Source organism: Sulfuricurvum sp., from assembly GCF_049587615.1.
In the GTDB taxonomy this organism is placed as follows: Bacteria; Campylobacterota; Campylobacteria; order Campylobacterales; family Sulfurimonadaceae; genus Sulfuricurvum.
In genome coordinates this window covers 1-57,410 of record NZ_JBAVEF010000046.1, presented here as the reverse complement: position 1 = coordinate 57,410, position 57,410 = coordinate 1, and the positions used below count along the sequence as shown (strand labels likewise).

Sequence of the window (57,410 nt, the reverse complement as noted above, 5' to 3'; positions counted from 1 at the left end):
CTATTCGGCCGTGATGTATTACACCGAGATGGACCCGCAAACCCGAAAAAAAATATTTGTCGAAAAAGATACGCTGCGTAAAGAGAAACAAAAACAGATTGTCGTTCAGAAGGACAACTTTAAAAGCGGATTTGCGAGTTGATTTTCGTATGATTTTTAAATCATGGACGAGATTGGAATGTTGAGTGTTTTTTAAAAAATATTGTGTGGGGAGCGCGATACTTTTTACCCTTGGGTACGGGGTAGCGGTTTGGAAGTATAAAATGTTTCCGTATGAGCCGATACAGCAGCTCAAATACAAAATAATGACCAAAAATAAACACTATCACGAGAGGGTAGAATTTTTCAAACGCTCCAACCCAAAATCTTCGTATGTCATGCTCGGTGATTCGATTACGGAAGAGGGGCATTGGAATGAACTTATGGGGCGGAATGATATTGTAAACAGAGGAATTTCGGGGGATACAACGGCAGGTTTGTTGGATCGAATGGAATACTTGGGCTCTCACCCTAAAATCTGTTTTATTATGATCGGAGTCAATGACCTTTCGCGAGGATTACGTGTCGAAGAGGTTTTTCATAATTATGTCACAATCATCAATACCCTCACGTCCCAAAAAATCACCCCGGTCATTCAAAGCATTTTATTGACCGATCGCCCCGGTCTCAATCCAAAGGTTATCGTGCTGAACCGCAAATTGAAACATTTTGCAAAAAGCAACAAGATACGTTTCATTGATCTCAATAAGAAGCTTGCCCCTGAGGGCGTTTTATTGGATATCTACACGACGGACGGTCAACATTTGAATGCGCAAGGGTATGCCGTATGGGCTGAAATACTTAAAGGGCATATGCCATAACAAAGAAATATTCTACGTCAGAGGGTTGGAAGAAGCAAAGAATCGTGGGTGTGAAAATAGTGGAACAATTTTTGCGCTCTTACCTCTCTTTTAGCTTTCATTACCTACAATAAACACTTCAAACTCAATACTACGGAACCTCTTTGCGAATTGATAAATTTTTAAATGCGGTTAATTTGACCAAACGCCGTGCCGTCGCTCAGGACATGATCGGCGAGGGAGTCGTCTACATCAATGACAAAGCGGTGAAGCCCGCTAAAAACGTCGCCGTCGGGGATATTATTACCCTTGTGTATCTTGAAAAGCAGATGCGTTATGAGGTATTAGCCATACCGACCATGAAATCGACACCGAAATCTCAGCAGCATCTTTACGTCAAGGAGTTGGTATGAATCCCACAAAATCCGATTTTGAAGCACTGTTTGAGCACCGTCTCAGCGATGAGGAGATGCGGGATTTTTTACTCTCTCTGACCCTGAACGAAGCAACGTCATCCTCGATGATCGCTACGGCGGCAGAGGTGATGAAGCGTCACGCCCTTGCACTGAGCGTTGCCCCGGAGCTTAAGGCCAAGCTGATCGATGTTGTCGGGACGGGAGGAGATAAAAGCGGGAGTTTTAATGTCAGCTCCACGGTATCGATCCTCCTCTCCGCCTGCGGAGCCTATGTTGCCAAGCACGGTAACCGCTCGATCACATCTAAATCGGGAAGTGCCGATGTATTGGAACACTTAGGGGTTAAACTCGATCTGAGTCTGGATAAAAGTGCCGCGTTGCTCGAAGAGACCGGATTTACCTTTTTGTTTGCACAGTATCACCATCCGGCAATGAAGTTTATTATGCCGATCCGGCGAAGTATCCCGGAGAAGACCGTTTTTAATATTTTAGGTCCCCTCACCAATCCAGTGGGACTCTCGAAGATTTTGCTGGGAGTGTTTGATGAAATGTTCGTCTCTAAAATGGCCGAAGCGGCGCAAATGGGGGGAATGAAATCGGCGATTGTGGTGAGCTCACGCGAAAAAATGGATGAGATCAGCATCAGCGATATCACGTATGCCGCACGCCTGTATAACGATACGATCGAGTATTTCGAGATCGATCCGCAAAGCTTGGGGATCAAACGGGTACCGTTCGAAGCGATTTTGGGCGGTGATGTGGAAAAGAATGCCATGATTTTCAGAAATGTGCTCAATAACCGTGCTACGGACCCTCAGCGCGATATGGTCCTCATCAATGCGGCCTACGCTCTGATAGCTGACGGAATGGCTCGTGATGTCCAAGAGGGGCTTGAGATGGCCCGTGAAGCTCTTTTGAGCGGCAAAGCGGCAGCCAAGCTGGAGCAAATCGTATCGGTATCGTCCAAACTATGATGAAATTGGGACGGGATCAGTTATCGTCATTATGCGAAATGATGCAAAAGGAACTTCCGAAGGGAGGTGTCATCATTTTACAGGGGGATTTGGCCAGCGGTAAAACAACGCTGACGCAAGCCTTTGCCCGCCATCTTGGGATGGAGGATGCCGTGACGTCACCGACGTTTTCTCTCCAGCAGCGTTATGGCGAACAGCTTTATCACTACGATCTTTACAACTACGGTTTTGAGAAGTTTTTAAGTCTGGGGATGATGGAAGAGCTGGAACGGGAAGGGTATCATCTGATTGAGTGGGGAGACGAGACCCTCATCGGGTGGCTTAAACGTTGCGGGATTGAGACAATTATTTTAAAAATTACCAAATGCGATGAGACGTCGCGATGTTATGAGGTGCAGCGTGCATGAGTTAAAAATTGACCATTTGGTTAAAACGATCAAAAATCATGAAATTGTTCGGGGTATCAGTATGGAACTGCGTACCGGTGAGGTCGTGGGGCTTCTCGGACCGAACGGTGCGGGTAAAACAACAACGTTTTACATGATCTGCGGTCTGATTGAAGCGACGGGGGGGAAGGTATTTATCGACGGTGAGGATGTTTCCAATCTGCCGCTTCATCAAAGATCGCGTATGGGGATAGGGTATTTGCCGCAAGAAGCCTCTATTTTTAAAGACCTTACGGTTGAAGAGAACCTTATTATCGCCGCACAAGCGGGGAAACTCGATAAAGAGACAGCTGAAAAACGGATCGAAGAGTTGCTGGAGATGTTTAACATCGAGCCGATCCGAAACCGTCGCGGGATCAATCTCAGCGGTGGGGAACGCCGTCGTGCCGAAATCGCCCGAGCCCTCGTTAATAAGCCCCGTTTTTTGCTTTTGGATGAGCCGTTTGCCGGGGTTGACCCGATTGCCGTTATGGATATTCAGGGGGTGATTTCGCAACTGGTGGAATACGGAATCGGCGTTTTGATTACCGATCATAATGTCCGTGAAACCTTAGCGGTTTGTGATCGGGCGTATGTTATTAAAAGTGGGGAATTGCTCGCCTCCGGATCGAGTGATGAGATAGCCCATAATGCAGATGTGCGTCAACACTACCTCGGTGAATCGTTCAAGTTTTAGCTTCCATGTTACGGGTAAAAACGAGCGTCGAGCTAAAAAACAAGCTTTCCAACACCCTTCGCAACTGGCTGCCGATCCTTCAATCGAGTCTCAGTGATTTGGGCGAAGCGATGGCTCCGTTTGTCGAAGGAAACCCGCTTATCGATATAAAATCGGGGTATGAGGAGTCTTTTGAATCCAGAATCCCGAAAAAAATTCAATACGGATACGTTCAAAATTCTCACAGCGAAGCGATCGAAGCGCTTACCGTTCAACAAAAGAGTTTGTATGAAGTGCTTGAAGAGCAGATAGAGAGCTCCTTGTTTCCTACCCCGGCATCACGTAAAATTGCTCTGCATATTATCGAGAATCTTGATGAAGGGGGATATTATGAGGGGGAAAGTGAAACGTTTTGCCATGCGGAGGGAATTGATATTAATCAATTTGAAAAAGTTCGTCTCCGCTTTATCCATATCGATCCGGTGGGTATCGGTGCACGAAACGTCGTAGAATCTTTTTTATTTCAACTCGAATCTTCGTCGATCAGCGATAGCGGATACACCCTTGCACGCGAGATGATTTCCCATTTAGAAGAACTGGGGAGTTATCGTAAAGAGGCTTCTTTTGAAGAAGCCATGCGGGTCATCGGCAGTTTCAAAAATCCTCCGGCCATCGATTACATGGAAGACTCGACGCAGGTGATTCCCGACCTCATGATTCATAATGATCCTGAAGAGGGGATCGAGGTGCGGCTGAATGACCGTTATTATCCCAGTGTAACGATTGATGCGGCTTATGGTGTCGATCACCCGTTTGTGCGGGATAAACTCAAAGAAGCCAAAAGCCTTGTTGACGCGTTGGAGATGCGTAAAGCAACGTTGTACAAAGTCGGGTTGATGATTGTCGAATATCAATACGATTTTTTTACCGGCGGTGCGATCAAACCGCTCACCCTCAAAACGTTAGCAGATGAGTTCGGCCATAACCCCTCGACAATTTCCCGTGCGATCGCGAATAAATACATCGCGTGCGATCGGGGGATCTATCCGATGAAAGATTTTTTCACCACCGCGATCGATGAAGATGTTTCCAATGCCGCGATCAAAGAATATGTCAGTGAATTGGTCAAAAACGAATCGCACAAAAAACCCCTCAGTGATATGAAGCTGCTTGAGATGATTCAGGAGAAGTTTAAAATCACGATGGTACGCCGAACCATTGCCAAATACCGCAAACAGCTCAACATAGCCGGATCATCGGAGCGCAAACAGCTGTATTTGTTAGGGCGCTCTTGAAACATCTTAAAGCCTATCTGGATGCTGAGGTCGAAGCCCGGAACCATAAGGACGAATTGTGCGAGGAGCGTCCTGACCCGCTGATGATTGCACGCCGATGTCGGGATGAACATCATGCCCTGACGTGTGCCTTGTTCGCGTATGGGAATGCCAAATCGATCGTCACTTTTTTATCCTCGTTGGAACCGAACTTGATGGATGAAGAGGAGTCGGTTCTGCGGACACGATTGGAGGGGAAATACTACCGTTTTCAAAGTACGGAGGACATCGTCCAATGGTTTCTGACGTTAGGTGCACTCAAAACGCTCGGCGGAGTTCAGAGGGTATTTCAAGAGGGATATGACGCCGACGGGATCGTGGGCGGCGTATCTTTAGTGATTGCGAAACTCTACGATCTGAATCCGTATCGCTCGCAGGGGTATGAGTTTTTGATCGGTAAGCCGATTGTCGCTATCGCCAAGGCATCGGCGATGAAGCGATGGATGATGTACTTGCGGTGGATGGTGCGCCGAAGCGAACTGGATATGGGGTTATGGAATGGGGTGCAGCAAAGCGATTTGATTATGCCGTTGGATACCCATACGTTTAGCGTATCGCGTCGTTTAGGGCTTTTAAAGCGTACTCAATGCGATATGAGAGCGGCAATCGAATTGACTGAAAATCTTAAAAAATTTGATCCGTATGATCCCCTCAAATACGATTTCGCCCTCTATCGGATCGGGCAAGAAAAGTTGCTTTAAACAAATGTGGTACAATCTCACCTCTAAATTGAACACCATAAGAAGTCTGCAGGTTAATGAAAAAAATTTTAATTGTCAGTGACGGAGCTGTCGGTCACCATTACATCGAACGTGTGATCGGCACCTATACCAGTGAAAATCTCTATTATTTTGTCCAGACACAAGAGAATAGTTTTAAAGGTTATAACCCTGCACGGTTCAAATTTTTTCAATTTGATCCTACCAGTTTTTACAAAATTTCCCATTTGCTGAAAATGGATTTTTGGCAGGTTATTCTGGTGATGGAAAACCAGAACGATTTGGAACATACGATCAAGAATATACGTCTGTACAAGCCCTCCATGCGTATCATCGCACTTGATTTATGGAATGCGCTAAGCCCCTGCGACGGTGTCGAATGGGTCAATATGCAAGAGCTGATTGCGGCCAACCTGATCGACTATCTCCCCAATATTCCGGTTCTCGCCAAAAATATCGGATTAGGGTTGGGGGAAATCATGGAAGTCTTGGTCCCTTTCGGGAGTTCGTTCGTTTACCGTCATATCGGTTCGATCGAGCAAAAAAACTGGAAAATCGCAGCCATTTATCGAAACAGGCAGTTGATTATCCCCAGTGACAATAAAATGATTCAACCCAATGATACGCTGGTCGTGGTGGGTGATCCCGGTGTACTTCGTTCAATCTATCGGGCCATTAAACGCGAGCTGGGACAGTTTCCTGCCCCTTTCGGATCAAAAGTGTACCTTTACATCGATATGCGTATCGAAAAACCCTCCGCAATCATGGCCCTGGTCAGACGCAGTATCTATATTCAGAAAAAGCTTCGTCAACCGCTGATTATCAAAGTGATCAATCCCGGCGATATTGACGTTCTCCGGATGATCAAAGCTTCGGTTCAAACGGGAATAACCATTGATATCTGTTACGATGCAAAGCCTGATGAAGGGATGATACTTGATGATATTAAGAAATATCATATCGGTCTCTTCTTGGTTTCCCACAGCGCTTTTGCCAAGAGTTCGATTCGTAAAAAACTTTATGCCGGAAATGTGCCGGTGCTAAAATTGGCTGAACGCTCTTTTTCATCTTTGAAAGAGAGTGTGGTCATTTTAAGTGAAGAGGGGCATATCGAAAATATTTCGACCACCATATTCGACGTCTCGTCCCAGTTCGGGTTTAATCTGGAACTGATCGATTATGCGCATGAAGAGGGGGCTCATAAGGCGGAAGTAATTGAACATTTCAATAACCTTTCGGCCATTTTTTCGAAATCGATCCATGTCGCTGAGCAAGAGGAAAACCCCATTCGAACCCTCTGTGAAAGAGAGAATTTTATGCACGTTTTACCCTTTACGTCTAAAATGTTCATGAACCCGTTGAATACCTTTTTCTCGACCGATCCTGAGGTCCTTTACCGCAAACTCGACCGCTATCACCAACTTTTTATCCCTACGCAAATTTAACCCTTGTCAAGAGGGTTTTAAGTCGTATTTCTGTAATATATAATTCATTACGCAATAACTTAATCTATCAGGTTTTTCTATGACGATTTCTATCAATCTCAAACGTATTATCGATGACTCTTATCCCCTTCATATCGGTCCGTTGCCGGAGATAAATTTTGAGGGTAAGGTTGCTATTTTGACCAATCCGAAAGTGGCGGGGCTTCATTTGCAAACACTTCTGGCTTCTCTCAAAGCCAAAGAGGTTTACATCATCACGATTCCTGACGGCGAGCAGTATAAAACGCTTGCGACGATTGAGAGTGTCTTGGATCGCATGTTTGATCATCGCCTCAATCGCAAATCCCTTTTGATCGCGTTCGGCGGCGGTGTCATAGGCGATATGGGCGGATTTAGTGCAAGTTTGTACAACCGTGGGATCGATTTTATTCAGATTCCGACGACGCTGTTGTCCCAGGTGGATGCAAGTGTCGGAGGGAAAACGGGGGTTAACAACCGTTTCGGAAAAAATTTGATCGGTGCGTTCCACCAGCCTCGCGCCGTCTACATCGATCCGAGCTTTTTACATACCCTCCCTTCGCGTGAATTTGGCGCAGGGGTAGCCGAGATCGTTAAAATGGCGGTGACTTTCAATGCACCGTTTTTTGAGTGGTTGGAAGAGAATGATCTGCGTGATGGGGATAATCTTCAGTATGCCATTGCTAAGGCGGTTGAGACCAAAGCCGGTGTCGTTGAAGAGGATGAAAAAGAGCAGGGGCTTCGGGCCGCTTTGAATTACGGGCATACGTTCGGTCATGTGATCGAAAATGAAACGAAGTACGAAACCTATCTGCACGGGGAGAGTGTCGCGATCGGCATCGTGATGGCCAATGAGCTGGCGTGCGAAGTGGGGCTGATGAGCCGTGCGGAAGCAGAGCGCGTAAAAGCGCTTTTGGGGCGCTACGGTTTGCCGCTCACCTATCCGATCAGCGATGTCGAACGTTTTTACCAAACCTTTTTCCTGGATAAAAAAAGTGCTGACAGCGCGATTACGTTTATCCTTCCCCGCGGAATCGGAGCGGTTGAGATTACCGATACAATCGAAGAAGGAACGGTCAAGAAGGTATTGGCAACATTTAAAGGGATCGGTGCATGAGAAACGCTCGCTTTTTTTTGGCAGCACTGTTTTGTGCGGTTTTAACACTGCATGCCGCAGTCAATGATGAACAACCCCTGCCGGAACAAGCCGTAGAACTCTCCAAAGAGATTGAAATCCAAAAGGCCCAAGAAGAGCTCTCTAAAATTCAAAAAGAGCTGTCGCGGGCCAATAGTATCTGGCTTAAAAGTTATAACTCGTATATGGCGTATCAAGAGTCTCGAAAAAGTCTCAGGGATGTCAAATACCGTATTGAACAGCTTCAGAACCGCGCTCCGAATCTTGAGCGCAAACTCGAAATTGAAGCGCTTCAAGCCAAACAAAAAGTTCTGATCGATCAAATCGAACTCCTGAAAGCGCAGGGGACATCCCCTTTTGTTTCGTTGTTAAAGCCCGATGAAGCCGGGGAACTCCCCTCCATCACCAACCCTTTTGACATCGTAACAGGGCTCTCTTACGTTAAACGGCTCAACAGCCAGTATCATGATTATGTTCTACGGGAAGAGGAGTTACAAGAGCTGATAGCCCTTTTGGAACGCCAAGTCGGTTTGTATAAAGATTTAACCCGACTGAACCCCACCGTCGATTATGAGGTTGAACTCGAAGCGACATTGTTGCAGGTTGAAAAGTTCAAACTCGCCCTCGAAACCCTTATTTCGACCGCCGATGTCTATGAAAAGCGGATAGAATCAACCGAAGCTAAAATCAATAAAGAGGTGAAAGACCAGATTTTCAAATTGCTGAATATCAGCATGATTGTGATTATTCTGTTCTTGATCTCCTTTTTGTTCAAGCGGGTCATTAAACGCTACATCGTCGATAATGAGCGGTTTTATATGGCCAATAAAATTGTGACGTTCATCAATGTGACGCTCATCATTTTAATCCTCCTCTTTAGCTATATCGATAATGTCGGTTATTTTGCAACCGTTCTCGGGTTTGCCTCTGCCGGTTTGGCGATCGCGATGCGGGACTGGTTTATGTCTTTGCTCGGTTGGCTGGTCATTGTCGTCGGAGGGTCAATTCATGTGGGGGATCGTGTCCGCTTCGTGAAAGATGGGATGGAATATGTGGGGGATGTTTTGGACATTTCGATGCAGCGTATTACCATCATGGAAGATGTTACCCTAACCACTGTTGAAACCAACCGCCGTGCGGGACGGATTGTATTCGTCCCGAATAATTATATTTTTACGTCGATGATCGCCAACTATTCGCACGGATCGCTCAAAACGGTTTGGGATGGGATCGATATTATCATCACGTTTGATTCGAACCACAAAAAAGCGGCCCATATTGTGAAAGAAATCTGTCGTAAATATTCGAAAGGATATACCGATATCACCCGAAAACAGATCAACAAACTACGCGATCGATACAGTCTGAAAAACAGTAATGTTGAACCTCGCGTATTTACGTTTATCGAAAGCAACGGAGTAAAAGTAAGTGCGTGGTATTTGACCAACGCGTATGCGACCTTAACGCTTCGCAGTACGATTTCTGCCGATATCGTTGATGCGTTTAATGCCGAGCATGATATAACGATTGCCTACCCGACCCAAACGTTTTATACCGCTCCTATCCCTCCGAAATCACCCTCTCCTATGGATGTCCAATGAAACCTAAAGTTTATTTCAAAACCTTCGGGTGCCGTACCAATGTGTTTGATTCACAGGTAATGATGAGTGCGCTCCGCGATTATGACGTGACGGAAGAGGAAAGCGAAGCGGATATCGTCGTCGTCAATTCGTGTACCGTCACCAACGGAGCCGACGTGAGTGTTCGCGGTTACATCAATCAGATGAATAAGCAGGGGAAAAAGCTTTTTTTGACCGGATGCGGCGCCCATACCAAAGGGGAAAGCCTTTTCGGTACCGGGAAAGTGCAGGGCGTTTTCGGACCCTCAGAGAAGATGAAGATCAATACCCTCCTTTCACAAGAGAGCCGTTTTTATGAGATCGGGGATTTGAACTACATCGATGATGCCATCGTTGATGAGTTCGTTGGGAAATCGCGTGCATTTATCAAGATTCAGGAAGGGTGCAATTTCCGCTGCAGTTACTGCATTATCCCCTATGTGCGCGGTGATGCCCGTAGTATGGATGAAGCTAAAATTTTAGAGCAGGTATCACGGCTCGCTTCCAACGGCTTCGGCGAATTCGTCCTTACCGGGACGAACGTCGGAAGCTACGGGCAGGGAGAAGGGCGAAATATCGCGGAGCTCATGAAGAAAATGTCACTTATTCGGGGAGTTCGCCGTATCCGTGTCGGCTCCTTGGAACCGATTCAGATCAATGAATCATTTCGGGAAATTTTGGATGAGCCGTGGCTGGAGCGCCATCTACATATCGCGATTCAACACAGCTCAGACGCGATGCTTCGGATGATGAACCGTCGGAACCGTCATGCGAGCGATGTTGAGCTGTTCGGTATGCTGAATGCCAAAGGATTTGCCCTTGGGACCGATTTTATTGTCGGCCACCCGGGAGAGAGTGATCCGATCTGGGAAGAGGCGATGGACAATATCCGCTCCCTTAATCTGACTCATATCCATCCATTTACCTATTCTAAGCGCGATGGAACGCCGAGTTCGTTGATGAAACCCGAAGTGAACGGAACCCTCTCGGCGAAAAGGATGTTGGAGCTTAATGCGCTAATCGAGTCCAATAATCGTGCATTTCGAAACAAGATGGCTTCAACGCCGTTGGAAGTATTGGTCGAATCGGCTGAAGGAAATGACTACATGGGGTATGATCAGTTTTACAACAAGGTTATCATCCAATCAAGCGAAGATATCAGCGGTGACTGGATCACGCTGGAAAACTATGAGGTATATGATGAATATAACATGGCCAAATTTTAACCGAAATCAGCTCATCCTTATCGTATCGGGTGGGATAGTTCTCCTCTTACTTCTTTTCGCTTTATTGCGCGACAGCGGCGATACAGTAACGCTTGATGAGGCTACTAAACTCATTCAGAATAACCAAATTGAAAAAGCATTCAGCGATGATGGATATACCTATTTTGCGACTAAAGATAACGGTGTGGTCAAGATTTCTTCGTCGCAGCTCCCCGCTGAGCTTACGGCGCATCTTGTGATTGAACCGAAGGGGGGGAACGGATGGATATGGTTTTTCTTCTTTTTTGCCCTCATTGCCGGAGCGGGATATTGGGCGTGGAAGAGCAAACTCGGATTTGAGGAGGATACACCGGTTGACATTCCTGTAGTTAAATCGGTACCCGAGCCTGAAGCACCCTCATCGAACGTCGCTTCGGTCAAATCAACAGTCCGTTTCAGCGATATCGGCGGTATCGGTGATGTCAAAGAGGAACTCGAAGAGATCATTGACTTTTTACGCAATCCGAAACGGTACTACAGCTTCGGTGCCCGTATGCCTCGCGGTGTTTTGCTAGTAGGCCCTCCGGGGGTCGGAAAAACGATGATCGCCAAAGCGGTTGCCGCCGAAGCGGATGTCCCCTTTTTCTACCAAAGCGGTGCGTCGTTTGTGCAGATTTACGTCGGTATGGGGGCAAAGCGGGTCAGTGAACTCTTCTCTGCCGCCAAGAAAAATGCCCCGGCTATCATCTTTATCGACGAGATTGATGCGGTCGGTAAAAAGCGAGAAGGGGGCCGAAACGATGAACGCGAAGGGACTCTCAATCAGCTTCTCACCGAGATGGACGGGTTTGAAGAGACGAGCGGTATCGTCGTTATTGCCGCAACGAACAACATCGATGTAATGGATGCGGCACTCCTTCGTGCCGGACGGTTTGATCGCCGTATTTTCGTCGAGCTTCCTACCGCATCGGAGCGTGAAGCCATTTTGCAAAAATACCTTCGCCATATCCCCCACGACCTCTCGATTGCCGAAATTGCCAAAATGACGGTCGGATTCAACGGAGCCTCACTCGCGGCATTGGTTAACGAAGCGGCACTACTGTGTATGCGTCAAGCAGAGATACAAGTACGTGCGGAACACTTTATCGCCGTTAAAGACAAAGTGATGTTCGGGAAAAAGAAAATCGCGATGCTGAGTGATGAACAGCGCCGTTATCAGGTTCGCTACCAAGCGGGAAAAGTGTTTGCCGCCACATGGTTTGATCTCCCCTATGAAAAGATCACCCTCACGAACGATGCGATCACCCCACCGACGGCGGAACCGCAGCTGCGCCATGAGATAGAAGCCCATGTCAGGGTTCATTTGGCCGGGATTGCATCCTCACACCTCCGTTTTGGTGAACATGCCAGTAACGCATCGCATGATCTGTCCGTCGCCAAAGATCTCGTTCATGCGATGGTGTACGAATACGGAATGGGAAATACCTTACAGCCTAGCGCGGAGGATGAGTCGCAACTCCTCGATCGTCTTTATCAGGAGATGAGTATTCTGTTGGAGCGGCATGAAAAAATTCTTTCCAAATTTGAAGCGATTCTCGATGAATACGAGCACATATCCAAAGCCCTTGCCAAAGCAACGATGAATGAGATTTTATAGCGGTTTTTCCCTCACGGACGATCAGCATTTTTTTGATCCCCATCTGAAACACAGCGACTACACAGTGGCGGGATTCAGCTACGGAGCGATCAAAGCGGCGCAGTATGCGGCTGAATCACATGAACGGATCGATACCCTCCAGCTCTTTTCCCCCGCATTTTTTCAGACAAAAAAAGAGTCGTTTCGCCGTCTTCAGATGGGGGGATATTTCAAAGATGCCGAACGGTATCTGGAAAATTTTTTGACGAGTTGTTTTGCCCCTTCACCCGTAGCACCGATAACATTAGGAAGCAATAACGCCGAATCGCTTCAAGAACTGCTCTATTTTGAGTGGACACCGGAACTGATGGAGACCATACGAGCCAAAGGGATACGGATAGAGGTCTATTTGGGATTGGAAGACCGGGTGATCGATGTGGAAGGGGCTCGGGAATTTTTTCTCCCTTATGCCACCGTCACCTCCATACGAAGAGGAAATCATTTTTTACAGGAGTCATTATGAGTAGCATCAAGATAGGGGTTATTACCGCCTCAGACCGCGCAAGCGCGGGGATATATGAAGATATTTCAGGAGTTGCGATTCAAGAGACGATGAAAGACTACCTCAAATCGGAACACGAGATCGTTTACCGCTGTATTCCTGACAATCAAGATACGATTGAAGAGACGATGATGGAGTTGTGTGACCGTGAGGGGTGTTGTCTCGTGGTGACTACGGGGGGGACAGGTCCCGCAAAGCGCGATGTGACCCCTGAAGCGACCGAAAACGTCTGCGAGAAGATGATGCCGGGGTTCGGTGAGTTGATGCGGACCGTGAGCCTCAAATACGTCCCTACGGCGATCCTCTCACGACAGACAGCGGGAATTCGAGGCAAATCTTTGATTATCAATCTCCCCGGCAAACCTAAATCGATCCGAGAGTGTTTGGACGCCGTATTTCCCGCCGTACCGTACTGCATCGATTTGATCGAGGGGCCGTATCTGGAGTGCAACGAAGAGGTAATCAAGGCATTTCGGCCGAAACAGTAAAATGAACTGAGCGCAAGCGAGAAGGGGAATACTATGGATGTATTCATGCAAGAAGCGATCCGCGAAGCCCAAAAAGGGAGAGAAGAGGGGGGAATCCCCATCGGATCGGTACTGGTGTATGAAGGTAAGATTATCGGCAGAGGGCACAACCGCCGTATCCAAAAAGGGAGTGCCATTTTGCACGGCGAAATGGACGCGCTGGAAAATGCGGGGCGTTTAAGCACCTCCGTCTATAAAAACTGTACCCTCTACACGACCCTCTCCCCATGCCCGATGTGTTCGGGTGCGATTGCCCTGTACGGTATTCCCCGTGTCGTGATCGGTGAAAACCGTAATTTCATGGGGGAAGAAGAGATGCTCGCATCGCGCGGCGTCACACTGGACATCCTCAACGATCACGATTGTATTGAGATGATGGGCACCTTTATACGGGAACATCCGAAACTGTGGGATGAAGACATCGGAGAATGAAAAGAGGTTTTTTCAAATTTGTTATCCTGTTTTTTCTTTCCGTTTCTTCGCTTTTTGGCGAATCGAGCGTCTGGAAAATCAGTGACGCCAAACATACGATGTATCTCGGTGGAACGATTCATCTTCTCCGCTCTTCGGATTACCCTTTGCCGAGTGAATTTGATAAGGCATATTCCCAGGCGGATTATGTCGTCTTTGAGACCGATTTGGCACGGACACAAAGCGAACTGTTTGCCGCGATGTTGGCACAAAAAATGATTTTGCCCCTGGGGCAAACGCTTGCAAACAAGCTCACTTCAAAAACCTACGCTGAACTCACTTCTTATCTCGCTTCACAACGCTATACCATTAGGATGTTCGATCGATTGGAACCATGGGCGGCGGTACTGACCCTGACACAGTTAAAACTCGCGCAAATGGGGATGGATCAAAGCGGAGTCGATATGCACTACAGCCGACGTGCCCTTAGCGATCATCTGCCGCAGCGTTACCTTGAAACCATCGCAGAACAAATAGATATTATCACGGGGATCGGCGCAGGTGAAGAGGATGTCATGATCCTACAAGCTCTGCATGATATGAAGCAGTTGGATTCAATGATACCATGGATGGTCGAAGAATGGCGGCAGGGCAAAACTGCACGATTGGAACGCGAATTGGTTCAAGATATGAAGAATGAATCCCCAAAAATGTATCAACATATTCTAAAGCAGCGCAACGATCGGTGGAAACCAAAACTGATTGCGATGATGCAAGAGGATAAAATAGGATTCGTATTGATCGGAGCAATGCATCTGCTTGGGGAAGACGGACTGCTTGAGCAGTTTCGGATGTTGGGATATCAGGTTGAACTTTTTAAAGAGTAGAGATGATCGTTTAACCTCAAACGGTGGAAATGCCGATTAGACGGCGTAATATTCCCCCCTCTGTGGTCGGCTGAAAAGGTATCCCTGAAAGGTATTGCATCCCATATCTCTGAGAAGTTCAAACTGTTTGGATATAAGACACCAGCAGAAGTGTTCTTTGATACAATTACGAAATCTTATTCTGTAGCTTGACCGTGTGTTGCACTTACTACTTGAATTGGCGTAATAAAGAACAGACAATTTTGCATTGGCTTTGGCTTTAAGCTCAGGATTGGAATAAAGAGGGAGGAGTAGTTACAAAATAATAATTTATCCGATAAAATGTAGCCCGATCTTAGTCAAAAGAAGAGTTAAACCATGAGTAATGAAACTAAAATCAAGGGGATGGGATCGATTCTGCACGCTCAGGGAGTTGCCTTCCGCGTGTGGGCACCCCATGCAGAACATGTATCCGTTATCGGATCGTTCAACGAATGGGACGCTGCCATGCACCCGATGCAATCTGAGGAAAACGGCTATTGGTACGCAAATGTGGCTGAGGCTCATGCGGATGATCAGTATTTGTTTCTCCTCACAACAGCGGGGGGTGAATTCAAGCGGATCGATCCGTATGCCCGTGAGGTGACAAGCTCCGTCGGCAACGCTATCGTTCACGATACCCGTTTTGACTGGCAGGGGGATGATTTTACCCTCGTACCATGGAATGAACTTGTTATCTACGAATTGCATGTCGGGACGTTCAATGACCAAGAAGAGACTCTCCATCAGGGTGAATTCTCATCGGTATCCGCGCGTCTGGGACATTTGAAAAAACTCGGTATCAATGCGATCCAGATTATGCCGATAGGTGAGTTCGCGGGAGAACGGTCATGGGGGTATAACCCTTCCCAGATTTTTTCGGTAGACGGCGAATACGGAGGGCCGTTGGCGTTTAAACAGTTTGTTAAGCGTGCTCATCAAGAGGGTATTGCGGTGATATTGGACGTTGTGTACAACCACCTTGGCCCCAGCGACCTCGATCTGTGGCAGTTTGACGGCTGGAGCGAAAACGGTCGCGGCGGAATCTATTTTTACAATGATGATCGAGCGATTACTCCATGGGGGGAGACAAGACCCGATTACGGACGGGGAGAGGTTCGTCAGTACCTCTTGGATAATGCCATGATGTGGCTCGATGAGTATCATGTAGACGGCATCCGTTTCGACTGTACCCAATTCATTCGATCTGTCGACGGTTTCGATGTGCAGGAACTTCCTGAGGGGTGGAGCCTGCTTCAGTGGATCAATAGCCAGATTACCCAAAAGTTTCCCGGTCGGATCACAATCGCTGAGGATCTTCAAAATAATAGATGGCTCACCAAAGAAGTCGGAGCCGGCGGAGCCGGATTTGCCTCTCAGTGGGACGCTATGTTTGTCCATCCCATACGTCAAGCGGTGATAACACCCCAAGACGAGCAGCGATCACTCGAAGCCATACGTGATGCCATCTTATACCGCTATAACGATGACGCCTTTGATCGGGTGATTTACAGCGAATCGCATGACGAAGTAGCAAACGGCCATGCTCGTGTACCGCAAGAGATCAACCCGAATGATCCCAAAGGGTGGTACGCACGGAAACGTTCGACATTGGCCGCCGCGATGGTCTTTACCTCCCCCGGTATCCCAATGCTTTTTCAAGGTCAAGAATTCCTAGAGGGGGGATGGTTTCGTGATACGGTTCCTGTTGATTGGGATCAATGTGCTGAGTTTCACGGTATCGTCCGATTGTACCGAGATCTTATACGGTTGCGTTCCAACCGTGAGGGTTTTACACGCGGTTTGTGCGGGCAGTTTACACAGGTGTACCATCTGAACAATGAACGCAAAGTTATTGCATATCATCGCTGGGACAAGGGGGGAACATCGGACGACGTTGTCATCGTTGCTAACTTCTACCATGAGGCACAGAATGACTACGTCATCGGTTTTCCCGCCGAAGGGGCATGGAAACTCCGCTTCAACAGCGATTGGGAAGGGTACAATGACGATTTCGGAAACCATCCAAGTACCGATATTATTGCAAAAGAGGGTGCGTGTGATGGACTCCCCTTTCATGCTTCGGTTTCTATAGGCCCTTACAGCGTAGTGATTTTTTCGCAATGAAAGTCCCGAATAGACAGAGAGGAGAGTAGTGTAGAAGGGTGAGGAGAGAAAACTCTCCTCGGCATGTGTATTAAACGAAATCGACTTTGGTAACGTGGTGTTTGAGACCTAACTCATCGGCACTACAACCAAGAGCTAAACCTATCATCTGTTGCATATGAAGAACCGGAAGTGAAACGTCACGGCCGATAGCAACTGAAGCATGGTGTGTTTGAGTATCGAGTTTGAGGTGACAAAGAGGACAGGGGGTGACCATCCAGTCCGCATTCGCATCCATTGCTCCAGCGACAGCATTACCGGTTAAGATCGCCGCTGTACGAGGTGCTTGAAGTTCAGCATGGAAACCGCAACATTTGTTTTTCTCTTCATAATCAACATTGACACCGCCACACGCGATGATCAAATCATCGAGTGACGTCGGAGTGTACGGGTTTTCATGACCTTTATGCGTTTCATTTTGAAGCTCAGAAGGGCGGATATTGTGACATCCGTAAAACGGAGCGATATTAAATTGGCTTAAAGGTTTTACGACCATCTCTTTAATCTTATCAAGACCGAAATCATCGATAATAGCGTATAGGAAATGGGTGATTTGCGACGTACCTTTGTACTCCAATCCCACTTCGGAGAGTTTTGCGTTCACTTTTGCTTTTAGTTCTGCATTATGATCAAGGCGGTGTTTGGTCATCGCCGTATTGAGCTGACACGTATTACAGATAGTAACCATAGTTAGTCCGTGCTTTTCAGCATAAGCAATATTACGTGCATTGAGTACAAGGGATAGAAAGTCATCATAATCTTGTAGATGTGAAGCGCCACAACATGAAGCTTCAGTCAATTCTACAAGTTCAATCCCAAGCTTTTTTGCCACTGCCAATGTCGACATCATCTGTTCCGGCGTACTCTCTTTTGCGGTACAACCGGTAAAAAGTGCGTATTTTAATTTTTCCATTGAGTACTCCCTAAAACTTTACTGTTGATGAAGATTTGATTAGTTTTTTGATCTCATCTAATTTATCGGCTTTCGGCATATTCCATGGCAATACGATTTTACCTTTGGCAAACATTTTAAGAGCAACCGGAACGTGTTTTAGTACACCGATATTCCCCTCCGAATAACGGACAAGTTCACCCTCATCGAGTAGACCGTGTTTTTCAATCGAGTGGGCAAATCCGACGGCATGGCGGGTAGCGACGTTGTTTTTAGCAATCCCCGCTTCAAATACCATATTGTGAAGTTTGGTGATTTTTTCGATCGGATTGACCTCTTTAGGGCATACCTGCGCACACTCCATACATTTGACACAATCCCAAACCCCTTGGGCCTCTTCGTTTACCACGTGGAGACGTTCAATGGAAGCGTCATCACGGACATCGGCACTGAATCGATAGGCCGCAGCGAATGCCGCAGGTCCGATAAATTCTTCATTGATGGCCAATGCCGGACACGAATAGTGACATGCGCCGCATTGGATACAGTAGTCTGCTTCGAGAAGCTTTTCGGCATCATGAGGGCTGACAAGGTGCTCTTGCGCCGGATGTTCTTCGATTTCGCTCACAAGATACGGTTTAACTTGCGCGTGCTTGTCCCAGAAATCTTTTTTGTCGATGATCAAGTCTTTGATCGCCCGTTTCGTGCTGAGCGGTTCAATCGTGAGTTCGCTTCCGAAAACATTGATCAGATCAAAAAGGCGTGATTTACAGGCCAAAATCCCTTTGCCGTTGACTTTGATCGAGCAGACACCACAAATACCGTGGCGGCAGCTTCGACGATATGACAGGCTTCCGTCGTGATCCCACTTGATACGGTTGAGGATATCGAGGACAACCTCTTCATGGGTTACATCCAAGACATAGGTGTTATAGTAAGGAAGGTAATCGGTCTCTTCATTGAAACGGAAAACTTTAAACGTTACTTGTTGCGATTTTATCGACTCCATACTCTCTCCCTTAATATGATCGTGCTTTGAGTTCATGGCGACCGAGGGTTACATCCATGTAGTCAAGCTTGATTTCACCGTTTTCATCCATGTACGCCATGGTGTGTTTCAAGAAATTTTCATCATCACGTGTCGGGAAGTCTTCACGAAAGTGAGCGCCGCGGCTCTCTTTGCGATCCAACGCACTCGCAACAATAAAGAGGGAATAATCGAGCATATGACCGAATTCGATTGCTTCTTGGAGTTCGGTATTGAAAATTTTTGATTTATCGGCAATACGAATGTTTTTATAACGGTTGCGCAAATCTTTCAAAATTTCCATTTGTGCACTCAATGTTTCTGCGGTTCGGAAAACGCCGGCATTATCGCTCATTGATTGCTGAAGCTCTTCACGAAGTGCGGGTACCGATTCTTGGCCGTTATTGGTCAAGACCCAGTTCATCTCTTCGATCATATGCGCTGCATCGGCTTCCGTTGCTTGGTGCAATGTGATGCTGTCGACTTCATCCACCATCGTTTTACCGACAAAACGGCCAAATAACAAGGCTTCAAGAACCGAGTTTGCGCCCAAGCGGTTTGCACCGTGGACAGACGAACATGAACATTCGCCTGCGGCGTAGAATCCCTCGACGAACTCGGAATTGTTTTTACGAACGTGTCCGTGTTTGTCCATCGGGATACCGCCCATAGAATAGTGGGCTGTTGCCGAGATCAAAATCGGCTCTTTAATCATATCAAGACCGAGGAAAGTGATCGCAAGGTCACGAAGCTCCGGAAGACGTTCCATGATTTTCTCTTTACCCAAATGAACAAGATCGATGTAAACGGCGTCTTTGCGAGGACCGACACCGCGTCCTTCACGGATCTCTTGGATGATCGCACGGGCTACAACGTCGCGTGATGCGAGTTCCATTGCATTCGGTGCATATTTTTCCATAAAACGCTCACCGAGTGAGTTGAGGAGTTTGCCCCCTTCACCGCGAGCTGCTTCGGAGATCAAAACACCGTTTCCTGAAAGTCCCGATGGATGAAATTGGACGAATTCCATATCTTCGAGAGGAAGGCCGTGGCGCGCTACAAGTGAAAGTCCATCACCGGTGTTTGCATGGGCGTTGGAATTGATTTTAAAGGCACGTGCGTATCCGCCCGTTGCGAACATAACGGCTTTTGCATTGAAAATCGCTTTCTCAGAGTTACGAATGTTATAGGCACTTACGCCATATACTTTTCCTTCATTATACAAAAGGTCAGCAACGTACCACTCATCCCAAAATTCGACACCTTCACGAAACGCTTGCTCGTAAATGGTTTGAAGGAGAGTAAGACCAGTGCGGTCTTTTGCAAAACAGGCACGCGGTGATGATTGTCCACCAAATGGGCGTTGAGCAATAGACCCGTCCTCGTTACGGCTGAATGCCGCTCCCATACGCTCTACCCACCGGATTGTTTCAGGTGCTTTTTCACACATAAACTGCACAACGTCTTGATCCGCAAGATAATCGGATCCTTTAACGGTGTCGAACTCATGAAGTTCAACGCTGTCAGCATCACTAAACGCTGCGTTAATACCACCTTGAGCAGCACCGGAGTGACTGCGTAATGGATGTAATTTCGTGACAACGGCAACTTTTTTACCGGCTTTTTGCAACTCGCGAGCTGCGGCACATCCGGCTAAACCAGCTCCGACAATAACCGCATCATAAGTATAAATGGGAATACTCATACGCCTTCCTTGTTGATAAAATCTGTGGACGATTATAGCGCGCCGCTCCTTGGGTAAGATTAAAAAGGGTTATAGGGGGCTCTAGGGGCTTAAACTCTCCATTATTGTCCAAAATGGTAACAATAAAGGAAAATTATTCCACTCTATGTGAGTGGAAAAGTTACATTGTGGTGAGGGACTATCGATAGGAGTTGGAGAGATCACGTAGTTGAACGATACAATTTCCCCCGTTTTCTTTGGCATTTTCAATCAACTGGAGGGCTTGCTGCACCCCCTCATCAATTGTTTTTACCGGAGGTTTGAGCAAGAAGCCGGCACTTAAGGTGATTTTGATAGGCCCTTGTGCCGTAGTGAAACTCGACTCTTTAACCGATTGAATGATTTTTTCGCACTCTTCGAAAGCGGTTTTTTTGCTGCTGCGGGACATAAGAAAAATAAGACGATCGTCGTCCATATGGGCAATAACATCAAGGGGCTGTTCATACATTGTGAACATTTCGCCGAGTTTGTTAAAGAGATTCTTTAAATCCTCTTTGGAAAGGGTGTTGATAAGGGTAGCATAGCGGTCGATTTCAAACAGGGCGAGAAATACGGTATTGCCTGCTTTTCCCGCTTTTTTTGCATTGAAAGCGTTTATAAGCCCTTTTTCATTATTAAGTCCGCTTAAGGGGTTGAGGAGATTTGGGTTGAGCGAATCTTGGGAAGATTTTCGCAGTCGTTTGAGGAGAAAATCTATTTCTTGGGTTGCTATGACTTTCCGTGTGCCGTCGGTGTCAACCGAACACGCTTTATGAATATCGCGGTAAATTTGATCAAGACGATAGCGATACAAAAGAAAGACAAGCAAGCCGGCCATCACTACCACGAGGGCGATCATTTTAGCGGTATCAATCGATTCTTGAATGAGGTGGATCTGGTAGTCTGTCATCCGATCAATATCGGTGAGGTAAGCCGTACGTGCGTTTAGCATCCGCGCACGCGAAGATTTTTCGGATATGGCAAGTGATTCAGACCAGATGAGGGCATTGTCGCGGAAGGCTTCAGACGATACCACTAAAGAGCGTAAAAGAGATGCCTGCTCTTCGTTTGAATTGATGAATGAATCCAAAAAGGCCTCTTTCCCTGAGACTTTAACGGAGAGTTCAATCTCGGACAGGGCACCGTTAATCATAATAGAGGCCATTTTTGGGTCACTTAAATCGGTATTGATAATCTTATTGATTAAAAGATGCTGATTTTTGAGAGCTCCCAAACGCTCCGAATATTGCGATAGATAAAAAAGTTGAAGGGTAAGGATAAAAACACCGATGCCAAGAAACAGCAATGCATTTTTAAGGTTAAAAAAGACTTTTCGTATTGAAATCAGCATAATTCTCCTTTACTATGATCCATAATTGGTACAAAATTAACAAAAGGCAATTCTATCACTACTCTTGTCAATAGTGTTGATATTTAACACAACCGTAATCCGATTTTGTCTATAATAATAGCATTTTTCACAACAGTTAGAGAACGGACAGAGGGTTTGAACGCAGAAAACTATTTTATTTCCACTTTCACTTCTGCGGGAACGCACATCGGAGATGATGGGGCGTGCGTAGGCCAATGGGTCTATAGCAAGGATGTTTTTTTTGAAAATGTCCATTTTAAACGGACGTGGCTGAGCCCGTATCAGATCGGATATAAAGCGATGATTGTGAACATCTCGGATGCGATTGCTATGAATGCGACCCCTGCGTATGCATTACTGGGAGTCGCAATGCCAAAATCGATCTCATTGCATCAGATGGATGAACTTTCACGCGGTATACGTGCAGCGGCATCGGAGTACGGGATCGAGATTATAGGCGGAGATACGATTAGTAACTCCAAACTCGATCTCTCCATTACGATTATCTCTCAAGCAAAGAACCCCTTATTGCGACGGGGGCTAAAAAAGGGCGATATCATCGCGTATACGGGAACGATCGGGAAATCGGCAAGAGATTTACGCTATCTGCTAAGCGGAGGGAAAGTACATACGAAAAGCCGATTTGTGGCTCCGAAGCTGCGTCAGGGATTCGTTTCCGATGCCCGTCCTTATCTGCGATGCGGTATGGATCTTTCGGATGGTCTGTGCAGTGACATCGAAAAGCTATCCCGTGCGAATCGGCTGGGAATCCAATGGGATAAAAAGATATCCAAAAGAGGTAAATGCAGCGGGGAAGAATATGAGATGCTGATTGCGTTTTCGCCGCGCCGCCTTGAGACGATTCGCCGTATTGCCGCACGTACGCGAACGACGATCACCCCTGTTGCGCACGCTGTGCGCGGAAGTTATACGAGCCGCTGTAAGCGTCATCATTTTTAGGAGTTTCATGGAACGTCAATATTATCTTCCTCATAGTCCAATCGAGTTTCATTTTCGACAAAGTCCGCGCGATTTCGTTGTCGATGAGATACCTTTGTACCCTTTTAGCGGTGAAGGGGAACATTTGGTACTGCATGTCCGTAAAAAAAATCTCTCCACATGGCAGATGATCGATGTTTTCAGCAACCATCTGGGGATCAAAGGGCGTGACATCGGTTATGCCGGGCTTAAAGACAAAAATGCCCAAACCAAACAGTATATTTCTCTTCCACGCAAATTTGAAGGGGTTTTGGAAAACTTTGAGCATGAGGGGATCAAAATCCTCGAAAAAACGTATCACAATAATAAAATCCGTGTCGGTCATCTGAAAGGAAACCGTTTTTTCATCCGCCTCAAAAAAGTGAATCCGACCGCAGCGGTGAAAATTCAAGAAGCCCTCAAAATGATCAAAAAACAGGGGATGCCGAACTATTTCGGATTTCAGCGTTTCGGTCTAGACGGCGAGAATTATAAAAAGGGGGAGGCGATTTTGGCCGGAAGCCTCAAAGAACGCAATAAAAAATTGGCGCAGTTTTACGTCAATTCCTATCAGAGCTATCTGTTTAACGATTGGCTGAGCCGTCGGATTCAGATATCTAAACTCGTAGAGAGTTTTGGAGTCGATGAGCTCAGTACCGTGTTGCCTTTCCCTAAAGAGGAACTCGAAGCGATGAAAGCCCAAAAACATCCGTTCAAGCTGATCCACGGGGATGTGATGATGCACTATCCCTACGGGAAGATTTTTCATTATGAAAGTTCTGAAGAGGTTGAACGATTTTCAAAACGCGATATTTCAGTGAGCGGGCTATTAAGCGGCAAGCGAGCCACCCGCGCTGTGGGGCTGGCGGAGACGATCGAAAAAGAGTATGACACCATCACGAGCGGAATCGACGGTGCCCGACGATACGGATGGATTTTTCCCGAAGAGATCGAGGGGGAGTACAAAGAGAACGATGCATGGTTTGAGCTTCATTTTACCCTCCCCAAAGGGTGTTATGCCACCGTATTGATCGAAGAGATCGCCAAAAGACCAATTCAAACCGATGAAACTCAGGAGTAATTTTTGAAACAACATATCACCTCTGCTATCTCCCAAACCTTTGGCCGTTTTGCTTCAAAAAAACATGGGAAAACTTTTCAAAAAATGATCAATCGGACTTATGTCCGGGCGATGGGTTTGGATATGGGCGAATTTGACGCTCCCGAAACCTATCCGACCCTCAATGCCCTTTTCACCCGAAAATTTCGACAGATGCGGAGTTTTTCAACCGATCCACTCGATATGATCAGCCCATGTGATTCGCTTATCACTGCGTGTGGAACGATCGAAGAGGATCTGGCATTGCAGATCAAAGGGATGCGTTACAGCGTCGATGGCGTGTTGGGTGATGGGATATCCAGTGAGTCTAAAAAAAGTATCCACAACGGGGTATTTATCAACTTTTACCTCTCTCCGCGTGATTATCACCGCTATCATGCTCCGATCGATATGCAGGTACTTCATGCCATCCATATCCCCGGTAAACTTTATCCGGTCAACATCCCCTCTCTTAAAAAACAGATGAACCTCTTTATCGAAAACGAACGGGTCGTTTTGGAGTGTTTAAGTCGTGAAGGGAAACATTTTTTTCTCATTTTAGTCGGAGCGCTGAATGTCGGTGAGATGGAGGTGAGTTTTGAACCTCGTATCCGAACGAATACGGTTCTTACGCCAAGCCAATACAGCTATGAAAACCTCCATTTGAAGAAGGGGGATGATTTCGGGTGCTTTCGTATGGGTTCAACGATTGTCATGCTGTGTGAGAACGGTATGCTCGACCTCGCTCTCTCCAGCGGAGAGAATGTCAAGTTTGCGCAAACGATTGCCCGTCTGAAATCTTAAAATTAAAAACTATTCATCTGAAGGCGGACATGTAAATGCCCCCCCTCTTCGATAATTTCAAGATTGCTATCCATCGGCGGATGCAGTTTTCTCAAAACCCCTTGGATGGAGTGAAAAACATGAGAATGGATACGAAGAATAGGGGCTTTTATATACGAAATTTTCCGATCATGGATGATCTTTGCCAATGTCGTGATACCGCTGTAGTAAACCGTTTTATTAATGGAACGCGGGATGCGGTAATTTCGAAGCAGTTCGAGATTTTTGATTAAAACGTCACGATCTTCTTCACATAGCAGACAATTTTCTTCCGCCCGTTTAATTTCATCATCGATTTCAGATTGAATCGTATTTTCACGCTCAGTAATGGTTTCATTCAGGAGAGGATCGTATTTTTGCATTAATGAGAAGATGTTGTGCGCATCATGGCTGCTGTAGGTTACGGTTGCAACGTAAGGTTTGTCCTCAAGGTATTCGTGATCCAAAGCCTTGATCAATTCAACGACAAAACCAAAATAGATAAACTTATCTTCTTTATTGGGATCAAATTTAATTCCGTGGGCTGAAATCAGAGGCTTTGGGCCAGCATAGTGAAGAGTCATAAATCATCCCTTCTAAGAATGCTATCCCCTGAAAAGAGGGGACGCTTTTCTAATTATACATTAAATCTAAAGTGCATAATATCACCATCTTGCACAATATATTCTTTCCCTTCCAAACGCATTTTTCCCGCTTCTTTGGATTTGGCTTCGCCACCGCATGTTACGAAGTCTTCGTATCCGATCACTTCGGCACGGATAAATCCTTTTTCAAAGTCGTTGTGGATGACGGCCGCCGCTTTCGGAGCGGTCGTGTTTTTGCGGATTGTCCATGCACGTACTTCTTTCACTCCGGCGGTAAAATAGCTCATGAGTCCGAGTTTGTCAAACCCTTTGCGGATGATTTGCTCTAATCCTGATTCTTCCACACCCATATCGCGCAAGAACTCATCGCGCTCATCGTCTTCCATCCCGACTAGCTCTTCTTCGATTTTGGCACAGAGTTTGATCACCTCACATCCGTGTTTCGCGGCGTGCTCACGAAGACGCTGAACGTATTCGTTGTCTTCGGTGAGACCGTCTTCATCGACGTTGGCACCGTACATGATCTCTTTTGCACTCAACATACGCACTTCATTGTTGAGTTTTTCGAACATTTCGCTCTCGTATTTCGGAAAATTGCGGGCAAGGTTTCCCTCCGCCAAAAACTCCGCCAACTCTTCGGCAAAGACTACCATAGCTGCCGCATCTTTTTCGTTTTTCGCCTGTTTTTTGAGACGCTCTATTCGGTTGGTCAATACTTCGATATCGGCGAAGATCAGTTCGTTTTCGATGATCTCGACGTCGAGAAGGGGATCGATGCGCCCTTCGGTATGGACGATGTTGTCATCTTCGAAACAGCGGACGATTTGTAAAATAACTTCCGTTTCGCGGATATTGGAGAGGAATTTGTTCCCCAACCCTTCCCCTTTGCTCGCCCCTTTGACGAGACCGGCGATGTCTACGAAATCGAGGGTAGAGTGTTGAATCCGCTCAGGGTTTACGATTTTGGCGAGTTCGGTCAAACGGATATCGGGAACCGGAACGGTTGCTTTGTTCGGTTCGATCGTACAAAACGGATAGTTTGCCGCTTCGGCGTTTTGTGCTTTGGTAAGCGCGTTAAAAGTGGTTGATTTTCCGACGTTTGGTAGTCCTACGAGTCCGATTGATAAGCCCATTGAGTGTTTCCTTATAGTGTTTCGATGCGTAAAGTATTGTTGCAATTATACAGCAGGGTTGTTGATAGGGGACTGAGGGGAATAACGAGAAAAATAGATGATGTAATATCATCATGATGTAGTTGTGCTATAATGCACTAAAAAAGGAGATAGTATGAGTGTACGTACCACCATTACCCTCGATGAGGACATCCTCAAACTCCTCAAACTCAAAGCAGTAGAGACCTCCGAATCGCTCTCCTCACTCGTCAATAATATCGTTATCGACGCTTTTAGAGAAGATAGCGGTGACCTTAAAGCGTTTGAGGAGCGAAAAAACGAAGAGACCTTATCGTTCGAGTCGTTTTTAAAACAGCTGGAAGCTAATGGCAAGCTATAAAATCGAGATCAAAAAATCGGCGGTAAAAGAGATCGAGAATCTCCCCTCGGTGATTTTGAAAAGGGTCGTTACCCATATCCAGGAACTCGCCAATGATCCCAGACCGCTCGGGTGCAAAAAACTGAGCGGGGATGAAAAATATCGCCTCAGAGTAGGGGATTATCGGATTTTGTACGAGATCGAAGATGAGATTGTGATGGTGTATGTCGTCAAAGTAGCACACCGAAAAGAAGTTTATCGGATGCTTTAGGGCTGGATAAGCACCGTTCGTGGTGAGCCAGTCGAACCATGAACATTCTACCCTTCGACTGACTCAGGGCGAACGGGAATTTATTTACAATGCTCCATAAGCCACTTAAGGCTCATACGGACGCCCGCACCCGTTCCGCCGTAGGGTTTGGACGAGATGTTGCAAACGTTTACCAGATCGCTTTTGATCAGTATGTGGGATTCATGTACTGCTTACCAGCAGCAGACACGGTTGCGCCCAAGCTCTTTGGCCTGATACAATGCTTTGTCGGCCTGTTCAAACAGGAGATCGAAATCGATACTGTCGTTTTTCGGACTGCTTACGCCGAAAGAGCAGGTTATATGTTCGACGGTGCTAAAACGGTATTCCTCGATACTTATACGGATTTTTTCAGCTAGACGCTCTGCAAATACAATATCGAGAGTATTGATAACCATAATAAACTCTTCACCTCCCCATCGTGCGACTTTATCGCTTTCCCGTACGGTCTTTTTAAGAACGAGGGCAAGCTCTTTGAGGACAGTGTCGCCGACACTATGGCCAAACGTATCATTGATGGATTTAAACTTGTCAATATCGATGATGATTACGGAAATTTTCTGGCTAAATGGGGATGCGGATTCGATGAATTCCATCAGGCCGCGGCGGTTAAGCAGTGTGGTAAGGGGATCGCATTGCGCTTTTGAACGTAGAAGGAGATTATTGTTTTTGAGTTCCACCTGTTTGTTATGCAGGATTTCGAGAAGATGGTTAAAAAAACGTGCAACAATACCCACTTCAGTATCGCGTTCTTCATAGATTTTGGTCTGTAGATTACCTGTTTTCATAATGTGAATAATACTTTCGATGGTCTCGACCCAGGGAAGCTTCGCTTGATGTTCCGTTACATTCAGTCCAATCACTTCATTCCGCCGCGAGACACGAAGGCTGTTAAAACGATGGAGGAGCAAGAATAACACGACTCCGCTTCCGAAAGCAAAAATGAATGCGCTGATGATTCCAAGCGATTGAATCCCGATAAACTCCAGCCTGTTCATCCCCTCTTTTAGCGGGGCGAAGAGTCCTACCGCCAGCGTACCCCATGCCCCGCCAAATCCATGAATCCCTACTACACTCAGAGGATCGTCTACACGGAATTTGTGCAGCAGTATCCAATCGAAAAAATACATGACAAATGCCGAAACAAACCCGACGAAAGCCGCTTCGAGCGTTGTCAATTCGGCACATCCGGCAGTTATCCCGACCAGCCCCGATATGATCCCGAAACTGAATAACTCGACACCGACCCCTTTTTTTTGAAACAGACTGATAAGATACGCGCCGAAACCGCCGAATGAACCGGAAATGAGGGTATTAAGCAAAATGATGCTCGCCGATGAGTTAAAAGCAAGAAGACTTCCCGCATTGAAAGCAAACCATGCGAACCACAGGATAAAGACACCGAAGACGATAAAATTGTGGTTGCTCGGTGCGAAGTTTTTGATTTCCCCTTTCCGGAATTTCCCCAGACGCGGTCCAAGTATGATGGCACCAGCGAGTCCGATCCATGCTCCCATCGAATGGACGACCGTTGATCCGGCAAAATCGATAAAACCCAGCTGTTTCAGCCACCCATTTTCACTCCATGCCCAGTGCCCGAAGAGGGGATAAATCAACGAAATGACGACAATGGATACGACGATGTAACCGTTGAATTTCATCCGTTCGGCAACGGCGCCGGAGACAATTGTGATGGAAGTCGCCGCAAACATTGCTTCGAAGAAAAAAAAGCCGTTTTGAGCTGGATTGCTGCCGTCGATGAGAAAGTCGGATATACCTAAAATCCCTCCCATATCGCTCCCGAACATCAGTCCGAAACCGATGATCCAAAAACATATTACGCCGAAAATAGTATCAATGAGATTTTTCATAGCGACATTAATCGTATTTTTTGAACGGACGGCACCGGTTTCGACCATTGCAAAACCAAGCTGCATGGTAAAAATCAAAATACCGCTCAATACTATCCAGAGGAGGTCAATATCATGATACTGAGGCATTCAAATCCTTCGCAGTTATTGTGAAATACGAGTCAGGCAAATGCATTGCAGGCCACATGCTATTCTCAAAGATTTATACAATAATTAATATATGCATATTATGTTCTAATGGTTGTTATTTTGAAAAGAAACACCTATTCAAGGACCGGAATTCAGTGCTTTTTGCGTTTGGGAGGTTGGCAGTTTTATTTCAGACGGGAGTTCCCGATTGAGTTGGGAACTTCATAGAGGTCCTTGTGCCCTTTGGGTATGACGAGAGATCGTTCGCCCTGAGCGAGTCGAAGGGTGAATGTTCATGGTTCGACGGGCTCACCACGAACGGGAATTTATTTGCAGTTTTCCATAAGCCAGTTGAGTGTCATACGAACTCCCGCACCTGTTCCGCCATAGGTATGAACATCCCATGCGCTTTCGGTATAGGCGCTTCCTGCAATGTCGAAGTGTACCCATTTCTCTTTCATATCCTCATCGATGAAGTTGTCAAGGAAGAGGGCCGCCGTGATCGCTCCGCCATACGGTTTGGACGAGACGTTGCAGACATCGGCGAGATCGCTTTTGATCAGCTTTTTCAGATGGCGGTTAAACGGTAAAATACCGCAGTATTCGCCCGATGCGGCTCCCGCTTCGACCCACGCTTCTTTGAGCGCGTCATTGTGTCCCATAACGCCCGTCGTATAGGGTCCCAGGGCTACCATACACGCTCCGGTCAACGTCGCGTAGTCGAAGATATAGTCTGCTTTGACGTTTTCCTGCGCATAGCCCAGAACGTCGGCGAGGACAAGACGCCCTTCGGCATCGGTGTTGCGTACTTCGATCGTTTTGCCGTTTTTGGCACGGAGTACGTCATCGGGTTTGTAGGCGTTTCCGCTGATCATATTTTCAACCGCTCCGACAAACGCGTGCACTTCGATATCGAGGTTCAGTTCACTGATGGCTTTGATGATTCCCATGACGGCGCATCCGCCGGCTTTGTCCATTTTCATTGTCACCATCGATGCTGCCCCTTTAAGGCTCAGTCCGCCGCTGTCATAGGTGAGCCCTTTGCCCACAAGGGTGATGACTTTACGCGGATTTTTCGGTTTATAGGCCAAATGGATCAGGCGCGGAGGGTGGGCAGAACCACGTCCGACGGAGAGCATTGCAAACATTTTTTCTGCTTCAAGGCCGTTAACATCGAGGATCGTACATTCAAGATTATTGCTTTTTGCCAGAGCATCCGCGGTGATGGCCATCTGCTGCGGTGTCATATCATCGGGGGTTTGATTGACCAAATTACGGACATAGTTGGTTGCCTTCGCAATGACGAGGGTTTGGCTTAAAATCGCTTCGAGCGCATCCAAATCATTCACACTGCCGTCGTAATTTTCATGGGAAAAGATGACGTCGATGAGTTTGGACGGTTTTGGTTCTGATTTGTAGCGCTCAAATTTATAGCTTCCCAAAACGACCCCTTCGATCAATGCACGAAAGCGTTCAGGGGTGTATTGGGCACATTTGAGCGTGGTGTAAGCATAATTCATGGCGGTTTTGATCGCTGAAGCCATGGCCGATCGGTAGAATTCATCGCTCTCTATGGTGTCGATTCCGCACACAAGAATACGGTGTTCATGCAAGGCACAGAGCTGTTCTTGTTCGGCTTTAAAACCCGCTTGGGTTAAAAGGGCACGGTGCGGATGCGTTTCGAATTGTTTAGGGGTTACAAATTCTAACGTTAGGTCAGCACTGATGAGAGAGAGGGGTTGATTAACGAGTTTGACGTTCACGGCGTTTCTCCAAAAGTTTTTTTTCAATTCGGTTAAAAGTAAAGACAATGCTTCCCACAATCGTCAACACCAAAGGAACGGCAAAGTACCAGTGGGCTTTGATCCATGCAAGGAGTTTGAGCAGTTCTTCCCCGAAATAATAGGCGGGAATGATCGTAAGCGACGCCCAGAAGATAGCGCTTATAAAATTGATAAGTGCAAAATCTCGGGCAGAATACTTGGTTAAGCCGATCGCCATCGGGATGACGGTACGCATCCCGTACATATAGCGTTGGACGAAGATGATGGGCCAGCCGTATTTTTTAAGGAGCAGATGGGCGATCGCAAATTTACGGCGCTGGGTATGGAGCTTTGTATAAATGTAATTTTTATTGTAGCGTCCGATATAAAAGTAGATCTGATCCCCGACAAACCCCCCTAAAGCACCGACAATCAGGGCAATGGGTAATACCATATCGCCGGTATGCGACATGATTCCGGCCATGACCAGCCCAAGTTCTCCCTCGAGAATACTCCATCCAAAAAGGACAATATAGCCATACTCTTTAAGCCATTCAATAAATAGATGCTCCACCGCTATCCTTTAGTTGTCAAAATTCAATATTTGTTTGGCTTGAATCATGTCTTTGTCTCCGCGTCCGGAGAGGTTGACGATAATAAGCTTATCTTTGATGTCGGACATTTTTTTCAAATAGGCGACGGCATGGGCGGTTTCAAATGCGGGGATGATCCCCTCAGTGCGGCTGAGCCATACAAAGGCGTCTAAGGCCTCTTGGTCGGTAATGTTATCGTAGCTTACCGTATCGTTCTCTTTATGAAAGGCGTGTTCCGGTCCGATTCCCGGATAATCGAGACCGGCGGAGATCGAGTGGGCTTCGAGAATCTGTCCGTCTTCGTCTTGGAGGAGATAGCTCATTTGTCCGTGCAACACTCCGGGACGCCCTTTGAGAAGCGAACAACCGTGTTTATCGGTTTCTACCCCCAATCCTCCCGCTTCGATTCCGATACAGCGTACCTCTTTGTCTTCCAAAAAGTGTTGAAACGTTCCGATCGCGTTGGAACCGCCGCCGATGCAGGCGATGACGTAATCGGGTAGACGATTCTCTTTTTCCAAAATCTGAGCGCGGGCTTCGCATCCGATAATCGCCTGAAAATCGCGTACCATCATCGGATACGGATGCGGACCTGCAATGGTTCCAATGATGTAGAAGGTATCACGCGCATGGGTGACCCAGTGGCGGATCGCATCGTTCATCGCATCTTTGAGGGTTTTGGAACCGCTCTCGACGGCGTGGACTTTGGCACCGAGAAGCTTCATACGAAAAACATTCAGCTCCTGACGTGCTACGTCTTTGGCTCCCATGAAAATTTCGCATTCCAAACCGAGCAACGCCGCGATGGTTGCGGTGGCGACACCGTGCTGACCCGCTCCCGTTTCGGCAATGACCTTTTTCTTGCCCAGACGTTTGGCCATCAACCCCTGCGCAATGACGTTGTTGACTTTGTGGGCTCCCGTATGGTTCAAATCTTCCCGTTTGAGATAGATTTTGGCTCCCAATTCTTCAGAGAGATTGGCCGCATAATACAAGGGGCTTGGGCGGCCGACATAGTCTTTGAGGTATCCGTCTACCTCTTTCCAAAAGGTTTCATCAAAACGGATCTCTTTGTAAGCGGCTTCCAGTTCCAAAAGAGCCGGCATCAAGGTTTCAGGGACATAACGTCCTCCGAAGATGCCAAAATGGCCATCAACAGGATCAAATTTTGAGGGGCTAGGGATATACATCAATCGACTCCAATCACGGTATAGACTTCAACAAGATCACGCAGTTTGGATTGGCCGCTTAAAAAATCCAGACCCATCACAAAACACGCTTCAACACACTCTGCACCGACTTTATTAATCAGATTGGCCGCTGCATAGGCCGTTCCTCCGGTCGCGATCAAATCATCGATAAGAAGGACTCGGGGAGCATCGACTCCCGAAAACGCATCGATATGGATTTCTACTTCGTCAACACCGTATTCCAGAGAGTATTTTTCGGATACGGTCGTGTAGGGGAGTTTTCCTTTTTTGCGGATGGGGACGAATCCGACCCCTAACATTTGGGCGAGTGTTGCACCGAAAATAAACCCGCGTGCGTCAATCCCTGCAACATGAGTGAGATTATAGGGGGCATAACGCTCACGCAAATGGCGCATGAGTACACCGTAGGCCTCTTTGTTTGAGAGGAGGGTGGTGATATCTTTAAACACAATGCCCGGTTTTGGGAAATCGGGGATATCCCGAATCGCATTGATTAAAATGGTTCTCTCACTGATACTGAGGCTCATAAAAATTTCCTTGATAAATTGGTTAAATCAGTGCGTCGATACGCCCTTCAAGCTCTTTGATCTTATTTTGGAGGCGGTCGGTTTCGGAACGGTGTTTCGAGTTACGCTGTTTGAGCGATTTGAGTTCATTGCGAAGATTGTTGAGCTCTTCGCTCAAAATATCAACATTTCCCAATGCACGCTGGAGTTGAATTTGATATTTTCGGATCAGTACTTCAGCCTCTTTGAGGGTCAGTTTCATCATTTCACTGCTACGCTGTTCTTTAACGGTAATACTGCGAAAATAGAACATTTTGACTAAAAAGAAAAGGGCACCCAGTGTAACGATTGTAAGCAATGACCACTCTAAAAACATCGTTTATCCTTGTATGGCCTCTATTTTGTCTACTCGACCGCAATGGCGGCCCCCTTCGAATTTTCCGGCAATCCATGCATCGAGGATCGATTCGGCAACCCCTTGCCCTACGATACGCTCTCCGAAGCACAGCACATTGGCATCATTATGCCCCCGTGCTACGCTCGCGGTGTACGCATCGTGGCACAGTGCGGCGCGAATGCCATGAAAACGGTTGGCGGCCATAGACATTCCGATACCTGAACCGCAGATCAATATCCCTTGTGAAGCAGGGTCGGCGAGGACATTTTCGCACACTTTGACCGCATAATCGGGATAATCGACGCGATCTTTGGAAAAAGGTCCTAAGTCGATTACGTCATGTCCTTTGCTACGAAGGAGCTCTACGGTAAAGTCTTTTAGATCGATTCCGGCGTGATCGGTGGCAATGTAAAATTTCATAACTCTCCTTAGTTCAATAATAGATTTAACAGCGCTTGGATGGGCCACATAACCAACGGGATTTTAAGCGGAGTAACCAATATGATGATGATAACAATCATTCCATAAGGTTCGGCTTTGGCGAAAAATTCGGCAACGGCACGTATTTTGTATTTTAGACTCAGATAACTGAGAAAATGGGCTCCGTCAAAGCTTGGAATCGGGAGGAGATTGAAGACTGCTAAAACGACATTGATCAAAAGCAGTTTCATCACGAAAATATAGCTGAACAGATAGGCGATTCCATCAGCTTCGCTCGGCTGTGCCATCGAGAGGAGGATAACGGAAGAGAGGGTTGCCAAAAAAAGATTGTAAGCGATTCCGGCGAGGCTTACCTGCATCGCGGCATTGTAGCCGCCGTTGCGTATGACGGTATGGGTATTTACCGGAACGGGTTTTGCCCATCCGAATAAGAATCCGCTGGAAGCCCCCAGAAGCATGGGAATAAAGTAGGTCATCAAAGGGACGAGAATCGAGCCGAACGGATCGATATGGATGAGAGGATTGATGCTCAGCCGCCCTTGGTTTCTCGCGGTATGGTCTCCGTATTTGTAGGCGACCCACCCGTGCATAATCTCATGACCGATAATGGCGATGAGAAGAGCGATAATCGCCGCAGCGATTTCGAGCATATCAATAGAGTTCATAATTATTAGCGTCTTCGCGTACTCTTTCTGCTACAGCACGGCTTAGAGGTTCTTTTTGTTCCAAATCACTCGGTGTTTTTCCGATACGATCCCATCGAACTTCATAATTGTCATCTAAACTGAAATAGACAAACCACGGAGTTCCTTCGATCAAACCGTAAGGGACGCTTCCCCAAAATCGACTGTCATTGGAGTGGTCGCGGTTGTCTCCCATCATGAAGTACTCTTTATCCGGGACAACGGTAGGGGGAAAGTCGAAAATGAAATCACCGTTTTGAATGAATGCGATATTCGGATCGTCTTTAGTGATACGCTCATCATGGTGGATCCCGGGATGCTCTTTGGTATAAGGATCTTTGACCCAGAGTTTGCCATCTTGTTCGATTAATTCATATCCGGGAAATGCTTTTTTAGCGTAGTCATTTCCCTCTCTCGGATGGAGATAGAGTATTTTGTCTTGCAAAAACAGCTCATCTCCCGGGAGGGCAACACACCGTTTGACATAGTGCAGCTGCGTATTGTTCGGGTAACGGAAGATGACGATGTCGCCGCGTTTAGGCTCATCACCGTCGATAATATGTCCGTCAGTTCCCGGAATCAGAGGAATTTCGAGAAAGGGAAGATGGGGGGTTGAAATTCCATACGCAAATTTTTTCGCGAAAAGGTGGTCACCGACGAGCAAAGAATCTTTCATCGATCCGCTGGGGATTCGGAACGCCTGGGCAACAAAAAAGATAACGAAGAGGACGATGATGATCGTCCCGGTCCAGCTATTGGAAAAGCGGTAAGCACCATGAGCGGCGTTGAGGATTTTTTTCTTCAAGGATTATTTCTCTTCTTGTGCGTGAATTTTTGCGGCTTTGAGGGTGTTGCTGAGCAACATGGCGATGGTCATCGGTCCAACACCGCCGGGAACGGGGGTGATATACGACGTTTTCGGGGCAACGGCATCATAATCGACATCGCCGACGAGACGGCCGTCGCTTGCACGGTTGATTCCGATATCGATAACGATGGCATCAGAGCGTACCATATCTTCTTTGATGAGGTTGATAACTCCGGCTCCGACGAGGACAATATCCGCAGCAAGGGTGTGTTTTTTCAAATCATCGGTAAAAATATGACAAATTTCAATCGTTGCATTGGCATTTAGCAAGAGTGCCGCCATCGGTTTTCCGACGATATTGGAGGCACCGACGATACAGCAGTTTTTCCCTTTGGGATCGATATTGTATTCCGCCAGGAGTTCCATTACCCCAAGCGGAGTGCACGGAACGAATCCGTCAAGTCCCGTAGCCAAACGTCCGACGTTGTAGGGATGAAATCCGTCAACGTCTTTGGACGGGGCGACTACTTCGAGGATTTTGGTGGTGTCGATATGTTTAGGAAGGGGGAGTTGAATCAAAATCCCGTCGATGTTGGGGTTTTGATTCATCATCTCGATGGTTTTGATAATGGCTTCTTGGGAAATGTCATCGGGCATTTCGTGGGTGACGGAATAAAATCCGGCACGGTCACATGCCTTTTTTTTCATTCCGACATAGGCTTGGCTCGCAGGATCATGACCGACTAAAATAACCGCCAACCCGGGAACTCTTCCCGTCTGAGATTTGAGTTCTTTGGCTCCGAGAGAGACCTTTTCTTCGATTTTTTGTGCGAGCGCTTTGCCGTCAAGAATTTGCATTTAATCACCGTCAAATTGTTTTTGGGTATGATAGCGAGTAAAGACTAATAATTGGTTAAAGGGATCAGGTGCGCTGGATTTTTCTTCTATTTTTGACATTTACATTCTCTAAGGCCGAGTCGTTTATTACGAAAGAAGAGTATGCTGCCGGACTTTATCATAACCCAAGAGGGGTTGGGTGTCATTTGTGTCACGGAGAGAAAGGGGAGGGGAAACTGATCGCCCGCTATAAAGAGAAAGGGGAAAATAAGATTTTCGCCGGTAAACCGATTCATAAACTCTCGTTTCGGGAGTTTTATGAGAAAGTAAACAGCCGTATTATCGGAATGCCCCGTTATTATCTCACGGATACCGAGATACAAACCCTTTATTATTATCTCCATCGCGAGGAGTTCAAACGTGCCGCTCAACAACCCCGAAAAGCTCACTGACCTGATCGCCTCGGGCGATAGTGAGACGTTAAACGCGTTAGCTATCCCCGTAAGACGAGAGCAAAACCGCTCTTTATCCTTCCGTTCTGCCATGATGCTCTCCACCCATAACCTCAAACACCTCTCGAAAATCCCGACATTAAGTGCCGAATGTCTGATGCTCAATCTCGAAGACGGGGTGAGTCCTGAACAAAAGCCGTATGCGTTGGCCTTGTGCGCGATGACCCTGGCTTCCCTCCCTCAATACGATAAAAATCTGGTCGTCCGGGTCAATCCCCTCGACGAGGGGGGTGCGGAAGAGATCCTCTTTCTGAACCCTTTCATGCCTGATGCCATTCGGGTTCCTAAAATACGGAGCGTAGCCGATGTACGGAGAATCCTTACCCTGGTGAACAAAGAGATCGACATTCATCTCTCCATCGAGACCAAAGAAGCCTGGCTGGCACTCTCGAATCTTGCCATCGATCCGCGGATCAAAGTCTATTATCTGGGTATTCTCGACCTCTTTGCGGATTTGGGACTCTCTCAGAGCCTTTTGACCCCTGAGAGTCCAACAGTGCAGTATATTTTGAGCCATTTCCTGGTGACCTCGCGTGCATGCGGTATCAAACCCGTTTCCTTCGTCTATCAAGATTATAAAAACAGTGACGGACTGCGCAACTGGCTCGAATTAGAGAAAGATATGGGATTTGATGCCAAAGGGTGCATCGCCCCGGCGCAAGTGGAGCTTATACACGAAATATTCGGACACAGCGAAGAAGAAATCGCCCGAAACCGTGAGATTGTCCGGCTCTTCGAAGAACATGCCGCACGGGGGATCAGCGGATTTGTCGATGAGCGGTACGGGTTTATCGATGAGCCGATTTATAAGGGTGCACTGGCGGTTTTAGGGCAGCGGTGATGTTTCTCCCGTCATACCCTATAGGGCACGAGGACCTCTTTGAGGTTCCGTGCTACGACACGGAATCTAGCTTTTTGTTTCATTCTGACATTTAATCTCACACTTTCTCATAATTTTTGTATAATAAGAGTTATTTACTAATTTGATATGAAAGTAACTCTTGTATGATAAGTTTAAGTGAGATTCGAAACCGTGCTGAGTTTCCTGATAGCTCCCTCGCTGATCTCTATAATCCGCTCACAATGCCTCCGAAACTGCTCAAAGCGCATGAAGCACTAGATCGTGCCGTCGATAAGCTTTACCGCAAAGAGGCTTTTAAATCCGACACCGAACGGGTGACGCATTTGTTTGAAATGAATAGGGCATTGACGAGTTTGGTGGATGAGCCGAAAAAACTTAAGAGAACTAAAAATGGCTAATAGGTTCTACAGATTTAGAAGCTGCAAAAGTATATTTGAATTTGAAGAGTTGCAAAATCAAGAAATTTATTTTGCATCACAAGAAGAACTTAATGATCCGATGGAAGGGTATCGAGATATATTTTGGCGTGGCGATAAAATCGTATGGAAAAATTTATTTAAACATTATCTTTTGTGTTTAGAGAGAGTAATGATGGTGTTGGCGGTAAATGGCGAAGAATATTGCAAAATAGATGAGAATAATATACCAATTTTTGCAGGTTTTGATGACTTTCCTACACCTATGTATAAAGAGTTATTTGAAAATATTGCATCAGATTTTTTTTCGGAATATAACGAATCAATAAAAAAAATAGCTACACGAACAACGCCAGTCAGAAGAGCTGAATTGCATTGGTATCTGAATGCAATTCATTTAACAGCAATCAAAATCATTCAAGAAAACTATGAAAAGTCGGGTTTACTTCCTAAACAAGAGAATTCAAATAATCAAATTTCAAATAGTTTGACAACAATTATTTCATTGGTTGATAGTATTGAACAAAATATTCTTGAAAATGGCGATGAAGATAAAATCGGTGTACTTTTTGATGTTGCCAAATATATTCAACTTGAAACAAAACTAATAAATAAATTTGCTATGATGAAAAATACTCCAAATAGAAACTTTGTTCTTATGGAATTTCCAGATAAGTATATTAATTGTTTAGAAAAACTTATGTATCCAAAGTGGTACACAGCGTGTTTTATGTCTGAAAAAGCAATAAATAATTCTTCTGTATGGGGACATTACGGAGATGGGCATAAAGGTGTGTGTTTAATTTTTGAATCAGACGAAAATAATTTTATAAACTTATACGGTAAAAACGGATGGGGTGGTTCAAAAAATAATATAAAGCCAAGCTTTGGATGGTCTAATAGTGAATTTCAAGAAATTAAATATCAAAAAGGTTTCGAGGAGATAGATTTTTGGAAATCACTTGGGAATTTGCCTATACCAATTTTAAATTCAACATGGTTTTTTGATGAACAAGCAAATAAAAGCGTAATATCTGATTTTATGCTTGGCACTAATGAAGATGAGTGGAGAAAGGTTTATTGGGAGAATTTTTATAGAGATATTACAATAAAACTTAAAGATTGGACGTATGAACAAGAATATCGACTAATTTTAACTACCCTGCTTGATAATGAGATAGAAGAGCAATATAGAAAGTTGAAATATGATTTTAGAAGCTTAAAAGGTTTGATTTTTGGGATCAAAATGTCTGAGGAGGACAAAATTAAAATCATCGAAATTATTGGGCAGAAATGTAAAGAAACAAATAGAACAGATTTTGAATTATATGAGGCTTATTATTCACATAAAGATAAAAATATACAGCATAGAAAATTAGGATTAAGCAAATTTTAAAATTTTAAAAATATATAGTCACCCTGCCATATTTTCCCCCATTTTTGAGCGACGGGATACAATGAAGCAAAATTTTAGGAACTACCGATGAACGAAGTTACTGCCTCCATCGACGACAGCATCAAAACCAAAATCTACACCATTCGCGGAATGCAGGTGATGCTGGATAGAGATTTGGCGGAGTTATATGGGGTAGAAACTCGCGTGCTCAATCAAGCCGTTAAAAGAAACATGGAGCGGTTTCCTGAAGAATTTATGTTTCAGCTTAGTGAAGATGAATATCAAAACTTGAGATCACAATTTGTGATCTCAAGTTGGATATCACAAAATGTGACATCCAAACAATATGGAGGTAGAAGATATTTGCCTTTTGTTTTTACTGAGCAAGGGGTATCTATGCTCTCAGCTGTCCTCAAAAGCGAAATCGCAGTAGCAATCAGTATAAAAATTATCAAAAGTTTTGTCGAAATGCGGAGATTTATCTCCAATAATGCACTGATATTTCAAAGACTTGATTCATTGGAGCAAAAACAATCCAAAACGGATGAAAAAGTTGAGGCGATATTCAATGCCATCGAAGATAAATCCATTAAACCGAAACAAGGTATTTTTTACGATGGGCAGGTTTATGATGCGTATGTTTTTGTATCAGATTTGATAAAAAGTGCCAATGAAAGTATTGTGTTGATTGATAACTACATCGATGAGAGTGTCTTGACGTTATTATCCAAACGAGATGCAAAGGTAAAAGCGACGATTTACACCAAAAATATCACTAAACAGCTCGAACTCGATCTGCAAAAATATAACACCCAATATCCGAACATAGTGCTAAAAAAGTTTGATTCCTCACATGATCGCTTTTTATTGATCGATGAGAAGGAAGTGTATCATATCGGAGCAAGTCTAAAAGATTTGGGTAAAAAGTGGTTTGCGTTTTCGAAGTTCGATATAGGTGCATTAAATATTTTGGAAAAATTAGAAAAATGATTTTTTATCCTTGTATTGAATGTTATTTGACGATAATATAAACCCGTATCCGCACCTTTGTCGGTTGTTCCGGTTTGGGGTATTTGGGATGGGCGAGGTTGATCATTTGCAGGGTTAGTTCATCGAGAGGGGTTCCGACTCGGTTTTTCTCCAAAGAGAGATCACGGATCGTTCCATCGGGGTTGAGGATGAATTCGACCACATTGTTGTCATTCGGGTCGACATCGTCATTCGGGCGTTCACGCAATAATCGGGTGCCGACAATCTCATTGATTTTACGGATTTTTTGAAGATTATCGATAATGTAGTGTTGTTCTCCTGCACTAAGATTAAAAAACTCCTCACCGTAGTGGTGGAGAACGGAGAAGGGGAGACTGTCGCGGTCGGCTTCGGTGATTGGTTGTAGTTCGACGGTGGGGGAAGGGTGTTGAACGGTTTCGACGGATGCAGGGGTATTTTGAGCCTTTTGTATTTTGGTCGGCTGAGGATGTACGGGTAGGACAGAAGAGGGCTCGGTACTTTCGGTGAATTCAGATTCTTCGCTCACGGTGATGCCGAAGTTTTTTTCTTTGTAATACGGTGTTTCATCCGAACTCTCTTTGGGTGTGATCCAAAACCAAACGCCACCCACTATCAGAACATGGATAAAGAGGGCGATAATAAGTGCCGAGAAAGGTCTGTTGGATTTCATTTTTTGATTATAACCGTTGAAAATCCAAGACGGTTAAAATCTTTGGATTAGAAGAGAGATTTAATACCCGGTAAGGTTGTACCAAACACGATAGCGAATCAGTGTTTTTTGCTGCGGTCGGGGGTATTTGGCGTAGGCGAGTTCGATCACCTCTTTGGTGGTGTCGTCGAGAATGGAGAGCTGGCTGTTTTTGAGAAAGCGCAAATCGGAAATACTGCCGTCGGGATGGAGGTAAAACTCGATCATATTGGTATCGTTGGTGCGGATATTATCGGGGATGCGGGAGCGGCCGTAGCGGTCTAATACTCCTTGGGTAATACGGCGCATCACCTCTTGGTTATCGAGGATGTATTTTTGCTCCCCTTCGGAGAGTTCGTTGAATTTATCGCCGTAGAGGCGTTGGATGCTGTCGGCGATTTTCGTCGAACTTCGGATCGGTCTTTCTTGGGCTGACGGGTCGGCTTTGGAGAGGCTGTCGTGAAGACTGAACTCTTTTTTGGAGAGCGTTTGGCGCTCAATGGCGGCGACGGGTTTCGCGACATGGCGCTCAAACGCTTGTTTGGGTTCGGCAATCGGCTCTGTGACCGGAGGCAAAGGTTTGCTTACTACAGCCGGGGCTGTTGGTTTTGGCACATGAGGCTTGGGCGAGGGCTGTGCATCCTTGATCATCTGTTCCCCGCGAGGGATCGGACGGCTTGGTCTGATTTTAGGGATATCGTTTTTAACAATCGCCTCTTTTTCCATACTTGGACGCTCTTTGATCGAGAGCCTGAACCGCTCTTCTTTGGGCTCGGGAGGTTTGGTCTGTGGGGGAGGAACGGGTTTGAACTGATCCAACAATAAAATCAGCAATAGGATGATGAGGTGAACCAAACAAGCGATTAACAGTGCGTAAAGAGAAAAAGATTGGGTTCGCTTCATGGTCTCAAAAAGTGTTTAGATAAGGCACGTTAGTGCGCAATGGGGGGAATTGTACCTTTAATTTGCTAATGAAAGTACGCGGTTGATGAAAAAGATTGTACAGATGCCCTATCCATCGGCTGAGAATCGATTCTGCAACGTTTATTTAAAAATATGCGCTATGATACAGGTTATTGAGTGGAGAAGTAAAGTATGCAGCGTTTTGTCTATTTAATCCTTTTTTTTATTATCGTTTTGATCATTAAAGCTTTTTTTGTCGATTCTTATTTGAAAGAGAAGTACGCATCCGAGGCGAACACTTCCGTTGAAACCGCTCAACCCGAAGAAGTGCAATCGGCACCGGTAGAGAATAATATCAGCGGAATGGCTGCAGAGAAAAAGAAAAATTCTTCACCTAAACAAGAAGGGATGCCTCTTGATCAGTTGGGGGACAGTATCGCTGAAAAGATTGAAGGAAAATTATAAAATTTACTTTTGACGAGAGAGTAAAATCCCGCTCAAAACGATCATAACGCCTCCTGCAACGACCATCGGGGTCGGTAATACATCCCCTAAAATAATGCCAAACAGTGTTGCAAAAAGGACAACCGAGTAACTCACGGTACTGATTGTTCCCGCTTTGGCATAGAAATAGGCGCGGGTCATGTAAATCTGACCGTAAGCAGCGGCGATTCCCATCAGAGCGATCCACATCCAATCCCTCCCCGTCGGCATAATAAAAGGGCTAAGAGCAAAAGCAAAGAAATCAGAGGTTGTGTATTCCGCAGCAATCATTAAAAACAGAGGGATAATAACCCCCGAAAGCATAAACGAGAGGACGACGGTCCGTTCGTCATAAAAGGCTTTGAGGCTTCGGACGCTCGTATAGGCCAAGGCGGAGAGAAATCCTGTCAAAATTCCCATAATATGGAGATAATCCCAATGTAAGCCGCTTAGCATGGCTACTCCCGCGAAACCGATGAAAATGGCGATGACAGCGTTTGCTTTGAGTTTCTCACCCAGTAGAAACAACGCGAGCAGAGCGGTAAAAATCGGTTCGGTTTTTGCATACACAATGGCGTTAGAGAGGGTCGTAGCCCCAATCGTATAAAAAAATGTCAGCAAGGCTACGGTTCCGATAACTCCCCGAAAAATGAGGGTAAAGGGTCTGCCTCCGACGTTATGGATCGGTTTGCGCAGAACAAAAAGAGCAATAACGATCAGTCCCATGGCGTTGCGCCAAAACGTTATTTCTACCGATCCCATGGAATCCGAGAGGAGTTTTGCAAACAGCATCGTGAGCGCAAATAAAAATGAGGCGGCAAGCATCAGTAAAATGCCGCGATGGGTATTGGAAAGAGATAGATTCATGGGAGAATTGTAGCATCAATAGCTTTTTGAGAACCTATGCCGCGGAAAGGAGGGTTTGAATGAGGGGAGGATTTTCTAATATTTTGCGAAGATATCGGAGATGTTCTGGATATAGGTCCGAGGGGGAACCCGAGTGGGGAGTAGGGTATCGACATGGAGTTTTTTTGCCCGTTCAAGGAGATCGTCGCTGCCGCTTTCGACGACCAGGACGATATGAATGACATCGGCCAATTGGAGTATTTTAAGGGTCGTAAGCAATTTTTTCAAGTCGGGAGCCTGATAATCGATAAAAATAAAATCGGGTATGTGTGTCCGGATCACTTCCATCGCTTTATCGTACGTAAGGGACGTTGAAATATCAATGTTTTTGTCGATCGAAGTGACGGCCGATTTGAATTTCAGCCCATCATCCGTTTCTGTACACAGATAAAGGACACCGCGACGGTGAAGCGATTCGAGATAGGGGACGAGTTCGATCAAAGATCGGTTTTCGCTTGATAGATTGTCATTGTTGAGCGACTGAAGATAATATTTCAGATACGAGAGAGTAGAAAGTTTCCCTTTGATGTTGGATTGTTGAAAGAAATTTTTGACCGATTCGGAATTTCGGGCCGTTTTCCACAGAAACATGTCGAATTGATAGGCGATTTTGTTGAGCAGTTGTGTTATTTTTTGATCAAAAATTTTAGCCTCTGCGACGTATTTAACGGTGAAACTTTCTTCATTTTCATTGATAATCATGTCGATGAATTGAATGAGCTTTAAATTTTCTTCTTCGAGGGTCCGTTTATGATGGATTTCATCAACGGCGATCGCTTTTACTCTGCTCAATTTAAGCTGTATAACGGGATAGTTTTCGGAAGTAGTAGGGGTTTTGTTGGCGATATGCTCGAGCTTCTCAATGGCATTTTCAGCGGAGTCAATGTTGATGTTGTGTTTGGAAATAGAGAGTTTATTGGCTTCAAGTTTGTTTTGGGCCGCTGTAAATTCTTCATGACGGTTGAGAAAAAGGTCATGAAAAGCCCGTTTGATGTATTTCGATTTTTGCTTGAAAGAGTCGTACAAACTGCTCAAGACCATAAGATCACGATGAAGAGTACTGAGGTTGCTTTCTTTAAGTTTTAAATCGATTTCGATCAAGTTGTTGTAGGTTGTCATCAAAAAACGGCGAAGTTTTAGAAAATCGACTGTTTTGGGAATCGATTCGTACTCGGAAAACTTTTTAAGTTGTTCGTTTGTTTTTTTAAAATACTGTTTGATAGCGGCTTCGGTCGTAAGGGCGATATCGTCAAACTCACCTTTTGGCGGAGCACTCTTTTGCACGGCAGATACGGTGATCTGTGACGCCTTTGCCTCTGCTACGATGAAAGTGACCTTCAGCTCACTGCAGGGGAGATGATCGGTATCTTTCCACCCCGAAAGGGTAAAAGGGTATTCGTCCTCTGTGGAGGTGATAATTACCCCTTCTTCCCCGATTTCGTCATAATAAAGGATGGTCCCCGATAAGGGTTCAGCCATAGGTTTCCCTCCGAGTCTCTCAATTGTCACGGTATTATAGTAAAACTTTATAAAGATTTATTTGGATTCTTTGAGAGTTTTTTCAGCACTCATAATCAGTTCTTGAATCGACTCTTTCTCTTTTTGTACCGCTGTAGCCAAACGAAGCGTATAAGGGATCTTTTGCTGCAGTTTCTGGGTAATAAACCGTGTGCTTTCCGGAGTATCAATGAGATAGGCAAGTAAAAAAGTTTGTTTTCCCCATCGCACCAGCATATCGCTTTGACGAATATTATTTTTGATATTGAGGGCGAAATCACGTAAAATAGCTTGGGCATCACTTCCCGAAGCGATGAGCTCGATGATCGTCAGAGCAACAAATTTTTGGTTAAACATGGCGGCATCGTAAAAACTTTTCGAGGTATGCATAAAATATTCTTTTTCGTAAGCACCGCTCTCTTTGTCGATACTGGCATCATTTTCGATCAGAATCCGTTTGATAAGGTCTTGTGAAATGTCGCGGAAGGTGAGAATCGTATAGTCTGCTGCAGGAGACTCAACGATGACGGAAAATGCATACGGTTCGATCCGCCAGTTTAGCATGCTGACAACCTGCTCATTTTCGGGGAGTTCCATCAAAGAGGTTGTCCATTCGTCGATATTATCGGCTTTCCCGGCATGAAAATAACTGTCATGAGGAACGAAACGGTTGAGGAGAGAGCCGAATTCGCGTAAAAAACCTTTGGCGGAATCGACATTTGCAAAATCGAGAAAAGCTTTGTTGAAAAGGACCGGAACGTGGTTGTGCATCAGAACGATCAAATCTTTTTGGGTATTGATTGCTGAGAGAAAAAGTTTGCTGCATACACTGCCCTCGTCCATTACAGTGGAGCCTTCTATTGATGTTTCCATATATCACCTTTCAACTGTGTAGTGTAATGATATCACACTCGGAAACGATTAGGAAAAAATCGGTGTGCAAAAAAGAGTCTAAATGCCTCGTGATTTTTTAATCATCTCATAGGCGGCATTGATATTCTGTACTTTTTCGGTCGCCTCTTTGAGATACTCATCCGAAGCTCCCTGAGATTTGATAATATCGGGGTGATATTCGCGTACCAGTGCACGGTAAGCTTTTTTCACTTCATCATTAGTCGCTTCGGCTGTAATTCCCAACAGGGTATAGGCTTGATCGATGGAACTCTCTTTGACACTGTTGCGGTGGTAGGAACCGAAACGCTCCATCATCGTTTTTAGTTCCTGCTCACTGAACCCTAGATGATAGGCTATTCGGTGAAGCATCTCCTCTTCGCTCTGAGAGAGGGTTCCGTCAATGTAGGTGAGATTTACGAGAAACTCGACCATTTTTTGGCGTTTATGGATATCTTTTTCCAAAGCTTTGTAGAGTGCTTGGGCTACGAGATCGAGATTATGGGGTGCATTTTTCTCTTCATCAAAAATCTCTTTAAGCATTTTTTTGGTTGCTTCAGGATTAGGGAAAAGGGCGCTGATATCGGCGAACATGTTACTTACGAGTTCTGCTTCGAGCTCATCTACCCGACCGTCCGCTTTGGCCACTTTTGCCGCCAGGGCTACGAACAGACCCAGCTCACTGTGGGCGAGGGCGTCTTTGGTGAGTTTAAATCCGGCAAACTGATTTTTGGTATAGGTGTGCTGATTTTTTGAGAAGCTTCGGGAAAGCCAGTAAAAGAGGGCGATTACGAGAACGAGAATAAGTATTTGGGTCATGGTGATCCTTTAGAAAAATAAAGTGAAAGTGTAGCTTTAAACCGGTTAACTTATCCCAAATGAGACGTTTTCCAATTCCACCGCTTCATCCTTTTGAATATCGTAGATTCCTTTGAAGTTGTGGGGGAATTGGCCGTTGAACTCTCCAATTTTGGCTCCGGTGGAGGTGGTTTCGGCGTAATAAAAATCTTTCTCCTCTATCCGGAGTCTGGCACTGAGAAAGGGGAGGTCGCCGGTATCGTTCATATGAACGACGACGAAAACATGGTGTGGTACGTACACAAAGCGGTATTCCAATCCGCGTTCATTCAGCAAAGAGGCAAAGAGATTGGATTTGTCATCGCAGTCACCCCAGTTGCTCTCAACCACTTTTACAGCGTTGCGACTGGTGTAATCGGTACGGTAGGGGATATGGGTGACGTAGTCGAACAGTTTTTGGACCTCGCATCCCTGATCGTTACGGCACTGTGATGTCAGTTCTTTCGCGAGATGATTAAGCTCCCCCTCGTGTGCAAGATTGGTTTTAATCACCATGCCGCTCAGTTCAATCACGCCGCGCTCATATAGGCTCACCATCTGGGGGGAGTTGTGGGGGATATAAGGGCGTAAATCACGTGTTTCGATCCACGTTACCGACATTCCCGCATACGTAAAGACCCCGACAACGGAGCCGACCATGAGGAGGCTCATGAAACTTGCTTTGGATTTTTGAACAGGGTGTTCATGCTGGCGGGCGGCTGATTTGAGGATTTCACGGTACACCAAAACCGCTACTACACCAAGGAGAGAAATTTTTATCCAGAGATCCATAATCTCTCTTTTTGCAATCGGGTCATTTTTTTAATGGCGATTTCCCGTTTGAGCGCCGCACTTTTGTTCGTGCAGGTTTCGTGATAGACCAAGGTTACCGGACGGCGATAACGGGTATATTTGGCCCCCTTGTCGGTTGTATTGTGATCCAAGATCCTTTTTTCCAGATTATTGGTGATTCCGGTATAAAGGGTCGTGTCACGGCACCTTAGGATATAGACACTGTACGAAATATCAGATACCATGGAATCGTTATTTATAGGGTAATTTTTAAGGCATCCAGGAGTGTTTTTTTGGAGCCTTCCGGATCACCGAAATAGCTGTTTTTAACATCGTCTTCTAAAATAGCGAGATCATCAAACAGTTCTGCATCGTCTTTGTGGGGAAAGTAGCGAGAGACTTCTTTTCCTAACGCTTCCGTATAACTCTCATCGAGATCTTCGGAGTCTAACAATCCGATCCGTTTGCAATGCTGTATGGTTGACAGAGCGCGGAGATTGTAAAGCATATCGAGACGGTTGTCATCCGATTCTTGATAAATGAGGGTATTAAGGGTATCAATTTCATGTTTGTAAAGTTCGGTCGATTCTTTGATTTGCTGCAATTTTTCAGGGGAAAAGGTCATGGATTTCTCTTTAAAATAGGATTATTGTTTATAGAATCCAAATTGTACACGTAATTGACGTCACTTCAGATTAATAGGATTAAAAAGTAGCATTAAAATTAACAGGATGTTAACACCATCTCCCTTTTTAGGGCTCTAATATCTATTGCTACTTAAATAGAGTAATATATTTTTTTACACGATGTAGGGTTATGATGAAAAAAATAAAAATGTTGTTATGGTTAGGGGCTACGAGTGCACTAGCGGGGACGCTCAGTGTTGATGATGCTATCCGAAAAACACTCCTCTCCCATCCTGAGAATCAGGTGGCGCTTATGCGGTACCAAAGTGCCGTGAGTGATTCAAAAAGTCTCCAATCTTCGCTTCACCCCCGAATCGATGCGACGGTGGGCTATTATCCGACGAAAACGTTTGTGATGCCAACCAATAGTGCCTTTTCTACCCGCCAGAGCGATGCCTTTCATGCCGATCTCACGGGAAGCTATACGTTGTGGGATGCCGGAAGGGCAAACGACAGGTACACCGCATCGCTGCATAAAAACAATGAAGCGGATTTCAATCGGCACGTTGCCGAAAATGCCCTGATTGAGCAAGTACGACTCTATTATTACACACTGGCCTATTTGGACTCGCGAAAGGGGACGGCAGAACAGTCGGTCCGCTTTTATCAAGCACAGTATGAGCGCTCTATCAGTATGCGAAAAAACGGATTAAAAACCGAAGCGGACGAATCGCGTTTCAAAGCATCATTGATGGAGGCGAAAGACGCCCTCTCAGCGATCCGTGCCGAAACCGATAAAACGGCTCTGGCCTTGACGCTGTTGATCGGGGAACAGGTTGAAGGGGAGATTTTGAAAGAGGAACTGGACCGTCGCTGTGATACCATTGTACGGGTTGAGACGCCTGAAACACTGCGCCAAAAACTCGCTGCCAAAAACCCGCAGCTGCATGCTCTCCAAGCCTCCATCGATCATGCCAAAACACTCTGTGAAGTTGCCGGCAAGGAGCGCTATGGGAATGTAGCGCTTGTCGGTTCTTATGGGTATGACAACTCCCTCTCTTCCTATGACAGCTCTTTGGTCGGTGTCGTCGGAACTGTACCGTTGTATGAGGGGGGGAAGATTTCGGCGGAAGCGCAAAAAAGTCGTATTTCCCTTTCCTTGGCACAAAAAGAGTACGAGAGTACGGAGCGTATTTTGTACGCGGAGCTGTATGGTGCGTACAGCGATCTGAAACGTTCCGATGAAGCCATTGCCGCACAGCAGAGCATTATCGATGCGGCACATAAAACGCTGTTGTTGATGGAAGGGCGATACGCTCAGGGCCTTGCAACGTATATCGATGTTCTGGAAGCGCAAAGTGTCGTTGAAAACGGCCATATCGGGCTCTCTGAAGCCAAATTTCAAAAAATACGTGCGTGGGCGCACATGGAAAAAATGTTGAATCAAGGATGTGAGAATGATGTTTGCAAAAATTAAGCCGTATCTGATCGGTGGGGTGATTATCCTGGTCGTGGGGGGAGTTGTCTATAAAAAAGCGGTGATCTCTAAGAGTGTTCCCGCTGAACCGCTTCAGCAGACCCCCAAAACACTCGAAAGCATCAGCGGTGTCGGAACACTCGAAGCCAAAGAGGTGGTGATCCTCGCCCCCAAAACCACGGCAAAGATTCAAGCACTGTATGCCGATGAGGGGGACGCAGTGACACGCGGTCAGGTTCTGGCGAAAATGGACGTTGCTGAACTGAATGCCAATGTCCGAGAAAGCGCCGCCCTTATTTCCAAAAGCCGTGCACAGCTCTCCTCACAGAGGGCCGTTATCGATGATCTGAAAGCCAAATCCGATTTGGCCGATGCGACGCTGGAACGTTATACCGCTTTGCTTAAAGGGGGATTTGTGACCCAAGCCGAATTTGATGCGGCCCACGCATCTGCGCGCAGTGCCAAAGCGCAATGGAAGAGTGCGAAAGAAAACCTTCTCCTTTTTACCCATGACATTGAAAAATCCGAAGCGGTAGCGGCGGCGCAGCAGGAGAAAATCGAGGATCTGACGCTGCGCTCGCCGTTTGAGGGGATCGTCCTCTCCCGAAATGCGGAAGCGGGGAGTACGGTGGGAGCGGGTAATGCCGTATTTCGTCTCGCCGATCTCAAAACAGTGTGGGCAAAAATCTATGTAGATGAGGCGCAAAGCGGAGCATTAAAAGTGGGGCAGCGAGCGGCGGTTACCCTCAGATCCCAAAGTAAAACAACATTTGAAGGGGAGGTTGTCCGGATTGGTGTCGAGAGTGATCGGATCACGGAAGAGAGGATTGTCTATATTCAATTACGTACTCTGCCCGAAACGCTCCACATCGGAGAGCAGGTAGAAGCCCGTATTTCGACCTCTCAAAGCGGCTTGGGCAAATGATCAACCTCGCACAGCGTGACATTGCCCATTCTCTGGGAAAATTCGTCACCACCGCTTTTGGGGTGGGGATGCTGATCGGGGTGGTGCTGATCATGATCGGTGTCTATCGGGGGATGGCCCATGATGCGATGATCGTCCCCAATGACATTGCTCCTGATTTGTGGGTTGTCCAAAAAGATACATTGGGCCCCTTTGCCGAAAACTCCCGTCTCCATGAAGACCTCAAATACGCTCTTCGCGGATTCACCGGAGTCAAAGAGGTCTATCCGCTGACCTTTCAGAGCATTCAAATCCTCCAAGGGATCAAACCGATCCGTGTCTATGCCATGGGGCATGAAGCTGGAGGTGCGTTTACCCCTTACCGATTGAGTGAAGGGAGAGCGATAGCCATACCCCATCAAGAGATAATTGTCGATACGAAAACCAAGTTCAATCTCGGCGATCGCATTCATCTGGGGCGCAACACCTATACGGTTGTGGGGCGGACTCATAAATCGGTCTCTTCCGGCGGCGACCCGATGATCTATCTTGATTTGGATGAAGCCCAAGAGCTGCAATTTTTATTTAGTAATGAACAAATCCGAAACGATAGGATGCGCGGAGGCAGCCCCTCAACCTCCACGGCCAACGCTTTTGCCCTCCAGCTCGATGAGGGGTATGCCACTCAGAGCGTTGCCAAAGAGATCGGACGATGGAAACATCAGCAGGTTTATACCGCGCAGGAGCAGGAGGAGATTCTGACGAAAAATCTGATCGAGCGTTCCGCAAAGCAGATCGGTATGTTTACCGTCATTTTACTCATTGTCTCTTCGGTGATTATCTCGCTGATTATCTACACCATGACGATCGGAAAAATGAAAGAGATCGCTATTTTAAAACTGATCGGGGCATCAAATTTTACGATCACGAAAATGATCGGACAGCAATCGCTGTTATTGGGGCTATTGGCGTTTGTTGGGGGGAATATCTTTGCTCATGTCAGCGCCGATTATTTTCCGAAAACGATCATTCTGATACCGACCGATGCGATGAAACTTTTTGTGGTTGTGGTCGTTGTCAGCATAGTGGCATCGTTATCGGGGATTCGTACCGCATTGCGCATTGATCCGGCCAGTGCGATAGGGGGGTAAATGAGAGATCCGGTGATAAAATTAGAGGGGATTCATAAAACCTATGGGAGCGGCGAGAGTGCCGTTAGCGCCATTAAAGAGGCGAGCTTTGAAATCTATTCGGGGGAGACGGTGGCGCTGCTGGGCCCCAGCGGTTCGGGAAAAACGACACTGATTACGATGATCGGCTGTATCACCGAACCCAGTGGCGGAAAACTCCATTTAAACGGTCAACTGGTTTATGAGGGAACATGGCAGGTCAAGGATACACGCAAATTACGCCGCGAACGTATCGGATTTATTTTCCAATCGCATAACCTGATCCCTTTTTTGAATGTGCGGGAAAATGTGACTCTGGTTCCGCAAATGAACGGGGTAAGTAGTGCGGAAGCGAATACTCAGGCTCAAGCGCTGTTGGAATATCTGGGGGTGGGGGATAAGATGGAAAAATTCCCTTCAGAACTTTCCGGCGGGCAGAGTCAACGGGTGGCAATCGCACGCTCTCTGGCTAATAATCCTAAAATCATCCTCGCGGACGAGCCGACAGCGGCGTTGGATGCGGAACGTGCATTATCGGTTATGCAGCTCTTGCGCAGCTTGGCACATGAGCAAGAGGTGGCTATTGTCGTGGTGACCCATGATGAACGGATGCTTCCTCTGTTTGATCGAATTTTGAGGGTAGAAGACGGGTATGTTAGGGAAGAAAAATTTTAATAAAAAAAGAGGCATCGATAATAAAAAAAGCCTTTAATCTTGATTTATATCAATTCGTATTCGCCAAACGGACTTTATAATCTCGCTATCTTAGTAGACGGCAATATAAGGAGCTTTACGCTTATGTCCTCACCTATTTTTTTTAATAACGTTCCCACGATCACACTCTATGATCCTTTAGCCGAAGTACTCGGTGCCGCGTCGGACGGGATATTTCACTATACCTACACCGATGTGGTCAAATTGGCAGGGCACTCCTGTCCTACGGTAGCCGGAGCGTATTTGATGGTATGCAAAGGATTGGGTCTCCTCTACGGTGAAGCTTTTCCCCTCCGGGGCGAGATCCGTGTTACGATCAAAGGGAATTTAGGGGATGGGGTTGTCGGGGTAATCGCCAATGTCGCTTCTATGATCACCGGAGCAACCGAAAAGAGCGGATTTCACGGGTTAGGGGGACGATTTGATCGACGCAATCTCCTCTTTTTTGACTCTGATATGACCGCAGATATGGCGTTGGAACGTCTGGATAGCGGTGAGAAAGTGATGTTGACGTATGATCCCGGTATTATTCCCAGCGATGCCCGAATGGCTGCATGGCTTAAAATGACCCTCTCCGGGGAAGCCGATTCCCAGGTGCGCGAATGGTTTCGATCGGCATGGCAAGAGAGGGTGAAAAATATTCTCATCGATTTTCGCGAAGATTTTCGTTTGATACAATACCGGTTTGAAAACAACGGAGTCAATAAATGAATAAAATTTTAATGTTATTGGTCGGTGCATGTGGGCTGTACGGAGCTGAGGGATATAGTGTCTACCAAAAACACTGCATGCAGTGCCATGTCGAAATGATGGAGAAAAAAGAGGTGGTTCGAATGCTTCACACCCTCAAAGCCCCTCCGATGATCGAAGTTTCCAATCGGCTCAAAGAGAATATCATCATCGCTGATGATGACGACGATGTCAAACGTCGCGTTACCATCGCATTTATCAAAGATTACATCGATAACCCGAGTGTCCAATACAGCATGTGTCACCCGATGGCAATCGAAAAATTCGGCATCATGCCCTCCCAAAAAGGGAAACTGAATGAAGAGGAAAAACAAGCGGTCGCCGAATGGATCATCGACCGGTATAAAGGGGTGAAATTTTAATCGTTTTGAGATGTAATCTTTACCCGTGCGGATTTCAGTGCACTCTGAAATGAAAAAGGGTCATTGAACACGGGGATGAGAGTATTGATAGGAACTTTGGGATATCCAAAGGGGGCAAAGAGGTGGTTCGGTGCTAAGGTTCCAAATCGAATCGGAAGTTCAAGCGACCCGAGATGGTTCGAGAGAATCACAGGCTCCCCTTCCTTTATCCCTAGTTTTTGCGCTTCAACTTCATTGATCAAAAGATAAGGCTCTTCTTCATCTTTTAAGAGTTCCGGAACGTTTCCGGTCCGGGTCATGGTGTGCCACTGTTTTTTGGTACGTCCCGTGATGAGGACAAATTCATCCTCGTTTGATTGTGGAGCGGAAGAGAGTATGGGATGAAACTGCGCCCTGCGAGAGCGTGTGGAAAAGAGCTCATCAGAGTAGAGTCGTTCCCCTCCCCACTGATAGGAGAGGGTCTCATACTCCTGCGTGCTTTGATCGCATGATCGTTTCTCGGTTAATTTTTTATACTCATCGTAAATCTCTGCCGTATCGGTAAAATCAAACCCTGAAAATCCTAATGCTTTAGCTACGGAACAGACGATTTCAGAGTCGCTTTTAGCACCGTGCGGGGCCGGTTTAAAACTCCTTACACGTTTGATAAAACGCTCGGAATTGGTCATGTTTCCCTCTTTTTCTCCCCATGCAGTGCTCGGGAGAACAAGGTTCGCTAGAGCGGCCGTTTCGCTCAGTACACAGTCCTGGACGACTAAAAAAAGATCGTTTTGCAAAAGGGCAGAGCGGGTTTTAGAAATATCGGGGAGCGTCAAAAGCGGATTGGTGCAGGCTACCCATAGAAAGCGTAATTCATCTCGAATAATTGCCTCGATAGCATCGGTTATGGTCATTCCTACTTCCGAAGAGATTGTATCCGAAGAGAGATTCCAATGGTGCTCACATACTTCACGATCCTGAGGGTTGCGGACATCGCGGTAACCGGGGAGGCCGTTAGAGAGATAACCGACTTCACGTCCCCCCATGGCATTAGGCTGACCGGTGAGAGAGAACGGGAGCCCTTTTTGGGCGTTGACCCGACCCGTAGCCAAAAAGAGGTTGATAAATCCGAGATTGCGCATCACCCCATCCACCGCTTGGTTCAATCCCTGACACCATAAGCCCACAATTTTTTTATCCGATACAAAGAGATCCACTAACATATCAGTATCTTTGATAGATAGCCCGCACGATTGAACAGCTTCCGGATAGGGTATCGCTTGAGCGGCATCGATGGCTTTAGCAAACCCATCGCAGGAACGGGAAATAAAATCGCTATCACATCCGCCAAGCGTATGAATTTTGGCTAAAAGGGCATTGTAGAGCATTGTATCGCTTCCGCTACGAAGTCCAAGCCACAGATCGGCTTTTTCGGCGGTTTCGGTACGGATCGGATCGATAACGATGATTTGGGTTTCGGGATGGGATTTTTTACGTGCCATGATACGGCGGTGGAGGATCGGGTGTGCCCACGCGGGATTGGAACCGGTGATGAGGATGACGTCGGCATCGTCGATATCGGCGTAATTGCCGATGGCTCCGTCGCTTCCGAACGCCATCTTGTGAGCGACGACGGCACTTGCCATACACAATCGTGAATTCGCATCCACGTTGTTCGTTCCCAAATACCCTTTGATCAGTTTTGTAAAGAGATAGCTCTCCTCAGTGAGGAGCTGTCCTGAGAGGTAAAAATAGAGGGCTTCAGGGGGAAGTGATTTAATCTTATCGGCTAAAACGCAGATCGCCTCCTCCCACGATATTTCGCGGAATGGGTCGGTTTTACAGGATCGGTACAGCGGAGTAGTGAGACGGTTAGCATCGAGAGCTTTTGCCATCTGAATCGGTTTGAAACACAAATCTCCGTGAGTAGAGGGGTTAGTTTTATCTCCCTTGACCTTATAGCCTTTATCGGTACACTCGACGTTTAAGCCGCATCCTGTCCCGCAAAACGGGCACCCTGTAGCGATCACATCACTCATCGGTGTATCCGATCAAAGCTATGGACATCAGGGTTAGACTCATGGGTCATCGCAACGTTATGGCGTACGATCTCGGCTATCTCGCTGATCTCATAGAAATCGCGCAGACGTTTGATAAACTGCTCTAAACTTTCATCACCGATCCGGCTATCGCGATAGAGTTTCATCAACTCCGCCACGTAGTGGGGTGCCTCTTCGAGAGTGATCCCTTTTAGAAAGAGTTTCGCCTCTTCATCATTGTGGCTGAGACTGCCGCCGAGGAAGATATCGACCCCAAGGGTCGTTTTCCCATCACGAGGAACTTTACACCCCACAAATCCCAAATCTCCCGCACCGTGGATGCCGCACCCTTTGATACACGCGGACCAGTAGAGGCGTACTTTTGCATTCTCAATCGGAACATGTTGGCTTAAAAACTCGCTCATAATGATCGCATCGGGTTTTCCGGGGATAACGCCAAATGGGCAGTGCTCGCTTCCGGCACAGGCGATGAGGTTTGCCATATAGGGCGATGGTCGGTTGGGGTATTGGTGAAAGAGGGGTGAGTCCAGAGCGGTGACTTCATCATGAATCCCAGTAAGGATAAGGTTTTGCTCGATGGTGAGGCGGATGGCTCCGTTTTGGGATTCGGCGATTCGGGCGGCTTCCATCAAATCGCTTCCGCTAAACACTCCACTAGGGACAGCGGCATAGAGGGCGAGTGTTCCGTCTTTGAGCGCAACGCGGCCATAGTGATCTCCCCCCTCGGCATCACACAGGGTTGTCCCCGCTTGAGGCATGTCGTGTCCCAGCGATTCGATAATGGCACGTCGAAACTCCTCCATTCCAACCGCTTCGATGAGAAATTTAAGGCGATTTTTATTTCGATTATCCCGAAAACCGTAGGTTTTAAAGAGGGACGCAACGGCGACGAATACTGCTTTTGCCTGTGCGGGGAGGACGAACATATCGGCACTTTGGGCGAGATGTCCGACACGTCCTCCGAGGTAGAGATTAAACCCGTATTCTCCCTCTTTCTGGGCGAGGGCGAGGGCGAAGTCTTGACCGAAAATGTTACAGCGGTTTGAGAGTGAGCCGTTGATGCCGATGTTGAATTTACGAGGGAGTGTAGTGATCCATTCGTCGTTTTTTAAAAATACCTCTTGAATCTCTTGGAGGAGTGTGTGGCATGTGATAATGTTATCTTCGGCTAATCCATCGAGAGGATCGAGGAGGATGTTACGGAAATTATCGACCCCCGTCTGATAGCTGGTAAGTCCGACACTCTCCAAAAGAGAAAGGGCTTCAGGGAGATCTTCGATGCTAACATAACGCAATTCGATCTGTTGACGGGTAGTGAGATCGATGTAGTCCCGTCCGAAACGTTGTGCAACATCTGCTAATACCGATGCTTGGTGAGATGTGAGGACACCGCCGGCGATCCGCACACGGATCATAAACCGCTCAGGGGTAGCAGGACGATCGAACACACCGAAGCTTTTGAGGAGAAAATCTTTATCTTCGTCGGTGATCGACGCATACCCTGTTTTGGAATACCCGATCAGTCGTTCCCACGCTTCACGAGCACTAAAAGCATCCTTGATCGATTCGGTTTTGTGCCGTTTGACACTCCGCTCAGTATTAGCC

The 57,410-nt window shown here is 46.3% G+C and carries 62 protein-coding genes (1 of these 62 running past the window's edge); 35 read left to right on the top strand and 27 right to left on the bottom strand.

The annotated features are described in order from the left end of the window. The 18 genes from WB308_RS07885 to WB308_RS07800 all read left to right on the top strand — a co-directional run. Nucleotides 1-142: the final stretch of a YgiQ family radical SAM protein gene (locus tag WB308_RS07885; protein ID WP_424190665.1), read on the top strand. It extends 1,598 nt beyond the left edge of the window; only the last 142 of its 1,740 coding nucleotides appear in the window; the start codon falls outside the window, past its left edge; the stop codon is at nucleotides 140-142. Between the two features lie 64 nt (nucleotides 143-206). Beyond that, nucleotides 207-860, top strand: coding sequence for a GDSL-type esterase/lipase family protein (locus tag WB308_RS07880; RefSeq protein WP_424190663.1), 654 nt, complete (start codon nucleotides 207-209; stop codon nucleotides 858-860). 143 nt (nucleotides 861-1,003) lie between these two features. Next, complete coding sequence (locus WB308_RS07875; protein ID WP_424190661.1) at nucleotides 1,004-1,252, top strand: RNA-binding S4 domain-containing protein; 249 nt, start codon at nucleotides 1,004-1,006, stop codon at nucleotides 1,250-1,252. After that, nucleotides 1,249-2,229, top strand: a complete 981-nt coding sequence (gene trpD / locus WB308_RS07870; protein ID WP_424190659.1) for an anthranilate phosphoribosyltransferase — start codon at nucleotides 1,249-1,251, stop codon at nucleotides 2,227-2,229. Before WB308_RS07875 ends, trpD begins: the two co-directional genes overlap by 4 nt. Continuing rightward, a complete protein-coding gene (gene tsaE, locus WB308_RS07865) occupies nucleotides 2,226-2,636 on the top strand; it encodes a tRNA (adenosine(37)-N6)-threonylcarbamoyltransferase complex ATPase subunit type 1 TsaE (RefSeq protein WP_424190657.1) in 411 nt (136 codons plus the stop codon). Before trpD ends, tsaE begins: the two co-directional genes overlap by 4 nt. Beyond that, entirely contained in the window at nucleotides 2,629-3,351 is a 723-nt protein-coding gene (gene lptB, locus WB308_RS07860) for an LPS export ABC transporter ATP-binding protein (protein ID WP_424190655.1), read from the top strand. Before tsaE ends, lptB begins: the two co-directional genes overlap by 8 nt. A gap of 5 nt (nucleotides 3,352-3,356) precedes the next feature. Further along, a complete protein-coding gene (locus WB308_RS07855) occupies nucleotides 3,357-4,625 on the top strand; it encodes an RNA polymerase factor sigma-54 (RefSeq protein WP_424190653.1) in 1,269 nt (422 codons plus the stop codon). After that, entirely contained in the window at nucleotides 4,622-5,365 is a 744-nt protein-coding gene (locus WB308_RS07850; protein WP_424190651.1) for a TIGR02757 family protein, read from the top strand. Before WB308_RS07855 ends, WB308_RS07850 begins: the two co-directional genes overlap by 4 nt. Nucleotides 5,366-5,421: 56 nt before the next feature. Further along, complete coding sequence (locus WB308_RS07845; RefSeq protein ID WP_424190649.1) at nucleotides 5,422-6,828, top strand: COG3400 family protein; 1,407 nt, start codon at nucleotides 5,422-5,424, stop codon at nucleotides 6,826-6,828. Between the two features lie 79 nt (nucleotides 6,829-6,907). Beyond that, nucleotides 6,908-7,963 carry a 3-dehydroquinate synthase gene (gene aroB, locus WB308_RS07840; protein WP_424190647.1) on the top strand — a complete coding sequence of 352 codons (1,056 nt, stop codon included), beginning with the start codon at nucleotides 6,908-6,910 and terminating at the stop codon, nucleotides 7,961-7,963. Next, nucleotides 7,960-9,582 (top strand): mechanosensitive ion channel domain-containing protein, encoded by a 1,623-nt coding sequence (locus WB308_RS07835; protein WP_424190645.1) that lies wholly within the window; start codon nucleotides 7,960-7,962, stop codon nucleotides 9,580-9,582. The genes aroB and WB308_RS07835 overlap by 4 nt, the downstream gene beginning before the upstream one ends. Next, a complete protein-coding gene (mtaB, locus tag WB308_RS07830; RefSeq protein ID WP_424190643.1) occupies nucleotides 9,579-10,826 on the top strand; it encodes a tRNA (N(6)-L-threonylcarbamoyladenosine(37)-C(2))-methylthiotransferase MtaB in 1,248 nt (415 codons plus the stop codon). Before WB308_RS07835 ends, mtaB begins: the two co-directional genes overlap by 4 nt. Further along, complete coding sequence (locus tag WB308_RS07825; RefSeq protein ID WP_424190641.1) at nucleotides 10,801-12,462, top strand: AAA family ATPase; 1,662 nt, start codon at nucleotides 10,801-10,803, stop codon at nucleotides 12,460-12,462. The genes mtaB and WB308_RS07825 overlap by 26 nt, the downstream gene beginning before the upstream one ends. Next, entirely contained in the window at nucleotides 12,449-12,964 is a 516-nt protein-coding gene (bioV, locus tag WB308_RS07820) for a pimelyl-ACP methyl ester esterase BioV (RefSeq protein WP_424190639.1), read from the top strand. Before WB308_RS07825 ends, bioV begins: the two co-directional genes overlap by 14 nt. Continuing rightward, complete coding sequence (gene mog / locus WB308_RS07815; protein ID WP_424190638.1) at nucleotides 12,961-13,491, top strand: molybdopterin adenylyltransferase; 531 nt, start codon at nucleotides 12,961-12,963, stop codon at nucleotides 13,489-13,491. Before bioV ends, mog begins: the two co-directional genes overlap by 4 nt. Before the next feature lie 33 nt (nucleotides 13,492-13,524). Continuing rightward, entirely contained in the window at nucleotides 13,525-13,962 is a 438-nt protein-coding gene (locus WB308_RS07810) for a nucleoside deaminase (RefSeq protein ID WP_424190636.1), read from the top strand. Further along, nucleotides 13,959-14,828: a TraB/GumN family protein gene (locus tag WB308_RS07805; RefSeq protein WP_424190634.1), complete on the top strand. Its 870-nt coding sequence runs from the start codon at nucleotides 13,959-13,961 to the stop codon at nucleotides 14,826-14,828. Before WB308_RS07810 ends, WB308_RS07805 begins: the two co-directional genes overlap by 4 nt. A 357-nt stretch (nucleotides 14,829-15,185) precedes the next feature. After that, complete coding sequence (locus WB308_RS07800) at nucleotides 15,186-16,973, top strand: alpha-amylase family glycosyl hydrolase (RefSeq protein WP_424190632.1); 1,788 nt, start codon at nucleotides 15,186-15,188, stop codon at nucleotides 16,971-16,973. Nucleotides 16,974-17,043: 70 nt separating this feature from the next. On the opposite strand, the gene WB308_RS07795 is transcribed toward WB308_RS07800, so the two are convergent. The 4 genes from WB308_RS07795 to WB308_RS07780 form a co-directional block, all read right to left on the bottom strand. Beyond that, nucleotides 17,044-17,925: a CoB--CoM heterodisulfide reductase iron-sulfur subunit B family protein gene (locus WB308_RS07795; RefSeq protein WP_424190630.1), complete on the bottom strand. Its 882-nt coding sequence runs from the start codon at nucleotides 17,923-17,925 to the stop codon at nucleotides 17,044-17,046. A gap of 10 nt (nucleotides 17,926-17,935) precedes the next feature. Continuing rightward, on the bottom strand, nucleotides 17,936-18,913 hold the full coding sequence (locus WB308_RS07790) for a succinate dehydrogenase/fumarate reductase iron-sulfur subunit (protein ID WP_424190628.1): 978 nt from the start codon (nucleotides 18,911-18,913) through the stop codon (nucleotides 17,936-17,938). A gap of 10 nt (nucleotides 18,914-18,923) precedes the next feature. Then, the gene (sdhA, locus tag WB308_RS07785; protein ID WP_424190626.1) at nucleotides 18,924-20,636 is read right to left on the bottom strand and encodes a succinate dehydrogenase flavoprotein subunit; all 1,713 of its coding nucleotides are present in this window, start codon (nucleotides 20,634-20,636) and stop codon (nucleotides 18,924-18,926) included. 178 nt (nucleotides 20,637-20,814) lie between these two features. Then, a complete protein-coding gene (locus WB308_RS07780; RefSeq protein WP_424190624.1) occupies nucleotides 20,815-22,005 on the bottom strand; it encodes a GGDEF domain-containing protein in 1,191 nt (396 codons plus the stop codon). Between the two features lie 156 nt (nucleotides 22,006-22,161). Between WB308_RS07780 and WB308_RS07775 the strand changes: the two genes are divergently transcribed. From WB308_RS07775 to WB308_RS07765, 3 genes are read left to right on the top strand one after another with little or no spacing between them, the layout of a single operon-like run. Then, nucleotides 22,162-22,986, top strand: coding sequence for a thiamine-phosphate kinase (locus WB308_RS07775; RefSeq protein WP_424190622.1), 825 nt, complete (start codon nucleotides 22,162-22,164; stop codon nucleotides 22,984-22,986). A 7-nt stretch (nucleotides 22,987-22,993) separates the two neighbouring features. Beyond that, nucleotides 22,994-24,085, top strand: coding sequence for a tRNA pseudouridine(13) synthase TruD (truD, locus tag WB308_RS07770; RefSeq protein WP_424190620.1), 1,092 nt, complete (start codon nucleotides 22,994-22,996; stop codon nucleotides 24,083-24,085). Between the two features lie 3 nt (nucleotides 24,086-24,088). Continuing rightward, nucleotides 24,089-24,907 (top strand): phosphatidylserine decarboxylase, encoded by an 819-nt coding sequence (locus tag WB308_RS07765; RefSeq protein ID WP_424190618.1) that lies wholly within the window; start codon nucleotides 24,089-24,091, stop codon nucleotides 24,905-24,907. Between the two features lie 2 nt (nucleotides 24,908-24,909). Here the strand turns inward: WB308_RS07765 and WB308_RS07760 are convergent, their stop codons facing one another. Together WB308_RS07760 and ychF are read right to left on the bottom strand one after the other, a co-directional pair. Continuing rightward, nucleotides 24,910-25,509, bottom strand: a complete 600-nt coding sequence (locus WB308_RS07760; RefSeq protein ID WP_424190616.1) for a hypothetical protein — start codon at nucleotides 25,507-25,509, stop codon at nucleotides 24,910-24,912. 53 nt (nucleotides 25,510-25,562) lie between these two features. Then, complete coding sequence (gene ychF, locus WB308_RS07755) at nucleotides 25,563-26,663, bottom strand: redox-regulated ATPase YchF (RefSeq protein ID WP_424190614.1); 1,101 nt, start codon at nucleotides 26,661-26,663, stop codon at nucleotides 25,563-25,565. Nucleotides 26,664-26,817: 154 nt separating this feature from the next. Between ychF and WB308_RS07750 the strand changes: the two genes are divergently transcribed. Next, entirely contained in the window at nucleotides 26,818-27,042 is a 225-nt protein-coding gene (locus tag WB308_RS07750; RefSeq protein WP_424190612.1) for a hypothetical protein, read from the top strand. After that, entirely contained in the window at nucleotides 27,029-27,292 is a 264-nt protein-coding gene (locus WB308_RS07745) for a type II toxin-antitoxin system RelE family toxin (protein ID WP_424190610.1), read from the top strand. The genes WB308_RS07750 and WB308_RS07745 overlap by 14 nt, the downstream gene beginning before the upstream one ends. Nucleotides 27,293-27,504: 212 nt before the next feature. On the opposite strand, the gene amt is transcribed toward WB308_RS07745, so the two are convergent. The 10 genes from amt to folD form a co-directional block, all read right to left on the bottom strand. Further along, nucleotides 27,505-29,331: an ammonium transporter gene (amt, locus tag WB308_RS07740; protein ID WP_424190608.1), complete on the bottom strand. Its 1,827-nt coding sequence runs from the start codon at nucleotides 29,329-29,331 to the stop codon at nucleotides 27,505-27,507. A gap of 326 nt (nucleotides 29,332-29,657) precedes the next feature. Next, nucleotides 29,658-31,094: a leucyl aminopeptidase gene (locus WB308_RS07735; protein WP_424190606.1), complete on the bottom strand. Its 1,437-nt coding sequence runs from the start codon at nucleotides 31,092-31,094 to the stop codon at nucleotides 29,658-29,660. Next, complete coding sequence (locus WB308_RS07730; RefSeq protein ID WP_424190604.1) at nucleotides 31,075-31,668, bottom strand: DedA family protein; 594 nt, start codon at nucleotides 31,666-31,668, stop codon at nucleotides 31,075-31,077. Before WB308_RS07730 ends, WB308_RS07735 begins: the two co-directional genes overlap by 20 nt. Nucleotides 31,669-31,677: 9 nt before the next feature. Then, nucleotides 31,678-32,877, bottom strand: coding sequence for a tryptophan synthase subunit beta (gene trpB / locus WB308_RS07725; protein ID WP_424190602.1), 1,200 nt, complete (start codon nucleotides 32,875-32,877; stop codon nucleotides 31,678-31,680). Next, the gene (locus WB308_RS07720) at nucleotides 32,877-33,425 is read right to left on the bottom strand and encodes an adenine phosphoribosyltransferase (RefSeq protein ID WP_424190600.1); all 549 of its coding nucleotides are present in this window, start codon (nucleotides 33,423-33,425) and stop codon (nucleotides 32,877-32,879) included. The genes trpB and WB308_RS07720 overlap by 1 nt, the downstream gene beginning before the upstream one ends. A gap of 22 nt (nucleotides 33,426-33,447) precedes the next feature. Then, nucleotides 33,448-33,780 carry a hypothetical protein gene (locus tag WB308_RS07715; protein WP_424190598.1) on the bottom strand — a complete coding sequence of 111 codons (333 nt, stop codon included), beginning with the start codon at nucleotides 33,778-33,780 and terminating at the stop codon, nucleotides 33,448-33,450. A gap of 3 nt (nucleotides 33,781-33,783) precedes the next feature. After that, nucleotides 33,784-34,221 (bottom strand): ribose 5-phosphate isomerase B, encoded by a 438-nt coding sequence (rpiB, locus tag WB308_RS07710; protein WP_424190596.1) that lies wholly within the window; start codon nucleotides 34,219-34,221, stop codon nucleotides 33,784-33,786. Between the two features lie 8 nt (nucleotides 34,222-34,229). After that, entirely contained in the window at nucleotides 34,230-34,907 is a 678-nt protein-coding gene (locus WB308_RS07705) for a site-2 protease family protein (RefSeq protein WP_424190594.1), read from the bottom strand. Then, on the bottom strand, nucleotides 34,894-35,730 hold the full coding sequence (gene lepB, locus WB308_RS07700) for a signal peptidase I (RefSeq protein WP_424190592.1): 837 nt from the start codon (nucleotides 35,728-35,730) through the stop codon (nucleotides 34,894-34,896). The genes WB308_RS07705 and lepB overlap by 14 nt, the downstream gene beginning before the upstream one ends. Before the next feature lie 3 nt (nucleotides 35,731-35,733). Then, nucleotides 35,734-36,591 (bottom strand): bifunctional methylenetetrahydrofolate dehydrogenase/methenyltetrahydrofolate cyclohydrolase FolD, encoded by an 858-nt coding sequence (folD, locus tag WB308_RS07695; protein WP_424190590.1) that lies wholly within the window; start codon nucleotides 36,589-36,591, stop codon nucleotides 35,734-35,736. 68 nt (nucleotides 36,592-36,659) lie between these two features. Between folD and WB308_RS07690 the strand changes: the two genes are divergently transcribed. The 5 genes from WB308_RS07690 to WB308_RS07670 all read left to right on the top strand — a co-directional run bounded on the left by WB308_RS07690 (nucleotide 36,660) and on the right by WB308_RS07670 (nucleotide 40,746). Continuing rightward, nucleotides 36,660-37,022 carry a cytochrome c gene (locus WB308_RS07690; protein ID WP_424190588.1) on the top strand — a complete coding sequence of 121 codons (363 nt, stop codon included), beginning with the start codon at nucleotides 36,660-36,662 and terminating at the stop codon, nucleotides 37,020-37,022. Further along, nucleotides 36,991-37,923, top strand: a complete 933-nt coding sequence (locus WB308_RS07685) for an HpcH/HpaI aldolase/citrate lyase family protein (protein WP_424190586.1) — start codon at nucleotides 36,991-36,993, stop codon at nucleotides 37,921-37,923. Before WB308_RS07690 ends, WB308_RS07685 begins: the two co-directional genes overlap by 32 nt. Before the next feature lie 164 nt (nucleotides 37,924-38,087). After that, entirely contained in the window at nucleotides 38,088-38,342 is a 255-nt protein-coding gene (locus tag WB308_RS07680) for a type IIL restriction-modification enzyme MmeI (RefSeq protein ID WP_424190584.1), read from the top strand. Further along, on the top strand, nucleotides 38,305-39,756 hold the full coding sequence (locus WB308_RS07675) for a DUF2971 domain-containing protein (RefSeq protein WP_424190582.1): 1,452 nt from the start codon (nucleotides 38,305-38,307) through the stop codon (nucleotides 39,754-39,756). The genes WB308_RS07680 and WB308_RS07675 overlap by 38 nt, the downstream gene beginning before the upstream one ends. An 87-nt stretch (nucleotides 39,757-39,843) precedes the next feature. Then, on the top strand, nucleotides 39,844-40,746 hold the full coding sequence (locus WB308_RS07670; protein WP_424190580.1) for an ORF6N domain-containing protein: 903 nt from the start codon (nucleotides 39,844-39,846) through the stop codon (nucleotides 40,744-40,746). Nucleotides 40,747-40,768: 22 nt separating this feature from the next. Here the strand turns inward: WB308_RS07670 and WB308_RS07665 are convergent, their stop codons facing one another. After that, nucleotides 40,769-41,437 carry an energy transducer TonB family protein gene (locus WB308_RS07665; RefSeq protein WP_424190578.1) on the bottom strand — a complete coding sequence of 223 codons (669 nt, stop codon included), beginning with the start codon at nucleotides 41,435-41,437 and terminating at the stop codon, nucleotides 40,769-40,771. A 60-nt stretch (nucleotides 41,438-41,497) separates the two neighbouring features. Next, nucleotides 41,498-42,358, bottom strand: a complete 861-nt coding sequence (locus WB308_RS07660) for a hypothetical protein (protein WP_424190576.1) — start codon at nucleotides 42,356-42,358, stop codon at nucleotides 41,498-41,500. Between the two features lie 192 nt (nucleotides 42,359-42,550). Between WB308_RS07660 and WB308_RS07655 the strand changes: the two genes are divergently transcribed. After that, nucleotides 42,551-42,823: a hypothetical protein gene (locus tag WB308_RS07655; RefSeq protein WP_424190574.1), complete on the top strand. Its 273-nt coding sequence runs from the start codon at nucleotides 42,551-42,553 to the stop codon at nucleotides 42,821-42,823. A 3-nt stretch (nucleotides 42,824-42,826) separates the two neighbouring features. On the opposite strand, the gene WB308_RS07650 is transcribed toward WB308_RS07655, so the two are convergent. The 7 genes from WB308_RS07650 to WB308_RS07620 form a co-directional block, all read right to left on the bottom strand. Next, entirely contained in the window at nucleotides 42,827-43,708 is an 882-nt protein-coding gene (locus tag WB308_RS07650; RefSeq protein WP_424190572.1) for a DMT family transporter, read from the bottom strand. Nucleotides 43,709-43,783: 75 nt separating this feature from the next. Beyond that, nucleotides 43,784-45,226 (bottom strand): hypothetical protein, encoded by a 1,443-nt coding sequence (locus tag WB308_RS07645; protein WP_424190570.1) that lies wholly within the window; start codon nucleotides 45,224-45,226, stop codon nucleotides 43,784-43,786. Nucleotides 45,227-45,283: 57 nt separating this feature from the next. Next, nucleotides 45,284-46,117 (bottom strand): hypothetical protein, encoded by an 834-nt coding sequence (locus WB308_RS07640; RefSeq protein WP_424190568.1) that lies wholly within the window; start codon nucleotides 46,115-46,117, stop codon nucleotides 45,284-45,286. Between the two features lie 78 nt (nucleotides 46,118-46,195). After that, nucleotides 46,196-46,954, bottom strand: a complete 759-nt coding sequence (locus WB308_RS07635; RefSeq protein ID WP_424190566.1) for a DnaJ domain-containing protein — start codon at nucleotides 46,952-46,954, stop codon at nucleotides 46,196-46,198. A 45-nt stretch (nucleotides 46,955-46,999) separates the two neighbouring features. Next, nucleotides 47,000-47,764, bottom strand: a complete 765-nt coding sequence (locus tag WB308_RS07630) for a transglutaminase domain-containing protein (RefSeq protein WP_424190564.1) — start codon at nucleotides 47,762-47,764, stop codon at nucleotides 47,000-47,002. Continuing rightward, nucleotides 47,749-48,009, bottom strand: coding sequence for a GIY-YIG nuclease family protein (locus tag WB308_RS07625; RefSeq protein WP_424190562.1), 261 nt, complete (start codon nucleotides 48,007-48,009; stop codon nucleotides 47,749-47,751). Before WB308_RS07625 ends, WB308_RS07630 begins: the two co-directional genes overlap by 16 nt. Before the next feature lie 11 nt (nucleotides 48,010-48,020). After that, nucleotides 48,021-48,389, bottom strand: a complete 369-nt coding sequence (locus WB308_RS07620; RefSeq protein WP_424190560.1) for a hypothetical protein — start codon at nucleotides 48,387-48,389, stop codon at nucleotides 48,021-48,023. 194 nt (nucleotides 48,390-48,583) lie between these two features. Here WB308_RS07620 and WB308_RS07615 point away from each other — a divergent pair, with 194 nt between their 5' ends. The 6 genes from WB308_RS07615 (at nucleotide 48,584) to WB308_RS07590 (ending at nucleotide 53,766) form a co-directional block, all read left to right on the top strand. Then, a complete protein-coding gene (locus tag WB308_RS07615; RefSeq protein WP_424190558.1) occupies nucleotides 48,584-49,867 on the top strand; it encodes a TolC family protein in 1,284 nt (427 codons plus the stop codon). Further along, complete coding sequence (locus WB308_RS07610) at nucleotides 49,848-50,792, top strand: efflux RND transporter periplasmic adaptor subunit (protein WP_424190556.1); 945 nt, start codon at nucleotides 49,848-49,850, stop codon at nucleotides 50,790-50,792. The genes WB308_RS07615 and WB308_RS07610 overlap by 20 nt, the downstream gene beginning before the upstream one ends. Further along, nucleotides 50,789-51,922: an ABC transporter permease gene (locus WB308_RS07605; protein WP_424190554.1), complete on the top strand. Its 1,134-nt coding sequence runs from the start codon at nucleotides 50,789-50,791 to the stop codon at nucleotides 51,920-51,922. Before WB308_RS07610 ends, WB308_RS07605 begins: the two co-directional genes overlap by 4 nt. Then, nucleotides 51,923-52,615 carry an ABC transporter ATP-binding protein gene (locus WB308_RS07600; protein WP_424190552.1) on the top strand — a complete coding sequence of 231 codons (693 nt, stop codon included), beginning with the start codon at nucleotides 51,923-51,925 and terminating at the stop codon, nucleotides 52,613-52,615. A gap of 123 nt (nucleotides 52,616-52,738) precedes the next feature. After that, a complete protein-coding gene (locus WB308_RS07595; protein WP_424190550.1) occupies nucleotides 52,739-53,365 on the top strand; it encodes a hypothetical protein in 627 nt (208 codons plus the stop codon). After that, the gene (locus WB308_RS07590) at nucleotides 53,362-53,766 is read left to right on the top strand and encodes a c-type cytochrome (RefSeq protein WP_424190548.1); all 405 of its coding nucleotides are present in this window, start codon (nucleotides 53,362-53,364) and stop codon (nucleotides 53,764-53,766) included. Before WB308_RS07595 ends, WB308_RS07590 begins: the two co-directional genes overlap by 4 nt. Here WB308_RS07590 and WB308_RS07585 read toward each other — a convergent pair. Continuing rightward, nucleotides 53,763-55,784: a molybdopterin oxidoreductase family protein gene (locus WB308_RS07585; RefSeq protein ID WP_424190546.1), complete on the bottom strand. Its 2,022-nt coding sequence runs from the start codon at nucleotides 55,782-55,784 to the stop codon at nucleotides 53,763-53,765. The genes WB308_RS07590 and WB308_RS07585 overlap by 4 nt on opposite strands. Continuing rightward, nucleotides 55,781-57,410, bottom strand: a 1,630-nt coding sequence (locus WB308_RS07580; protein WP_424190544.1) for a nitrite/sulfite reductase, incomplete at its 5' end; no start/stop codon positions are given. The genes WB308_RS07585 and WB308_RS07580, both read right to left, overlap by 4 nt.

Bases quoted from the DNA above. Each gene is read 5' to 3' on its own strand.
- trpD (WP_424190659.1), top strand. From the start codon at position 1,249: ATGAATCCCACAAAATCCGATTTTGAAGCACTGTTTGAGCACCGTCTC.
- tsaE (WP_424190657.1), top strand. From the start codon at position 2,226: ATGATGAAATTGGGACGGGATCAGTTATCGTCATTATGCGAAATGATG.
- WB308_RS07855 (WP_424190653.1), top strand. From the start codon at position 3,357: ATGTTACGGGTAAAAACGAGCGTCGAGCTAAAAAACAAGCTTTCCAAC.
- WB308_RS07845 (WP_424190649.1), top strand. From the start codon at position 5,422: ATGAAAAAAATTTTAATTGTCAGTGACGGAGCTGTCGGTCACCATTAC.
- aroB (WP_424190647.1), top strand. From the start codon at position 6,908: ATGACGATTTCTATCAATCTCAAACGTATTATCGATGACTCTTATCCC.
- WB308_RS07835 (WP_424190645.1), top strand. From the start codon at position 7,960: ATGAGAAACGCTCGCTTTTTTTTGGCAGCACTGTTTTGTGCGGTTTTA.
- mtaB (WP_424190643.1), top strand. From the start codon at position 9,579: ATGAAACCTAAAGTTTATTTCAAAACCTTCGGGTGCCGTACCAATGTG.
- WB308_RS07825 (WP_424190641.1), top strand. From the start codon at position 10,801: ATGAATATAACATGGCCAAATTTTAACCGAAATCAGCTCATCCTTATC.
- bioV (WP_424190639.1), top strand. From the start codon at position 12,449: ATGAGATTTTATAGCGGTTTTTCCCTCACGGACGATCAGCATTTTTTT.
- mog (WP_424190638.1), top strand. From the start codon at position 12,961: ATGAGTAGCATCAAGATAGGGGTTATTACCGCCTCAGACCGCGCAAGC.
- WB308_RS07810 (WP_424190636.1), top strand. From the start codon at position 13,525: ATGGATGTATTCATGCAAGAAGCGATCCGCGAAGCCCAAAAAGGGAGA.
- WB308_RS07805 (WP_424190634.1), top strand. From the start codon at position 13,959: ATGAAAAGAGGTTTTTTCAAATTTGTTATCCTGTTTTTTCTTTCCGTT.
- WB308_RS07800 (WP_424190632.1), top strand. From the start codon at position 15,186: ATGAGTAATGAAACTAAAATCAAGGGGATGGGATCGATTCTGCACGCT.
- WB308_RS07795 (WP_424190630.1), bottom strand. From the start codon at position 17,925: ATGGAAAAATTAAAATACGCACTTTTTACCGGTTGTACCGCAAAAGAG.
- WB308_RS07790 (WP_424190628.1), bottom strand. From the start codon at position 18,913: ATGGAGTCGATAAAATCGCAACAAGTAACGTTTAAAGTTTTCCGTTTC.
- sdhA (WP_424190626.1), bottom strand. From the start codon at position 20,636: ATGAGTATTCCCATTTATACTTATGATGCGGTTATTGTCGGAGCTGGT.
- WB308_RS07780 (WP_424190624.1), bottom strand. From the start codon at position 22,005: ATGCTGATTTCAATACGAAAAGTCTTTTTTAACCTTAAAAATGCATTG.
- truD (WP_424190620.1), top strand. From the start codon at position 22,994: ATGGAACGTCAATATTATCTTCCTCATAGTCCAATCGAGTTTCATTTT.
- WB308_RS07760 (WP_424190616.1), bottom strand. From the start codon at position 25,509: ATGACTCTTCACTATGCTGGCCCAAAGCCTCTGATTTCAGCCCACGGA.
- ychF (WP_424190614.1), bottom strand. From the start codon at position 26,663: ATGGGCTTATCAATCGGACTCGTAGGACTACCAAACGTCGGAAAATCA.
- WB308_RS07750 (WP_424190612.1), top strand. From the start codon at position 26,818: ATGAGTGTACGTACCACCATTACCCTCGATGAGGACATCCTCAAACTC.
- WB308_RS07745 (WP_424190610.1), top strand. From the start codon at position 27,029: ATGGCAAGCTATAAAATCGAGATCAAAAAATCGGCGGTAAAAGAGATC.
- amt (WP_424190608.1), bottom strand. From the start codon at position 29,331: ATGCCTCAGTATCATGATATTGACCTCCTCTGGATAGTATTGAGCGGT.
- trpB (WP_424190602.1), bottom strand. From the start codon at position 32,877: ATGTATATCCCTAGCCCCTCAAAATTTGATCCTGTTGATGGCCATTTT.
- WB308_RS07720 (WP_424190600.1), bottom strand. From the start codon at position 33,425: ATGAGCCTCAGTATCAGTGAGAGAACCATTTTAATCAATGCGATTCGG.
- WB308_RS07715 (WP_424190598.1), bottom strand. From the start codon at position 33,780: ATGTTTTTAGAGTGGTCATTGCTTACAATCGTTACACTGGGTGCCCTT.
- rpiB (WP_424190596.1), bottom strand. From the start codon at position 34,221: ATGAAATTTTACATTGCCACCGATCACGCCGGAATCGATCTAAAAGAC.
- WB308_RS07705 (WP_424190594.1), bottom strand. From the start codon at position 34,907: ATGAACTCTATTGATATGCTCGAAATCGCTGCGGCGATTATCGCTCTT.
- folD (WP_424190590.1), bottom strand. From the start codon at position 36,591: ATGCAAATTCTTGACGGCAAAGCGCTCGCACAAAAAATCGAAGAAAAG.
- WB308_RS07680 (WP_424190584.1), top strand. From the start codon at position 38,088: ATGATAAGTTTAAGTGAGATTCGAAACCGTGCTGAGTTTCCTGATAGC.
- WB308_RS07675 (WP_424190582.1), top strand. From the start codon at position 38,305: ATGAGCCGAAAAAACTTAAGAGAACTAAAAATGGCTAATAGGTTCTAC.
- WB308_RS07670 (WP_424190580.1), top strand. From the start codon at position 39,844: ATGAACGAAGTTACTGCCTCCATCGACGACAGCATCAAAACCAAAATC.
- WB308_RS07665 (WP_424190578.1), bottom strand. From the start codon at position 41,437: ATGAAATCCAACAGACCTTTCTCGGCACTTATTATCGCCCTCTTTATC.
- WB308_RS07660 (WP_424190576.1), bottom strand. From the start codon at position 42,358: ATGAAGCGAACCCAATCTTTTTCTCTTTACGCACTGTTAATCGCTTGT.
- WB308_RS07655 (WP_424190574.1), top strand. From the start codon at position 42,551: ATGCAGCGTTTTGTCTATTTAATCCTTTTTTTTATTATCGTTTTGATC.
- WB308_RS07650 (WP_424190572.1), bottom strand. From the start codon at position 43,708: ATGAATCTATCTCTTTCCAATACCCATCGCGGCATTTTACTGATGCTT.
- WB308_RS07645 (WP_424190570.1), bottom strand. From the start codon at position 45,226: ATGGCTGAACCCTTATCGGGGACCATCCTTTATTATGACGAAATCGGG.
- WB308_RS07640 (WP_424190568.1), bottom strand. From the start codon at position 46,117: ATGGAAACATCAATAGAAGGCTCCACTGTAATGGACGAGGGCAGTGTA.
- WB308_RS07635 (WP_424190566.1), bottom strand. From the start codon at position 46,954: ATGACCCAAATACTTATTCTCGTTCTCGTAATCGCCCTCTTTTACTGG.
- WB308_RS07630 (WP_424190564.1), bottom strand. From the start codon at position 47,764: ATGGATCTCTGGATAAAAATTTCTCTCCTTGGTGTAGTAGCGGTTTTG.
- WB308_RS07625 (WP_424190562.1), bottom strand. From the start codon at position 48,009: ATGGTATCTGATATTTCGTACAGTGTCTATATCCTAAGGTGCCGTGAC.
- WB308_RS07620 (WP_424190560.1), bottom strand. From the start codon at position 48,389: ATGACCTTTTCCCCTGAAAAATTGCAGCAAATCAAAGAATCGACCGAA.
- WB308_RS07615 (WP_424190558.1), top strand. From the start codon at position 48,584: ATGAAAAAAATAAAAATGTTGTTATGGTTAGGGGCTACGAGTGCACTA.
- WB308_RS07610 (WP_424190556.1), top strand. From the start codon at position 49,848: ATGATGTTTGCAAAAATTAAGCCGTATCTGATCGGTGGGGTGATTATC.
- WB308_RS07605 (WP_424190554.1), top strand. From the start codon at position 50,789: ATGATCAACCTCGCACAGCGTGACATTGCCCATTCTCTGGGAAAATTC.
- WB308_RS07600 (WP_424190552.1), top strand. From the start codon at position 51,923: ATGAGAGATCCGGTGATAAAATTAGAGGGGATTCATAAAACCTATGGG.
- WB308_RS07595 (WP_424190550.1), top strand. From the start codon at position 52,739: ATGTCCTCACCTATTTTTTTTAATAACGTTCCCACGATCACACTCTAT.
- WB308_RS07590 (WP_424190548.1), top strand. From the start codon at position 53,362: ATGAATAAAATTTTAATGTTATTGGTCGGTGCATGTGGGCTGTACGGA.
- WB308_RS07585 (WP_424190546.1), bottom strand. From the start codon at position 55,784: ATGAGTGATGTGATCGCTACAGGGTGCCCGTTTTGCGGGACAGGATGC.